The organism is Curtobacterium sp. MCBD17_008 (genome assembly GCF_003234475.1).
Classification (GTDB): Bacteria; Actinomycetota; Actinomycetes; order Actinomycetales; family Microbacteriaceae; genus Curtobacterium.
On sequence record NZ_QKTK01000011.1, the window covers coordinates 1 to 56081 of the forward strand.

Below are 56081 nucleotides of genomic sequence, written 5' to 3' on the forward strand. Positions count from 1 at the left end.
CGCCCGTGCCCGCTCGACCCCGCCCGTCGGGCCGCCCACCCACCCGAACCCGTTCCGGAGCCCACCCTGCGCCGCTCGACCGTCCCCCGCGTCCTCACCGCACTCGTCGCGACCGTCCTGCTGGCGGGGACGGCGTCGGTCGGCGGGGTACCGGGCACACCGACCGCTCCCGGTGCCGCCGTCGCCGCTCCGCTCTGGCCCGTCCCACAACCCTTCCCGGCCACCGACGACCCGCCTGAGACGCTCGCCGGGCTGCCGCCGGGCAGTGCGTACGTCGCGCTCGGTGACTCGTACTCCGCCGGGTACGGGCTCGGGCACCCCACCGGGCTCCCGGTCCGGGCGTGCGCGCAGTCCGGCGAGGACTACCCGCACCGCATCGCCGCCCGCTTCGGACTCGACCTCACCGACGTCACCTGCGCGGGCGCGACGAGCGAGGACGTCCGGGACCGCGTGCAGTTCCGCGGCGCCCGGCCGCAACTCGAGGCGCTGTCCGCCGACACGCGGCTCGTGACACTGACGATCGGCGGCAACGACGCCGACCTGTTCGGCACCGCGGGCTCGTGCCTGGCACTGTCCGCCACCGGCCCGGTGTTCTCCGGCCAGAACGCCCCGTCCTGCCGATCGACGCTCGCGTCCGACGGGGTGGACACCCTCGGCGCCAAGATCCAGGGCCGCGTCGCCCTCGGCGTCGCCGAGACGCTCGCCGACGTCCGGGCCGCAGCGCCGAACGCCACGGTGATCGTGCTCGGGTACCCGGCGATCTTCCCCGACGCGACACACACCCCGTCGTCGGGCTGCTTCCGCCCGGCCGTCGACCTGGGGACCCTGGCCGGGCGGTTCCCCCGGGACACCTACCCGTTCACCGACGCCGACGTCCGCTGGCTGCACGGCGTGCAGGAGCAGCTGGACGACGTGACCCGGAACGCGGCGCAGGCCGCGGGGGCGACCTTCGTCGAGGTGTTCGCCGAGACGCAGGCGCACTCGGCGTGCGCGCGGAAGGGCGCCTACGTCGAGGGGATCTCGCTCGAGTCGCTCGGCGGCCTGAGCCGGATCGACCTCCGTCCCGGCGCGCTCCACCCGAACCGCGCCGGTGTGCGCTTCCTCACCGACCGGACCGCTGACGTGCTCAGGAGCAGGTTCGGCTGAGCCGACACGTCCGTCTCGGACGCGCGACCCGGTCCGGGTGCCCCGCGACCGCGGAGCGGGTCAGCGCAGCACCGCGGCGAGCCGGTCCAGGAGCACCGGGACGGCGGTCAGCGCCGAGATGTGTCCGTCCGCGGGCCGCTCCTCGTACGCCACGGCGGGGAGTGCCGCGGCGAGGCGCCGCCCGTGTGCGACCGGCACGACCCGGTCGCGGGCTCCGTGCACGACGGTCGTCGGGACGGTCACGGCGGACAGCGGGAACCCCCAGTCGGTGACGAACGCCACGTCGTCGTCGGTCGCGCCCTGCAGGCCCGACCCACCCGCCGCCGTCGCGTCCTGCCCGAGCGCGGCCCAGTCCCCGTCCAGGGCCGCCCAGTCGCGGTCGACGAACTGGGACGGGTCGAACGTGGCGGTCGACGCCCAGGCGAGACGGGCCTCCCGTCCGGCGGCGGCCGACCGGAGGCCACCGTCGGCCGCCATGCCGTCCCACCACCCGGTCGTGTCGTCGAACGGCGCGGGCGAGGCGACGACGGCTGCGGCGGCGACCCGGCCGGGCAGCAGTGCCGCGGCGGCGAGCGCGTGCGGGCCACCACCGGACCCGCCGAGGACCGCGACGCGGGGGAGTCCCAGCGCGTCGAGGACCTGTTCGAGGTCGCGAGCGCCGTCCGCGACGCGTCGTCCGGGCAGGGGGTCGGCTCCGCCGTAGCCCGGTCGGGTCACCGCGACGAGACGGAGCCCGCGGGCAGCCGCCGCGCTGGTGAGCGGCTCGAAGAGGGCGCCCGTGTGCGGGGACTCGTGGTGCCACACCACGGTGGGCCGGACGGCGTCCGGTGCGGTGTCGTCCACGAGGACCGAGCGGCCGTCGCGGAGTCCGATGCTGCGCATGCGCGCGAGGGTAGTCTCCGACCGTGCCCCTCCGTTCCGCCGGTCTCCTGCTGCACCGGGGGAGCGGTCCCGCCCTCGAGGTGTTCATCGCGCACATGGGTGGCCCGTTCTGGCGTCGGCGGCCGCGGGCGTGGACGATCCCGAAGGGCGAACCGGTCGCGGGCGAGGACACCCTGACCACGGCGCTGCGGGAGTTCACCGAGGAGATCGGCACAGCACCGCCGGACGGTGTCCCGCACCTGCTCGGCGACTTCCGGCAGGCCTCGGGCAAGGTCGTCACGGTCCACACGCTGCACGCACCGGACTTCTCCGTCGACGTGGTGCGCAGCAACACCGTCGCGCTCGAGCTGCCGCGCGGCTCCGGTCGGTTCGTCGAGGTGCCCGAGGTCGACGACGCGCGTTGGACGCCGGTCGACTGCGCTCGCGGGCTCGTCGTGGCGGGGCAGGTCGCCGCGCTCGACGCCCTCGCAGCGCGCACCTGACACCTCCCGTCTCCGCCGTCCGAGCACGACGGGGAAGGGCGAGCGTCGGGCGTGCGCGGAGCGCTACCGCTCGCCGACGGTCCCGACGGAGCCGGTCGCGGTGCGGATCGAGCCCGTCGCCGCCCGGTGGACCGTGGCGACGGAGCCCGTGATCGTCTGGATCGCACGGCTCACGGTCGGGATCGAACTCGTGACGACGGCCAGCGACGAGGTCAGGACCTCGATCGACGACGTGCTGAGGTGCGGCTGCGCGGTCGTGTGCACCGGGAACCCGCGGCGCGCGAGCACGACGACGGAGAGCCCGCCGAGGAGCACGACCGCCCCGGCGAACGGCAGCGTCTGCAGCCCGGAGAGCCCGAGCACCTGCCCCCCGAGCGCGGCACCACCCGCGATGCCGATGTTCGACGCGCCGTTCACCAGGGCGCCTGCGATCTCCGGGCTGACCCCGCCGGTGCGGATCGCGGCGGCCATGAAGAGCGTCCCGGTCGTGCCGTTCGCCGCCATCCAGACCCCGGCGACGAGCATCGTGCCGGCCAGGGACCCGTGCGTGAACGGCATCACGACGAAGGCGGCGGCCATCGCGGCGATCGACACGACCAGCGTCTGCCGTGGTGCGCGGTCGACGAACAGCCCGGCGAGCCAGAGTCCGACCACGCCGGTGCCGCCGAGCACGAGCAGCGCGCCGGACACCATGCCGGCGTCGAGCCCGGCGTCGACGACGTAGGGGCCGACGTACGTGTACACGACGTAGTGCCCGGCGAACAGCAGCAGGTCCGCGACGACGACGGAGAGCAGTCCGGTCCGGGCCCACGCTCTGGGGGACCCGACGTGCGGGGACGCGGCCCCGCGAACGGAGGGGAGGAAGGCCGCCGCGACCACGGCGAGGACGGCGGCGCACGCGGCGACCCCGCCGACGGCCGGTCGCCAGCCGACCGTCTCGCCGACGCCGGTGGCGAGCGGCACGCCGATCACGAAGCCGAGCGAGCTCCCGGAGTAGACGAACGCGATGGCCCGGCCGGCCAGCCGCGGCGGCACGATCCGGGTGGCGTACGCGGACGCGACGGAGAAGAACAGGGCGTGCGCGACGCCACCCACGACCCGGCCGGCGCAGACGACGGCGAACGAGGGCGCGAGGGCGACGAGCGCGTTCGACACGGTGTACCCGACGAGGGTGGCGACGAGCACGGTCTTGCGCGGCAGCTTCGCCGTGAGGGACGTCAACGGCAGCGCGAGCAGCGCGACGGCGGCCGCGTACACCGTGATGACGACGCCCATGGTCGACTCGGTCACGCCGAGGTCGCGGCTCATGGTCCCGAGCAGGCCGACCGGCATGAGTTCGGTCGTGATGGCGAAGAACGTGGCGAGCCCGAGCACGGCGATCCCGACCACCGACGACGTCGTGACGGTGATCGGCGTCGTGTACGGGTGGACGGTCTGGTTGCTGGTGGTGGACACGGCGGCTGACCTCCTCGAGGACGTGGAGGAGCGCGCGCGGACGACGGGTCGGCCGGGGGAGAGCGCGCTCGGGTGGACGGGATGTGGAGACGGAGTTCTTGCCACTCCACGGCGAGTGCGCCCGTCCAGTGTTGCACGCTCGATCCGGTTCGCGCGAGAGCACCCGGGTGGCTCTCAGGAGCGCTCCAACGCCGCGCGGGCAGGAGCCGTCAGTACATCCGACTCGTGGCGGTGCTCGTGACCGTGCCGCGTACCGCGCCGCCGACCAGGCGCACCCACAGCGTCCCGCTGGCCGACGTCGCGGAGAGCGAGACCGTGCCGTGGAGGGCGTCCTCGCGGGGGTAGCAGGCGCTCGTCCCCTCGATCCGGTCCGCCGTGGCGACGAGGCAGATGGTCGACGGGTCCCGTCCGACCGCCGCCCACACGTTCCACGGCGTGCCCGCCGCGTCGCCCGACAGCGAGCGGTTCGTGAAGACGAGCCGCGTCGAGCGCAGCGCGACCGGGGCCTCGATGGAGCCGGGGAGTTGGTCGGCGAAGGTCTGCGGCAGGTCGAGCATCTGTTCGACGGTGACCGTGCCGGCCGCCGGGGTCACGGTGGCGCGACCGGGTTCCGCGGATCTCGCGCCGACCGAGAGTCCGACGCCGGTGCCGAGCACCAGTCCGACCACGACGGCGCCGGCACCGGACGCCCAGAGCACGGTCCGGTCGGTCCGGCGCGCCCGGTCGGCCAGCCGTCGGGCACCGGCGAGGAGGCCCGATCCGCCTCGGTCGGGCGCGTCGCGATCCGCGCCGCCGTCGTCCGCGCCGCCGACCGCGACGCCGCCCTCTCCGACCCCGTCCCCGCCGACCCGCTGGTCGTCGGCCCGGTGGTCGTCGGCCCGGTGGTCGTCGACCCGGTGCTCGCCGGGGTCGCGGACGTCGGCGTCCCCGCCGACGCCCGGGATGACCGCGTCGTCGTCGGTCGGGTCGCCCTCCGGACCGGCCGACCGGCCACGTCGCGACGCGGGGCGGGCCGCCGCCCGTCGACCGTCGGCGCCGGAGGACGTGGCGGGCGCGACGTCGGAGCGGGGGCGCCTCCGGGCCTCCTGGTCGAGGTCCGCCAGCGCGATGCGGGCGCGGGCGGCCTCGGTGGGTGTCGACGCGGCGCCCCAGGCGATGCGTTCGAGACGGGCACGTGCTGCCGCGTCGTCGTCGGTCCGGCTCATGCGCGCTCCTCGTCGTCACGCCTGGGGCAAGACTGCCACCGCAGCGGTGTCGGCGCCCACCCAGACCGGGGGGAGTACGCCCGAGGGATGACCGACGCGCAGAACGACCAGTCGACCGACCCGGCGGTGCCCGCCGACGCCACCGGTTCCACACCGGCGGACGTCGACGAGGAGACCCTCGAACCGCTCAGCCACGACACCCAGTCCGGCGCGGCCGACTACGTCGCGACGAGCCCGGGCGGCAGCGGCACCGAACGCCACGTCCCGCTCCCCGAGGAGGAACAGGGCCGCGACACCGAGTACGACCCGGTCGACCAGGGACCGCAGCAGGAGGGCCAGGGCGGCTGACCCGCGGCTCGTTCGGCCCCGCGCCCGCCGTCACCGCACGAGCCGGCGCAGGACCGCGCGCTCCGCGAGCGTCCACACGGCGCTCGTGACCAGGTACAGGGCGGCGGCGAGCGGCGCGACCGCGGCGAAGACGAACGGGACCCACCGTGCGATCCCGGCCGTGACGGCTGCCCCCGGCACGGTGACGTCCGGGTCGGCGGCCGGTGCCGGGTTCCAGTGCGCCTGCGCCCGACGCGTGTGCTCGACCGCGACGACGAGCACCGCGAGCAGCACGAGCACGACCCAGCCGTGCACCCAGAGCGGGGACGTCAGGACCGTGACCGCCGACTGCGCGAGCGGGATGCCGACGAGAGTGGCGCGGAGCAGGGTGTTGACCGTCCCGTCGATGCTCGCGTGCGTGAAGACCGTGTAGAGCAGCGAGACGACGGGGGCCTGCGCGAGGACGGGCAGACACCCGGCCAGCGGTGCCACCCGTTCGGCCGTGTACAGCTCCTGGAGTGACCGCTGGAACCGTGCGGTGTCGCGACCGGCACGTCGGCGGAGTTCCGCGATCCGCGGTGCGAGGCGGCGACGGTCCCGCTCCGCCCGGACCTGCAGCACGGACAGCGGGACGAGCAGGACGCGGACCGCGAGGGTCAGCACGACGACGGCGAGCGCCGCTGCTGCCGGTCCCGCGACCGGGGTGAGGGCGTCGGTGAGGACGGCGACGAGGTCCGCGCCGGCGTGCAGCACGGCGCTGAGGCCGGGCAGGGTGGTGATGTCCATGGATGGTCCTTCGATCGGAGGGGTCGGGCGCGAGCGCGGCCCGACACCGACCGGTGTCAGACCGCCGGGACGCCCCCCGGAGCCCGTGACCGCACGTGCCCGTCCGCATCCGGGTCGCTCCAGGCGATCCGGGTGACGAGGTCCGGTGCCGTGGAGGGCACCGGGAGACGGTCCGCTCCGACCGCGGTGATGAGCAGGGCGACGAGCCGCAGCACGAGCGCGGCTGCGGCGAGCGCGGCGATCCCGGCGACGGTGACGCCCACGACGGTGACGCCGAGCACGGCGACCGCGAGGGCCGGTGGTGCACCAGGGACCCATGCGTGACCGAGCGCGGCGGGGCCCGGCGCGTGCAGCGCGGAGACCACGCGGAGCAGCACCTCGATGACCGTCATGGTGCGGCTCAGCGTACCGTCCGCGAGCCTCCGGAGACGTGCCGGGGACGCGGGGCAGGATCGGTGCATGAGCGCAGCTTCCCCGAGCACCCCGGCGACGGTCGCGCTGGAGCGGGCCGGCGTCCCCTACACGCCGCACGTCTACGAGCACCACGAGAGCGCGACGAACTTCGGCGAGGAAGCAGCGGCGGCACTCGGGCTCCGCGAGGAGCAGGTCTTCAAGACCCTCGTGGTGTCGGTCGACGGTGAACTCGCGGTGGCGATCGTCCCCGTGGCGGACCGGCTCGACCTCAAGGCCGTCGCGGCGGCCGTCGGCGGGAAGAAGGCGTCGCTCGCGGACCCCGCGCTCGCGGAACGCCGCACCGGGTACGTCGTCGGCGGGATCAGTCCGGTGGGACAGCGGACACGACTGCGCACCGTGCTGGACGCGTCGGCCGCCGACCACGCGACGATCTTCGTGTCCGGCGGCCGCCGCGGGTTCGACATCGAGGTGGTCCCGGCCGACCTGGTGCGCGTCACCGACGCGAGCACGGCGGCCATCACCCGGACCTGAGTCGACTCGCCGCAACTTCTTCCCGGACACGGGAATGACCGCGGCCCTCCTGCGTTGCATTGAGCCGAAGGCACTCAAGTTCCTCAGGAGGTCCCTTTGCCACAGACGTTCGGCCCGACCGGCGGCAACGACTCGTTCGACGAGTTCCTCGCACGACTGCTCGCGGCTTCGCAGAACCCCGGTCAGTCCCAGCGGTCCGTGCCGTTCGGACGACCGGTCGACATCACCCGGCTCCTCAGCCGGCGCACCCACGAGCTGCTCCAGCAGACGGCCGCGTACGCCGTCGAGCAGGGTCAGCACGAGATCGACGCGCTGCACGTGCTGCACGTGCTCGTCGGCACCGAGCCCTTCGCGGCCGTCCTCCGGTCCGCGGGGGCCGATCCCGAGCGGTTCGCCGCCGAGGTCGAACAGCGCCTCCCGATGCCGTCGGGTGACCGTGTCGAGGGTCGCCCGGCCCTGACCCCGTCCGCGCAACGGATCCTGCTCGAGGCCACCCAGGCCGCGCGCGGGTTCGGCAGCACGTACACCGACCCCGAGCACGTCTTCTTCGCGCTCGTCACCGACCAGGACACCGTCGCGGGGCAACTCCTCGCGAGCGCCGGCGTCACCCCGCAGGTGATGCAGTCCTACGCGCACGACGCGGCCGAGGCCGCACGAGAGGGGCGCCCCATGCCCGGCACCACCACCACCGCCGACAAGGACCAGCAGTCGGAGACCCCGACGCTCGACCAGTACGGCACCGACCTGACGGCACGCGCTCGTGACGGCCGCATCGACCCGGTGATCGGCCGCGCCGACGAGATCGAGCAGGCCGTCGAGATCCTGCTCCGCCGCACCAAGAACAACCCGGTCCTCATCGGCGAGCCCGGCGTCGGCAAGACCGCCATCGTCGAGGGACTCGCCCAGCGCATCGTCGACGGAGACGTCCCGGCCCTGCTGCAGGGCAAGCGCGTCGTCGCGCTCGACCTGCCCGGTATGCTCGCCGGCACCCGGTACCGCGGTGACTTCGAGGAGCGCCTGACCAAGGCGATGGACGAGATCGCCGCGCACGCGGACGAGCTCATCGTCTTCGTCGACGAGCTGCACACCGTCGTCGGCGCCGGTGGCGGCGGCGAGGGCGGTTCGATGGACGCCGGCAACATCCTCAAGCCGCGCCTCGCCCGCGGTGACCTGCACCTCGTCGGCGCGACGACGCTGAAGGAGTACCGCCGCATCGAGAAGGACGCCGCACTCGAGCGTCGCTTCCAGCCCGTGACGGTGGGGGAGCCGAGCGTGGAGGACGCGGTCGCGATCCTCACCGGTCTCAGCCCCCGCTACGCCGAGCACCACGGCGTGACGTACTCCGACGAGGCGCTCCGAGCGGCCGTCGAGCTCTCGCACCGCTACGTGACCGACCGGCACCTGCCGGACAAGGCCATCGACCTCATCGACCAGGCCGGTGCCCGCCGTCGCCTCGCCCGGTCGGGCGACGTCGACGTCGACGCGCTCCGTGCCGAGGTCGCCGACCTCACGGCCCGCAAGGACCGCGCCGTCGCCGAGGAGCAGTACGAGGAGGCGTCCGGCCTCCGCGACGAGATCGCCGGACTGGAGGCCCGGATCACCGCCGCCGACACGGGTGACGTGGCCGCGTCCTCCGTCGCGCACCCCGTGGACGACGTCATCACCGAGGCGGACATCGCAGCCGTGGTGTCCCGCGTCACCGGGATCCCGGTGACCCGCCTCGGGTCGGCCGACAAGACCCGCCTCGCGGGCCTGGAGTCCGAGCTGCACGACCGCGTGGTCGGCCAGGACGACGCCGTGCGGGCGATCGCGAAGGCGGTCCGACGCAGTCGCACCGGGATGGGCGACCCGCGTCGCCCGGTCGGCAGCTTCCTGTTCCTCGGACCGACCGGTGTCGGCAAGACCGAGCTCGCCAAGGCGCTGGCCTCGTCGCTGTTCGGGGACGAGTCGGCGATGCTCCGCTTCGACATGAGCGAGTTCGGCGAACGCCACACGGTCTCGCGACTCGTCGGTGCCCCTCCGGGGTACGTCGGCTACGACGAGGCCGGACAGCTGACCGAGCGCGTCCGTCGGAACCCGTACTCGGTGATCCTGCTCGACGAGGTCGAGAAGGCGCACCCGGACGTGTTCAACCTGCTCCTGCAGGTGCTCGACGACGGACGGCTCACCGACGGACAGGGCCGGACGGTCGACTTCCGGAACACGGTGGTCATCATGACCTCGAACATCGGGTCGGAGTTCCTCGCGTCCCGCTCGGGTGCGCTCGGCTTCTCGGTGGCGGCGGACGGCGGCTACGCCGAGGACGACCTCCGCAACCGCGTGATGGGCAGGCTGCGCGAGTCGATGCGGCCGGAGTTCATCAACCGGATCGACGAGATCGTGCTGTTCCGCAAGCTCGAGCGCGGGCAGCTGCGCTCGATCGTGTCGCTGCTCCTGCAGGACACGGCGTCCCGGCTGGCGGCGCAGGGCATGGTGCTCTCGGTGTCCGAGTCGGCGACCGACTGGCTCGCCGAGCACGGCTACGAGCCGGAGTACGGCGCCCGTCCGCTCCGTCGTCTCATCCAGCGCGAGGTCGACGACCGCATCGCGGAGCTGGTGGTCGAGGGCGCCACGCACGACGGCGTCACGGTCCGCATCGACGTCGTGGACGACGAGGTCGTCGCACTGGTCGACGCATCCGTCGCGGTCTAGCGACTCCCCACGACGAAGCCCCCGGCACCATCGGTGCCGGGGGCTTCGTCGTGTGTTCGGGAATGCAATTCCACGGAATGCCGGGGGAAGGGTTGCGGAGTCCTCCTGCGTCTGGATAGTGTTCTCCCGACGCGAACGGAATACCGACGCGTCGGGAATCCGAAGGTCCGAGCGACCGCAGAACCGTGCCGAAAGGGGGCCGACATTGATCACCACACTCACGCCGTTCCGGGCATTCCGTGGAACCACCGGTCCCGTCTCCGGTTCCTGCTGACCGGACCGTCCTCCCGTCTGACGGGCTCGTACGCTGAGCCACTGCTCGTGCTCGATGCCCGGTCCGACCTCCTCGTGGATGTGCTGCTCCGGCGGCACTGACCGCCGGCGCTGACGAGCGGAGCAGGCCGACCGCCCCGTGCTGTCGGACCGGCTCGCTGGTCCGCAGTCGCCGGTCGCTCCTCCGAGGGGTGTCCCCGAGCCGAGCCCGGCACCGCCGTCGACGTCGTCGACGGTCGGCGCCGTCGAGTCGGTCCGGGTGACGGGACGGCGCGTTCGTTCCCGGACCTGCTGACATCTCGCACGCATGCAGAAACGGATCCGCATGCATTGATCGAGGTGTTCCGTCGCGCCCTCCGGGGCATCGTCGACGAAATGCAGCAGGTCATTCCCCGACCCGTTTCCCGGGTCATTCCGTCGACCCTTCCTCCGGCAATCCCGTGGATCTCCGGCAATCCCCTGAAATGAGAACACCATGTCATCGAAGACCCTCCTCCGACCCGTCCGGCCGCCCACCGGCGCGCCCCGGCCGGTGTCACTGCCGGACCGTCTGGCGCTCCGGCTCGGACTCGCCCTCATCGTGTGGAGCCGCCGCACGCGGCGACAGCCCCACGAGATCGACCCGGCCGAGGAACTCCGCCGGCAGTGCGAGCACGAGGCGCGTCTCGTCCGTGAGGCCGAGTGGCTGCTCCTCGTCACCGGACCACGGCAGTGGCGCTGAGTCGCCCGGTGGCGACCAGCGGACGGGAGGCGCGGGACCGATCCGTCCCGCGCCTCCCGCCCGACTCCAGCCGGCCGGTCGGCGTCCGGGCCGCACCCCCGTTGGCCCGTACGGTTGACGGCATGAAGGAAACCGCCGCTGCCCTCGTCGAGCGCCTCACCCAGATCGTCCCCGACTTCCCGAAGCCGGGCGTGCTGTTCCGTGACGTGACGCCGGTGTTCGCCGATCCGATCGCCTTCGGGCGCGTCTGTGAGGCCCTCGCCGCACCGTTCGCGGTGGGTGCGGGGTTCGCGGCCGTCGCCGGCATCGAGGCGCGCGGGTTCGCCCTCGCCGGCGGCATCGCGGCGCAGCACCAGGTCGGCGTCCTGACCGTGCGCAAGGCCGGCAAGCTGCCCGGCGAGGTGCTCAGCGAGCAGTACGCGCTCGAGTACGGGGAGGCCGAACTCGAGTTGCGCCCCGGCCAGCTCGAACCCGGCACCCGGGTGCTCGTCGTCGACGACGTCCTCGCCACCGGGGGCACGGCGGCCGCGACCGTGACGCTGCTCGAGCGCGCGGGGTACGAGGCGATCGGGTTCGCCGCCCTGCTCGAACTCGACGGGCTGTCCGGCCGCGAGCGGCTCGAACCGCGTCTGCCCGTCACCACCCTCGGCGCCGTGCCGGCCTGAGCCTCGGCGACGGACTCCGCGGGTCGGCGCCGGTGCCGTCCGGCGACCGCGCCCGCACTAGTCTTGACGCACCCAATCCGATCGAGGAGTCCCACCATCGTGACCGAGTCAGTCGCCGCAGAACCCGCCGAGCCCGCCGACGTGCCCCAGGCACCCGAGCCCCGCACCGCGACGACGACCACGACGGGCACCGATCTGTTCGACGGCGTCCGCGGTGTCGTCGCCGTCCGGGTGGCCGGTGTGCTCAAGGACCTGGCGGCCGAGGTGGCGGCCGGCGACGTCGTCGAGCCGGTGACCCTCGACGAGCAGGACGGCCTCGACATCCTCCGGCACTCCGCCGCGCACGTGCTCGCGCAGGCGGTGCAGCAGATCAACCCGGACGCGAAGCTCGGCATCGGGCCGCCGGTCACCGACGGCTTCTACTACGACTTCGACGTGGCCGAGCCCTTCACGCCCGAGGACCTCAAGGCGATCGAGAAGGGCATGGACCGCATCGTCAAGCAGGCCCAGCGCTTCCGCCGCCGGGTCGTGACGGACGACGAGGCCCGCGAGCTCATGGCGGGGGAGCCCTACAAGCAGGAGCTCATCGGCCTGAAGGGCGCCGCTGCCGATGGCGACTCGGGCGAGAGCGTCGAGGTCGGCGCGGGCGAGCTCACCGTGTACGAGAACGTCGACCCGAAGTCCGGCGAGGTCGTCTGGCAGGACCTCTGCCGCGGCCCGCACGTCCCGCACACCCGGTGGATCGGCAACGCGGCGAAGCTCATGCGCGTCGCCGCCGCCTACTGGCGCGGGTCGGAGAAGAACCCGCAGCTGCAGCGCGTGTACGGCACCGCCTGGCCCGACAAGGACCAGCTCAAGGCGTACCTCGTGCGCCTCGAGGAGGCAGCGAAGCGCGACCACCGCAAGCTCGGCGCCGAACTCGACCTGTTCTCGTTCCCGGACGAGATCGGCTCCGGCCTGGCGATCTTCCACCCGAAGGGCGGCATCATCCGCCGCGAGATGGAGGACTACTCGCGTCGGCGGCACGAGCAGGAGGGCTACTCGTTCGTCTACACGCCGCACATCACCAAGGGCGACCTGTTCGAGCAGTCCGGTCACCTCGGGTGGTACAAGGACGGCATGTTCCCGCCCATGCACATGGACGAGGCGCGGGACGAGGACGGCAACGTCACCCGACAGGGCGCGGACTACTACCTCAAGCCCATGAACTGCCCGATGCACATCCTGGCGTACCGGTCGCAGGCCCGCTCCTACCGCGACCTGCCGCTGCGGATGTTCGAGTTCGGCACGGTCTACCGCAACGAGAAGTCCGGCGTCATCCACGGTCTCACCCGGGTCCGCGGCCTGACCCAGGACGACGCGCACATCTTCACCACGCAGGAGAAGATGAAGGAGGAGCTCACCACGACCCTCCAGTTCGTGCTGTCCCTGCTCCGCGACTACGGTCTCGACGACTTCTACCTCGAGCTCTCCACCAAGGACCCCGAGAAGTACGTCGGCGACGACGAGGTCTGGGAGGTCGCGACGAACACCCTGCGCGAGGTCGCCGAGGAGTCCGGGCTCGAACTCGTCGCCGACCCCGCCGGTGCGGCCTTCTACGGCCCGAAGATCTCCGTGCAGGCGCGCGACGCCATCGGCCGCACCTGGCAGATGTCCACCGTTCAGCTCGACTTCAACCTCCCCGAGCGGTTCGGCATCGAGTACACGGCTGCCGACGGCACCCGTCAGCGCCCGGTGATGATCCACCGTGCCCTGTTCGGGTCGATCGAGCGGTTCTTCGGCGTCCTGACCGAGCACTACGCGGGGGCGTTCCCGGTCTGGCTGTCCCCGGTGCAGGTCGTCGCGATCCCCGTCGCCGAGGAGTACGGCGACTACCTCGACGAGGTGGTCGCGAAGCTCCGTGCGAAGGGCGTGCGCGCCGAGGTCGACCACTCGGACGACCGCATGCAGAAGAAGATCCGAACGCACACCAAGGCGAAGGTGCCGTTCCAGCTCATCGCGGGCGGCGACGACCGCGACGCCGGGGCCGTCAGCTTCCGGTTCCGGGACGGCCGCCAGGACAACGGCGTGCCCGTGGACGAGGCCGTCGAGCGCATCACGACGGCCATCCGCGACCGCGTGCAGGTCTGATGTCCGGCCCGCTCGACGACGAGGGCGACCCGCTGGTGATCCGGGACGCCGCCACCCAGGCGGCGGTCCCGGACGCCTTCCAGCGCCTGTGGAACCCGCACCGGATGGCGTACATCGACGCCGGCCGGGCGGGCGAGGGTCGCGGGCACCGTGACGACTGCCCGTTCTGCGAGGCACCGCGGAAGTCCGATCGCGAAGCCCTCATCGTCGCGCGGGGCGAGCACGCGTACGTGCTGCTCAACCTGTACCCGTACAACAACGGCCACCTGCTCGTCTGCCCGTACCGACACGTCCCGCTCTACGACGAGGTGACGCCGGAGGAACTGCAGGAGATCGGCGAGCTGACCCAGACCGCGATGCGGGTCCTCCGCCGGGTCGCCCACTGCGACGGGTTCAACATCGGGATGAACCAGGGCGAGGTCGCCGGCGCCGGTGTTGCCGCACACCTGCACCAGCACATCGTGCCGCGGTGGCAGTCGGACGCCAACTTCTTCCCGATCATCGCCCGGACGAAGTCGCTCTCGCAGATGCTCGGCGAGACCCGTCGACTCGTCGCCGAGGGGTGGCCGGAGCACTAGACTGGGGGGATCATGAGCGACAGCACCCCCAGCACCGTCACCGCCACTTCGACCACCGGGTCCTCACGCGTCAAGCGCGGCCTCGCGGAGATGCTCAAGGGCGGCGTCATCATGGACGTGATCGACGCCGACCAGGCCCGCATCGCCGAGGAAGCCGGCGCCACCGCCGTCATGGCCCTCGAGCGCGTCCCGGCCGACATCCGTGCGCAGGGTGGTGTCGCCCGCATGTCCGACCCGTCGATGATCGAGGAGATCATCGCCGCCGTGTCGATCCCGGTCATGGCGAAGGCCCGCATCGGCCACTTCGTCGAGGCCCAGGTGCTCCAGGAGCTCGGCGTCGACTACATCGACGAGTCCGAGGTGCTCTCGCCCGCCGACTACGTCAACCACATCGACAAGTGGGGCTTCACGACGCCCTTCGTCTGCGGTGCGACGAACCTCGGCGAGGCCCTCCGCCGCATCACCGAGGGCGCGGCCATGATCCGCTCCAAGGGCGAGGCCGGCACCGGCGACGTGTCCGAGGCGACGCGCCACATCCGCACCATCTCGAAGGAGATCGCGGCGCTGCGGAACCTCAAGGAAGACGAGCTCTACGTCGCCGCCAAGGAGCTGCAGGCCCCGTACGACGTCGTGAAGGAGGTCGCGCAGACCGGCTCGCTCCCGGTGGTGCTCTTCACCGCCGGTGGTGTCGCCACCCCCGCCGACGCCGCGATGATGATGCAGCTCGGCGCGGACGGCGTGTTCGTCGGCTCCGGGATCTTCAAGTCCGGTGACCCGGCCAAGCGCGCCGCGGCGATCGTCAAGGCCGTGACCTTCCACGACGACCCGAAGGTCATCGCCGAGGTCTCGCGTGGGCTGGGCGAGGCGATGGTCGGCATCAACGTGGCCGACGTCCCCGCGCCGCACCGCCTCGCCGAGCGTGGCTGGTAACGCCGCGCCCCGGATCGGCGTCCTCGCCCTGCAGGGGGACTTCCGCGAGCACATCTCGTCCCTCACGGAGCTCGGCGCCGACGTCGTGCCGCTCCGCCGTCCGGAGGAGTTGGCGGCGCTCGACGGCGTCGTCATCCCCGGCGGTGAGTCGAGCGTGATGGACAAGCTGTCCCGGACGTTCGGCCTCGCGGAACCGCTCGCCGATGCCATCCGGGCTGGCCTGCCGGCCTACGGCACCTGCGCGGGCATGATCATGCTGAGCGCGCGGATCACCGACGGCATCGCCGGGCAGCACACGCTCGGGATCCTCGACACGACGGTCCGACGCAACGCCTTCGGCAACCAGAACGACTCGTTCGAGACGGACATCCCGATGCCGGAACTCGGCGCGGACCCCGTGCACGCGGTGTTCATCCGGGCGCCCGTGGTCGAGGAGCACGGCGTCGACGTGCGCGTGCTCGGGGCGCTGACCGACGGGCAGGTCGTCGCGGTGCAGCAGGGCAACGTGTTGGCGAGCGCTTTCCACCCGGAGGTCGCGGGGGAGGACCGCTTCCACCGGCGCTTCCTCGACCTGGTCCGTTCCGCCTGAGCCGGGCCGCCGGTCGGCCGCGCCAGCGAGGCGGAGGGCGGCCGAGCCTCCCGGGTCGGTAGACTGGACCGGATTTTCGGCTAGACGCAAGGAGAACCGTGTCCGGGCATTCCAAGTGGGCAACGACCAAGCACAAGAAGGCGGTCATCGACCAGCGCCGTGCGAAGTCGTTCGCCAAGCTCATCAAGAACATCGAGGTCGCCGCGAAGATGGGCGGCGCCGACATGTCGGGCAACCCGACGCTGGTCGACGCGGTCCAGAAGGCCAAGAAGACCTCGGTGCCGAACGACAACATCGACCGTGCCGTCAAGCGCGGTGCCGGCCTGACCGGTGAGTCGATCGAGTACACGACGATCATGTACGAGGGCTACGGCCCGAACGGCGTCGCGCTGCTCATCGAGTGCCTCACCGACAACAAGAACCGCGCTGCGGCCGAGGTCCGGACCGCGATGTCGCGCAACGGCGGCACCATGGCCGACCCGGGCAGCGTCGCCTACAACTTCAACCGCAAGGGTGTCATCTCGGTCACGAAGACCGACGGGCTCTCCGAGGACGACGTCATGACGGCCGTGCTCGACGCCGGTGTCGAGGACGTCATCGACCAGGGCGGCGGCTTCGAGGTCATCACCGAGGCGTCCGACCTCGTCCAGGCACGCACGGCCCTGCAGGACGCGGGGATCGACTACGACTCCGCCGACGCCGAGTTCGTGCCGAACCTCAAGGTCGAGGTCGACGCCGACACCGCCCGCAAGGTGTTCAAGCTCATCGACGCGCTCGAGGACTCGGACGACGTGCAGAACGTGTACGCGAACTTCGACGTGCCCGCCGACGTGCAGGCCGAGCTCGACGAGGACGAGGAATAAGACCGTGCTCCGCGTGCTCGGGGTGGACCCCGGGCTCACCCGGTGCGGTGTCGGCGTGGTCGAGGTCACGCCGGACCGGCGCGCCCGCCTCGTGCACGTGACGGTCGTCCGCACCCCGGCGGACATGGCCCTGGAACTGCGGTTGCTCGCGATCGCGGAGGGCATCGCGGAGCAGATCGACACGCACCGTCCGGACGCCGTCGCCGTGGAACGCGTCTTCGCCCAGGCGAACGTGCGCACCGTGATGGGGACCGCGCAGGCGTCCGGGCTCGCCCTGCACGCCGCAGCGGCGCGCGGGCTGCCGGTCGGGCTGCACACCCCGTCCGAGGTGAAGGCCGCCATCACCGGGTACGGCAACGCGGACAAGCGGCAGGTGCAGGCGATGGTCGCGCGGGTCCTCGGCCTGGCCGAGGCACCGAGACCGGCGGACGCCGCGGACGCGCTCGCCCTCGCGGTGTGCCATGCCTGGAGGCTCGGCTCGCCGGACGCCGTCAGCACCGGCACGCAGACGCTCACGCCCGCGCAGCGCGCGTGGCGTGACGCGCAGGCCGGTGCAGCCGGGCGGAGCGCGGCGTCCCCGCTCGTGCGGAGCGGCGGTCCGAGGACGTCCGCGGTCCGCCCTAGGCTCGGGGCATGATCGCGAGTCTCCGGGGCACCTGCATCGACGTGGCCGGATCGACCGCCGTGGTCGAGGTCGGGGGAGTCGGCTACGCGGTGACGGTCACGCCGGCGCACGCCCTGACCATGCGCCACGGCGCAGAGGTGTTCGTCCGCACGGCGCTCATCGTCCGCGACGACGCCTTCGAGCTGTTCGGTTTCGACTCGGTCGAGGCGCTCCGCGTGTTCGACCTGCTGCGCAGCGTCTCCGGCGTCGGGCCGAAGTCCGCCCTCGGCGTCCTCGGGCAGATGACCGCGGCACAGGTGGCGAACGCCGTCGCGAACGACGACGACGCCGCGTTCCGGAAGGTCTCCGGGATCGGTCCGAAGACGGCCAAGCTCATCATCGTCGCCCTCGCCGGCAAGCTCGCCGCGTTCGAGGCGCCGACCGCCTCGGCTGCCGCCGGTGCGGTCGCCGCGCACCCCGCCTCCGAGGACGTCGTCATCGCACTGGTCGGGCTCGGCTGGCGCGAGGAGGCCGCCCGGTCGGCCGTCGACGACGCCGTCGCGAACGAGCCCGGCGTCGCCCAGATGGGGACGCAGGCGCTCCTCCGCGCCGCGCTCGGCACGCTCCGACCGGCGGGTGCCGGTCGATGAGCGGCGGCATCACCGCGGCCGACGCCCAGTCGCCCGAGGAGCTCGCGTTCGAGGGAGCGCTCCGCCCGAAGTCCCTCGACGAGTTCGTCGGGCAGCGGAAGGTCCGCGGGCAGTTGGACCTGCTCCTCAAGGCCGCTGCCATGCAGGACCGGACGCCGGACCACATCCTGATGGCCGGACCGCCCGGACTCGGCAAGACGACGCTCGCGATGATCGTGGCGCACGAGTCGAACCGCCCCCTGCGGATGTCGAGCGGCCCGGCCATCCAGCACGCGGGTGACCTCGCCGCCGTCCTCTCGTCGCTCATGCCCGGCGAGGTGCTGTTCATCGACGAGATCCACCGGATGGCCCGATCGGCCGAGGAGATGCTCTACCTCGCGATGGAGGACTTCCGCATCGACGTCATGGTCGGCAAGGGCGCCGGTGCGACGAGCATCCCGCTCGACCTCGCCCCGTTCACCCTCGTCGGTGCGACCACCCGGGCCGGACTCCTGCCGAACCCGCTGCGCGACCGTTTCGGCTTCACCGCGCACCTGGAGTTCTACGAGCGTGACGAGCTCGAGCAGGTCCTCATCCGCGCCGCCCACCTGCTCGAACTCGACTTCGACCGGTACGCCCTGCGGGAGATCGCCGGGCGCTCCCGCGGGACCCCGCGCATCGCGAACCGGCTGCTGCGACGGGTCCGCGACTTCGCGCTCGTGCACGGCACCCGGGACGGCATGGCCGCGGTCCAGGGCGCACTCGACCTGTACGACGTCGACGAGTACGGCCTGGACCGGCTCGACCGCGCCGTGCTCGAGACGATGCTCACCCGCTTCGACGGCGGCCCGGTCGGGCTCAACACGCTCGCGGTGTCCGTCGGCGAGGAGTCCGAGACGATCGAGTCGGTCGTCGAGCCGTTCCTCGTCCGCATCGGGCTCGTCACGCGGACCCCGCGCGGCCGCATCGCGACCCCGCAGGCCTGGCGGCACTTCGGGCTCACGCCCGGACAGGCCGCAGCACAGCCGGGGTTGTTCGACGCCGACGGTGCGTGAAGGACCGGACATCTGCGTGCTCTAGACTGCTCGCGCCCGAAACCGCTCGACCGACCGGAGGGTCCCCATGGACCAGTACTTCCTCATCATCATCATCGTGGCGTTCGCGGCCTTCATGTTCTACAGCAGCCGCAAGCGCAAGAAGCAGCAGTCGGAGACCGCCAGCCAGATGGTCCCCGGTGCCCGTGTCATGCTCTCGTTCGGCCTCTACGGCACGCTCGTGTCCGTCGACGACGAGAAGGTCACCGCAGACGTCGAGATCGCACCGGGCACCGTCGTCACGGTGCACCGCCAGACCCTGTCCCGCGTCGTGCCGGAGGAGACCCCCGAGGCCGTCGAGACAACCACCACGACCGAGCCCGCGGCGGACCACGTCACCGAGCTGAACGGCGAGCCGATCTACGGCGAGCGGGTCGAGGACGTCGACACCACGAAGCGCAAGACCGAAGACTGACCGACGACGCCGTCGGGACCGCCCGACGGTGCGACACCATGGGCCCCGTGCGTTCCGACGTGCGGGGCTCACGACAGAAAGACGAGACGACCGGTGGCACGATCGACACCCGTCAAGAAGGCGCTCCGCTCGCTCACCTGGTTGGTGATCATCCTGGCGATCCTCGCCGGGCTGAACACCGCAGCGTCGATCCTCGCGAGCACGTCGAAGGACGCCTCCGACAAGTGGTACGACGGAGCGAGTTGGGTCCCGGAGCTGGCGCTCGACCTGCAGGGCGGGACCCAGATCACCCTCGCGGCACAGAGCACCGAGGGGTCGGCCGTCACCTCGGAGCAGCTGCAGCAGGCGGTGAACATCATCCGCCAGCGCATCGACGCCACCGGTGTCTCGGAGTCCGAGATCAACACCCAGGGTGCCAACAACATCGTCGTCTCGATCCCCGGCAAGCCCGACCAGGAGACCATCCAGCGCATCGAGGCCGCCGCGAAGCTGACCTTCCGTCCGGTGCTCTACACCGAGGCGGCGTCGGACAGTGCGGTCGGCGACGACGGCTCGCAGTCCGCGTCCCCGACGCCGTACTCCCCGCCCGCATCGCTCCAGGCCACTCCGAGCGCCGAGCCGACGAACGGCAGTGACCTGGCCTGGGTGACGCCCAAGCTGCAGGACCTGTACACGAACTACAAGTGCTCCGCCCCGGACGACGTGACCGCCGCCCCGGACGACGAGCCGCTCGTGACGTGTGACGCCGACGGCACCGCGAAGTACATCCTCGGCCCGGTCGAGGTCTCCGGCGCGGACATCAGCAACGCCACCTCCGGCCTCGCCTCGAACTCGCAGGGCACGACGACGGGCGAGTGGGCCGTCAACCTGACCTTCAACGGCGCCGGCACGAAGGACTTCGCAACGGTCACGAACCGCCTCGTCTCGCTCGCGCAGCCGCAGAACCAGTTCGCCATCGTCCTGGACGGCACGGTCATCACGGCACCGTCGACCAACGCGGCGATCACGAACGGCAAGGCCCAGATCACCGGCGCCTTCACCGCGGACTCGTCGAAGACCCTCGCCGACCAGCTGAAGTACGGCGCGCTGCCGATCAACTTCCAGGTGCAGTCGAACGAGGTCATCTCGGCCACGCTCGGCACCGCACAGCTCGTCGGCGGTCTCGTCGCCGGCCTCATCGGTCTCGTGCTGGTCATCATCTACTCGGTCATCCAGTACCGGGCGCTGGCGTTCGTCACGGTCCTGTCGCTCGGCGTCGCCGCAGCCCTGACGTACCTGGTCATCGCGATCATGTCCTGGCGGGTCGACTACCGGCTGTCGCTCGCGGGTGTCGCCGGCCTGATCGTCGCGATCGGCATCACGGCGGACTCGTTCATCGTCTACTTCGAGCGCATCCGTGACGAACTCCGCGACGGTCGCGCCCTCGAGAGCGCGGTCGAGTCCGGTTGGAAGCGTGCGCTCCGCACGATCCTCGCCTCCGACTCGGTCAACTTCCTCGCCGCCGTGACGCTCTACGTGCTCGCGGTGAGCGACGTGAAGGGGTTCGCGTTCACGCTCCTCCTGACCACCCTCATCGACGTCGTCGTCGTGGCGCTGTTCACGCACCCGATGATGCAGCTCATCGCCCGCAGCCGGTTCTTCGGTGAGGGGCACACGTTCAGCGGTCTCGACCCTGCCGCCCTCGGCGCGGTCTACCGCGGCCGCGCGCAGTTCCGCGCACCCATCGTCGACGGCAAGCGGCAGCGCAGCGCACGTGAGGCCGCCCGCCGCCAGACCATCGCCGAGCGCAAGGCATCCGGCAGCACGGGCAACGACACCGGCAACGGGAAGGACAGCTGATGGCGAGCTTCAGCCAGTTCGGCAGTGACCTCTACACGGGCAAGCGGTCCTACGACTTCGTGGGACGGCGGAAGACGTGGTACCTCATCGCGGTCGCCTGCATCGTGATCTCCCTCGCGGTGCCGTGGCTCCGTGGCGGGTACCAGCTCGGCATCGAGTTCACCGGCGGCTCCGAGTTCACGGTCTCGGACGCCGAGTCGACCGACCAGAACATCGCCACCGAGACCGTCGAGCGCGTGGTGTCGGACGAGGCACCGCGTGTCTCGCAGCTCGGGACCCACGGCATCCGCGTGCAGACCGGTCAGCTCACGAACGCGCAGACCGACGAGATCGCCTCGGACCTCGCGGCCGCGTACGACGTGCCGGAGTCCCAGGTCGCCGCGACCTTCATCGGAGCGACGTGGGGCGCGGACGTCCTGGCGCAGGCCATCCGCGGTCTCGTGATCTTCCTCGCCCTGGCCGCCGTGTTCATGGCGCTGTACTTCCGCACCTGGAAGATGTCGCTCGCGGCGATGACCGCGCTCGTCCACGACCTGCTCATCACGGCCGGCGTGTACGGCATCGTCGGTCTCGAGGTCACTCCCGCGGCCGTGATCGGTTTCCTGACGATCCTCGGCTACTCGCTCTACGACACGGTCGTGGTCTTCGACAAGGTCCGCGAGAACACGGCGATCGAGTCGCACCGGACGTTCAAGCAGTCCGTCAACCTCGCGATCAACCAGACGCTCGTCCGGTCGATCAACACCTCGGTCGTGGCGCTGCTGCCGGTCGCGGCGATCCTCTTCATCGGGTCGTACGTCCTCGGCGCCGGCACCCTGCGGGACATCTCCCTCGCGCTCTTCATCGGCATCATCGTCGGCACCTACTCGACGATCTTCCTGGCGGCGCCCATGTACGCGCACCTCCGCGAGAACGAGCCCAAGGTCCTCGCGAGCGACGCGAAGAAGGCACAGGCGGCCGCGAAGCAGCGTCCCGTGCAGGCCGGGGCGGACGTCTGATGGGCCCGCAGGAGGTCGAACTGGCCGACGCGCTCCAGCGGATCGAGGACGGCGCGCCCCTGATCGACGTGCGCGAGCAGTCCGAGTGGGACGAGGTGCACGCACCGCAGGCGACGCTGCTGCCGATGTCGGAGCTGCAGGCGCGGTGGGCCGAGGTGCCCGCCGACGACGAGCACCCCGCGGTCGTCGTGTGCCACAGCGGGTACCGCTCGGCCCAGGTCGTCGCCGCGCTCGAGCGTGCCGGGGTCCCGGCGGTTTCCCTCGCCGGCGGGATGGTGGCGTGGGAGCAGTCCGGCGCCCCGGTGGTCCGCCCCGGACGGACTCCCGCCGCTGACGGCGAACGTGGTCACGAGCACTGACCCGACGCGCGTAGTGTTGTCGGATCGAGTCCCGGGAGGCGCAGCATGACCGACACGCGTGAGTCCTCGCAGCCGGATGCCGGTGCTGCTTCCCGGCCGTCCGACGGGTCGCGACCAGGGTCCGCTCCGCGCCCGTCGAGCCCGCCGCTCGGGTCGAACACGACCGGCAACATCGGGTCACTCCGGTCGCTGCTTCCGCGGCTGTTCTCCCGCGCACAGCCGGCCGGTGCCGTCGACACCCTGATCCGCACCGTCCGGTCGCACCACCCGAAGGCCGACACGACGCTGATCGAGCGGGCGTACTCGGTGGCGGAGCGCGCGCACGACGGCCAGAAGCGCAAGTCCGGCGAGCCCTACATCACGCACCCGGTCGCGGTCGCGCAGATCCTCGCCGACCTGGGCATCGGCACGATCACGATCGCGGCCGCGCTCCTGCACGACACCGTCGAGGACACGGACTACCAGCTCGACCAGCTGCGCGAGGACTTCGGTGACGAGATCGCGATGCTCGTCGACGGCGTCACGAAGCTCGACAAGGTCAAGTACGGCGACAGCGCGCAGGCAGAGACCGTCCGCAAGATGGTCATCGCCATGTCGAAGGACATCCGTGTCCTCGTCATCAAGCTCGCCGACCGCCTGCACAACGCCCGCACCTGGGGCTTCGTGGAGTCGGCCTCCGCCACGCGGAAGGCCAAGGAGACCCTCGAGATCTACGCGCCGCTCGCGCACCGCCTCGGCATCCAGATGATCAAGCTGGAGCTCGAGGACCTGTCGTTCGCGGTGCTGCACCCGAAGCTCTACGTCGAGATCGACAGCCTGGTCAAGGAACGACAGCCGAAGCGCGAGCAGTTCGTGCAGAACGTCACGGCGACGCTGAAGAAGGACCTCAAGGCCGCGAAGGTCCGCGGCGACGTGATGGGCCGCCCGAAGCAGTACTACTCGATCTACCAGAAGATGATCGTGCGCGGCCGCGAGTTCGACGAGATCTACGACCTGGTCGGGATCCGCGTGCTCGTCCCGACCGTGCGCGACTGCTACGCGATGCTCGGTGCCGTGCACGCGCGGTGGACGCCGCTGCCCGGCCGCTTCAAGGACTACATCGCGACGCCGAAGTTCAACCTGTACCAGTCGCTGCACACCACGGTGCTCGGGCCGCAGGGACGTGCGGTCGAGATCCAGATCCGCACGCACGAGATGCACCAGCGTGCCGAGTTCGGCGTCGCCGCGCACTGGAAGTACAAGCAGCGCGTCACCGGTCGTGATGCCGAGAGCACGTCACAGTCCGACCAGGACATGGCGTGGCTCGCCCACATCACCGACTGGCAGGCGGAGACGAGCGACCCGGCGGAGTTCCTCGACTCCCTGCGCTACGAGATCGGTGCCAAGGAGACCTACGTCTTCACACCGCAGGGCAAGGTGATCGGCCTGCCGGCCGGCGCGACCCCGGTCGACTTCGCCTACGCCGTCCACACCGAGATCGGGCACCGCACGATGGGTGCCAAGGTCAACGGCCGGCTCGTCCCGCTCGAGAGTCAGCTGTCCAGCGGGGACGTCGTGGAGATCTTCACCTCGAAGAACCCGGACTCCGGCCCCAGCCAGGACTGGCTCACCTTCGTCCGGAGCCCCCGGGCCCGGAACAAAATCAAGCAGTGGTTCACCAAGGAGCGCCGGGAAGAGGCGGTCGAACAGGGCCGTGACGCGATCGCCCGGGCGATGCGCAAGCAGAACCTGCCGCTCCAGCGCATCATGAGCCAGGACACCATCTCCGAGGTGGCATCGGCGATGCGGTACGACGACGTCTCGGCGCTGTACGCGGCCGTCGGCGAGGGGCACGTCTCGAGCCAGTCGGTGATCGAGAAGGCGCTCGGCAGCATCCAGAACGAGACCGAGACGGACGAGCCGGAGCTCGCGTTCCCGCGGCATGTGACGAGCCGCCAGCTGCGGAACAGCGACAGCGGCGTGCTCGTCCGCGGGGCGCCGGACATCCTCGTGAAGCTCGCGAAGTGCTGCACGCCGGTGCCGGGTGACCAGGTCGTCGGGTTCATCACCCGCGGTCAGGGTGTCTCGGTGCACCAGGCGTCGTGCACGAACGTGAAGTCCCTCATGAACGAGCCCGACCGGATGATCGAGGTCGAGTGGGCCCCGTCGTCCAAGTCGGTGTTCCTCGTGCAGATCCAGATCGAGGCGCTCGACCGCTCCGGCCTGCTCAGTGACGTGACCCGCGTGCTGACGGACCACCACGTGAACATCCTGTCCGCCACGGTGTCGACGTCGTCCGACCGGCTCGCCCTGTCCCGCTTCGTCTTCGAGATGGGTGACACGACGCACCTGGACCGCGTGCTCAACGCGGTGCGCCGCATCGACGCCGTGTACGACGTCTACCGCGTCAGCGCGGGCTGAGCCGGGTCGGCTCAGCGGAACCCCGGGCCCGGGTCAGCGCAGCAGGCTGATCCCGGCGTCGCGGAAGCGGCGTTGCGCCTGGCGACCCATCGGCAGCCGCTCGGACGCCGTGAGCAGTGCCGCGAGGCGCGGCGGATCGACCAGTGCGGTCAGCACCAGACCGCGCAGCGCCTCGGCCTCCGCCGCCTCGAACCCGCGTCGGTCGCGCAGCAGGTCGAGCGCCGTCGCGTCGGGGCTGAGGACACGCACCCCCGCCCGCAGCACGACGTCCTCCGGGCGGAGTGCGATCTCACGGACACCGGCCCAGGCCCCGCGGCGGCGGGACCGTTCACCGGCCGGCACACAACTGTCGTGGGGGAGCGGCGGACGGGAACACGCGCCCCAGATCCACGCGGCGCTCCGCCCCGCTGCCACGAACTGCGCACCGGCGACGGACCACGCGTAGGACGCCGCCCGGAGCGCCGTGTCCTGCGGTTCGGCGACGGACGCCCAGCACGCGCCCACCGGGACGAGTTCGCCGGCGAGGACCGCGGCACGTGCCTCGGCCGCCGGCCAGTCGTCGGTGGTGACGAGGCGGGAGGAGGGCACACGGAGATGATGCCCGAACACACCACCCCGAGGCCGACGGTGTGGAGAAGGAGGGTCAGCGCAGGACGTCGGCGCGGTGCACGAGGGCGGCCGCTCCGATGAGGGGACCGTCCTGGGACAGGCCGGTGGGGACGATCCGGACCTTCGTCACGAACGGGAACTCGACCCGCTCGGCGACGGCCTGTCGTGCGTACTCGAACAGGTCGGGGGAGACGTGCGAGAACCCGCCGCCGATGGCCACGACCTCGAGGTCGACCAGGCTCGTCGCCGCGGCGATCGCCTGCCCGAGGGCTCGTCCGCTCCGCTGCACCGCGGCCACCGCGACCTCGTCGCCGGCGGCGTAGGCGGCGGAGAGCTCCTCGCCGGTCGTCCCGGTGAAGCCCTGCCGTCGCGCCCACGCGACGGTCTTCGGTCCGCTGGCCACGGCCTCCAGGCAGCCGGTGCCGCCGCACGCGCACGGGTCGTCGTAGCCGCCGCACTCGACGTGGCCGATGTGCCCGGCGTTGCCGGTGGGGCCGCTGACGGTGCGTCCGTGCAGGATGAGGCCGCCGCCGACGCCGGTGGACACGATCATGCCCATCACGTGGTCGGAGCCCTGTGCCGCCCCGACCCAGTGCTCGGCGAGCGTGATCGCCAGCCCGTCCATGCGGAGGGTCACCGGCACGTCGTCCGGCACGTGGACCGCGACGCGGTCGCGGAGCGGGTACCCGCGCCAGACCGGCATGTTGAGCGGTGACACGAGCCCGTTCACCTCGTCGACCGGTCCGGCCGACCCGATGCCGACGCCGACCAGGGTCGCGTCGGTGGGGAGCGCCGCGAGCGCGGCGACCACGACCTCGTCGACCGCGGCCTGCAGCTCGTCCGAGGTCCGTCCGGGCCCGGTCGGGCTGCGGTGTCGCGTGCCCGGCAGGACGACGCCTTGGTCGGTGACGAGCGCGGCTTCGACCTTGGTGCCGCCGAGGTCGACGGCGAGGGCGAGGGCGAGGGACGAGGACGTGGTGCTGGACATGCGCACTCCGGTGTGGCGGTCGGGAGGCCCGGCAGCGGTCCGCGACGCTGACGTCGCGTCCGGCGCAGCCGACCCGGGGAGGGGATCGGATGGGAGGTCAGGGGACGGAGCCCCGGAGCCGCGGCCCCCACGGGGGCCGACGGCCGTCAGTAGGACGACGTGTCGTCGCCGCGGTCGGAGGAGGAGCCGGTCGCGGCGCGGTGTGCGACCTCGTCGAGGATGCGTGCCGAGGCGCTCGTGCCGATCCGGTCCGCGCCGGCGCGGACCATCTCGAGCAGGGTGTCGAGTCCGCGGACGCCGCCCGAGGCCTTGACGCCGGTGTCGGCGCCGACGGTCTCGCGCATGAGGCGGATGTGCTCGGCCGTGGCACCGCCACCGGCGAAGCCCGTCGAGGTCTTCACGAACGACGCTCCGCCGGCGACCGCAGCGCGGCTGGCGGCGACGATCTCGTCCTCGGTGAGGTAGGCCGTCTCGAGGATGACCTTCACCACCGTGTCGCCGGCTGCCTCGACCACGGCGCGGACGTCCCGCTCGACCCGCTCCCAGTCGCCGGACTTCGCGGCGCCGATGTCCTGGACCATGTCGAGTTCGAAGGCGCCGTCCGCCAGGGCCTGCAGCGACTCGGCGACCTTCGTGGCGGTCGTCGTGGCGCCGTGCGGGAAGCCGATCACGGTGCCGACGCCGACACCGGTGCCCTGGAGGCGCTCGACCGCGTGGCGGACGTCGCTCGGACGGACGCACACGCTGAACACGCGGTACGTGGCGGCCTCGTCGAGTTGTGCGTCGACGGCTGCACGGTCCAGCTCCGGCTTGAGGATGGCGTGGTCGATGAGCCGACGGACGGCCTCGGCGGTGACGGGGAACGATGCGTTGTCCACCCGGCAAGCCTACTGGCAGGCGCACGGCGTACCGTTCCGGCCATGCGCGTCCTCGTCACCGGAGCCACCGGGTACATCGGTGGCCGACTGGTCCCCAGACTCCTCGACGCCGGACACGACGTCCGGGTCCTCGTCCGCAACCCGCAGAAGCTGCAGGACGTCCCGTGGAACGACCGTGTGGAGGTGTCCGAGGGGGACCTGCAGGACGCCGACGCCGTCCGGTCGGCGGTGGACGGGATCGAGGCCGTGTACTACCTGGCGCACGCGATGGGCGCCGACGGCGACTTCGAGCAGGCCGAGCGCGACGCCGCCCGGACGATGGCGCGCGTGGCCCACGAGTCAGGGGTGCAGCGGTTCGTCTACCTGGGCGGCCTGCACCCGGACGGCGAACTCAGCAAGCACCTGCGCAGCCGGAAGGAGGTCGGGGACGTCCTCCTCGGCTCCGGCGTGCCGACGGTCGCGCTGCAGGCCGGCGTCGTCATCGGCAGCGGGAGCACCTCGTTCGAGATGATCCGGCACCTCACCGACGTCCTGCCGTGGATGCCGGCGCCGCGGTGGGTCCGGAACCGGATCCAGCCGATCGCCGTCCGCGACGTCCTGTACTACCTGGTCGAGGCCCTGACCATCCCCGCCGACGTCAACCGCACCTTCGACATCGGCGGGCCGGACGTGCTCCGGTACGGCCAGATGCTCAACGGGTACGCGGTCGAGGCGAAGCTGCCGCAGCGTCCGATCTCCGTCCTGCCCGTGCTGACGCCCCGCCTGGCAGCGCACTGGTTCAACGTCGTCACGCCGATCCCGCGCAAGCTCGCGACCCCGATCATCGAGTCGCTGCAGTTCGAGTGCGTGCAACGTGAGCACGACATCGACGACGTCGTCCCGCAGCCCGAGGGCGGCCTCACGTCCTACCGGCGCGCGGTCCGGCTCGCCCTCGCGAAGATGCGGTCCGGCGAGGTCGAGACGAGCTGGCGAAACGCGACCCTGTCCAGCGGCTCTGCCGACCCGCTGCCGAGCGACCCCGACTGGGCCGGCCACACGGTCTACGTCGACGACCGCAAGCGGCACTCGTCCGCACCGCCCGAGGCCGTGTGGAGCGTCGTCGAGTCGATCGGCGGCGAGAACGGCTGGTACTCGTTCCCCCTGGCCTGGGTCGCCCGTGGGTGGCTCGACAAGATCGCCGGTGGCGTCGGGCTGAACCGCGGCCGCCGCGACCCGAAGCGCCTGGAGCAGGGCGACGCGCTCGACTGGTGGCGGGTCGAACGGCTCGTCCGGGGCCGGTACCTCCGGCTCCGCGCCGAGTTCAAGTCGCCCGGTCGCGCCTGGCTCGAGATGACCGTCACGCCCGCGGACGACGGCGGCAGCGACTACCACCAGCGCGCGATCTACTTCCCGCAGGGCCTGGCCGGACGGCTGTACTGGTACGGGATCCTGCCGTTCCACGGCGTCATCTTCCCGGGCATGGTCGAGCGGATCACCGCCCGGGCCGAACGGGAAGCGCACCGCACCGATTCGACGCAGCGCAACTCCACGTACCAGGATGACGTCGCGCAGCCCGCGCACGAGGAGACGGCATGACCGACGACGGCACGGTACGAGGACGATGACGGCACGCAGGGGACGACCACCCATCGGTTCGTCGCAGCAGCACGGGTCGGCCCGTCCCCAGCCCGTGGCGCGGGCGGCCGGTGCACGCGACGCTCGGGCCGCGTCCGCCTCCGGGCGCGGGAAGGACGGACTGCCGGCGTTCACCCGGCCGGCTCTGGCGCCCTCGTTGCTCGCCGCCGTCGTGCTGCTCGCCTGCGTCGCCTTCATCGACTCGTCCGCGTTCGTGTTCGCCCGTTGGGGCGTCACCGTGCTCGCGCTCATCGTGCTCGTCTTCGCCGTCCGCGGCCGCGTCTGGTGGGCGGCGGTCCTCACCGCCGCCGTGGCGGTCTGCTGGAACCCCGTCGTCACGCTGCCGCTGCCAGGTGAGCTGTGGGCGGGCCTCCAACTCGTGGCCGCTGCGCTCTTCATCGTCGTCGGCATCGCCGTGAAGGTCCCGCGCCCGGCGGAGTGAGCCTCCCGTCGCCCCTCCGTCGGCGCGACCGGCGCGCGCGGGCCGACCGGCCGCGCGGACGGTAGGATCGGCGGTGCCGTGCACGGAGCACGGCAGTGCGACCTGGAAGGCGTGGATGAGCGACGAGACCGAGCCGGTGACCGAGAGTCCTCTGCTGACCCCTCGACCGTCCTCCGGCGGTCTCGACCGACCCGACGTCGTGCTCCGCAAGGGGCGGCTGACGCTCATCAACGGGCACCTGACACCGCAGCAGTCGATGATCGAGGACCTCCTGTTCCTCGACGACGCACTCACGGCCGGCGACGTCGACCACCTGCTCATCCGCGGGAACGACCAGCGCCCGGTGATCGCCGTCGACGAGCGGGACCGCCAGCGCGCCGAGAGCGCCGTCATGGCCGCCGGCGCGGGAGAGCCCTTCTACGCCAAGCCGCCGGGCAAGCCCGCCGTGCTCGTCCTCGACGACGGCTTCGGGTCGGTGGACGAACCGGTGCTCCGCGTGTTCCGTCCCCGGCTCGAGCCCATGGGCCGGCTCCGCTACGGCGCGGAGACGAGCGTGCAGCTCGAGTTCTGGCGGGTCACCGAGACCGAGGTGCTCGCGCCGGTCGAGAACGCGCTGATGCGCCGCAGCCTGCCGATCGAGGAGTTCGTCCTCGTCGACATCGACCGGTACGGCCGGTCCTGGAGCACGGTCGAGCACATGTTCGACGACCACGTGTCGGACATCCGGTTCCCGATCGACATCGTCTTCTCATGGGTGGACGGCAACGCCATCGAGTACCAGCGTGCCCGCCAGGCCGCACAGGCGGACGCCGTGCTGGGAGAGGGCGACGACGCCCCGGCCCGGTTCCGACAGATCAACGAGCTGAAGTACGCGCTCCGGTCGGTGCACATCTTCGCGCCGTGGATCCGCACCATCTACATCGCGACGGACTCACCGGCGCCCTCGTGGCTCGCCGACCACCCGAAGGTCCGCATCGTCCGCAGCGAGGAGTTCTTCGCCGACCCGTCTGTCCTGCCGACGCACAACTCGCAGGCCGTCGAGTCACAGCTGCACCACATCCCGGGGCTCAGCGAGCACTTCATCTACTCGAACGACGACATGTTCTTCGGTCGGCTCATCGACCCGTCGGTGTTCTTCAGTCCGGGCTCGGTCACGAAGTTCATCCTCGCCGACACCCGGATCGGCCTCGGCATGAACAACGCCGCGCGGAGCGGGTTCGAGAACTCGGCCCGTGTGAACCGGCGGCTCCTGCAGCAGCGCTTCGGCGCCGTGACGACGCGACACCTCGAGCACGCGGCCACCCCGCTGCGGAAGAGCATCATGACCGAGATGGAGCACGAGTTCGCCGACGAGTTCGCCGCGACCGCGGGTTCGCGGTTCCGTGCGGCGGACAACATCTCCGTCACGAACTCGCTGTACCACTACTACGCACTCCTCACCGGGCGCGCGATCATCCAGGAGAACGCCTCCGTCAGCTACATCGACACGACGATGCAGGCCGGGCTCCGGACGCTGGACGAACTGCTCAAGAAGCGCAACGTCGACTTCTTCTGCCTGAACGACGGCAGCTTCCCGGAGGTCAGCGACGAGGAACGCACCACCCGGGTGACCGACTTCCTTGAGCGCTACTTCCCGTTCCCGGCACCCTGGGAGCGTCCAGAGGCGTGACGGCCAGAGGCGTGACGGCCCGAGGCGTGACGGCCCGAGGCGTGACGGCCCGAGGCGTGACGGCCCGAGGCGTGACGCCCCGAGCCTGATCCCCGCCGAACGGCGGACGGGAGGCCCGGTGCCGCTCGGCACCGCGCCTCCCGTCCGTCCATCGGTCAGCGCCGGATGGGCGAGACCGGGATCGTGTCGAGGGTGAAGACCGGCATCGACGCCGTGACCGGCGCTGGTTCGACGGCCGGGGGGATCACGACGCCGGCTGCGGCGAGACGCGCTTCCGTCTCGACGGAGGAGACCGGCTCACCGACCGTGGCGTACGTCCCGATGGGGACCACGGAGTGGACGACCTGGTTGCCGTACACGTGCATGAGGTTGAACGACTGCGCGCCGTCACGCCCGCGGGTACCACGCTGGAACTCGTTGAGGTCCTGCGTGTAGCACGTGGCGCTGGCCACCGAGACGGGGATCCCGGCGAACACGGCGCTGGTCGAGTAGTGCAGGTGCCCGGCGATGATCGAGATGACGTCGCTCCCCTCGACCACCTCGGCGAGGGCCGCCTGGTCGCGGAGCTCGACGAGGACGGTCAGGTCCTGCACGCTCGGGACGGGCGGGTGGTGCATCGCGAGGATCGTGCCGTGCGGCGCGGGCTCGGACAGGACCTCGGCCAGCCAGTCCAGCTGCTCGGGGGAGACCTCGCCGTGGTGATGGCCCGGCACGCTCGTGTCGAGCGTGATGACGCGGAGTCCGTTGACGTCGTAGACGAAGTCGACGGGACGGTCGGTCGGCTGGAGCCCGAAGAGCTCCTGGCGGAACGCACCGCGCTCGTCGTGGTTGCCCATCGCCCAGATCACCTGGGCGCCGACACGTTCTGCAGCGGGCTCGATGATCGCGCGAACGCGGGTGTACGCGCCGGGTTCGCCCTTGTCGGCGACGTCGCCGGTGACGACGATCGCTTCGGGTCGGGCACCCGACGCCTCGATCTCGGCGATGATCTGACCGAGGCGTTCCGCCGAGTCGACTGCCCCGTACAGGGGACCGTCGCCGGCGAGGAGGTGGGTGTCGCTGAGGTGGAGCAGGAAGTGGTTCGGCCTGGGGTGTTCGGCCGTCCGGGCGTCCATCGGGTCTCTTCTTCCGTTGGCAGCGAGTGCGTGGTGCAACACGATGCCACACCGACTTCGACGATTCCAACACCGCGGTGTGAACGCCCCGTGAACTGGGGCCGCGTGTCCGATGTCCGCGGGATGACGCGATCGCATGAGGGTGAGGCGAACGCGAACACCCCCCGACCACAACGTGGACGAGGGGTGTTCGCGTTCTTGCCGAGGAATGTCACTTACTTCGTGCCGGCTCCGACCTGCGGGGCCTGGTGGGTCCCTTCGAGGTCAGGACCGTGGTGCGCGGCGTGCGCAGCCTCGAGCTCCGACTTCGACACCGGCTCGATGCGGTCTTCGAAGAAGAAGCGGGACACGCGTGCCCGGGCCTTCTGCATGGAGCTGATGCGACCACGAGCGTCGGGACGGATCATCAGAGGCTTGTAGTCGTTGAACTCCAGCAGGCGCCACCGCTCGTACTCGTCGAGCTGCTCGTGCACCTCGATGAACTCACCGTGCGGCAGGCGCACGATGCGACCCGACTCGTACCCGTGCAGGACGATCTCGCGGTCCTTCTTCTGCAGGGCGAGGCACACCCGCTTCGTGATCCAGAACGCCACGAACGGACCGAGGACCGTCGCCGCCTGGAGCACGTGGATCACGTGGTTGATCGAGACCATGAAGTGCGTCGCGATGAGGTCGGAGGACGCCGCCGTGAACAGCGCACCGTACAGCGTGATGCCGGCGACACCGAGGGCGGTGCGGGTCGGGGCGTTGCGCGGACGGTCGGCGATGTGGTGCTCGCGCTTGTCGCCGGTGACCCACGCCTCGATGAACGGGTAGACGAAGATCGCGACGATCAGGCCACCCAGGACCGCGATCGGGACGAGGATGTTGAACGACACCGTGTACCCGAACCAGACGACCTCCCAGTGCGGCGGCACCAGACGGAGCGCGCCGTCCGCGAAGCCGATGTACCAGTCGGGCTGGGTTCCGGCGGACACGGGGGAGGGGTCGTACGGGCCGTAGTTCCAGATCGGGTTGATCGTGAACAGCGACGCGATGGCGGCGAGGATGCCGGCGACGATGAAGAAGAACCCGCCACCCTTCGCGGCGAACGCCGGGAGGATCGGAACGCCGACGACGTTCTCGTTCGTCTTGCCCGGACCCGCGTACTGCGTGTGCTTGTTGACGACGACGAGCACGAGGTGCACGCCGAGCACCGCGACCAGGATCGCCGGCAGCAGCAGGATGTGGAGCGTGTACAGGCGGCCGACGATGTCGGTGCCCGGGAACTCACCACCGAACAACAGGTAGGCGATCCAGACGCCGATCACCGGGATGCCCTCGATCATGCCGACGATGATGCGGAGACCGTTGCCGGAGAGCAGGTCGTCGGGGAGCGAGTAGCCGGTGAAGCCCTCGGCCATGGCGAGGATCCAGAGCACGAAGCCGAAGACCCAGTTGAGCTCACGCGGCTTGCGGAACGCGCCGGTGAAGAAGACGCGCGCCATGTGCAGCATGACCGAGGCCACGAACAGCAGTGCGGCCCAGTGGTGGATCTGTCGGACGAACAGCCCGCCGCGGATCTGGAACGAGATGTCCAGCGTCGACTGCAGGGCAACCGACATCTCGACGCCCTTCATCGGGACGTACGGACCGTTGTAGACGACCTCGGTCATCGACGCCTGGTAGAAGAACGTCAGGAAGGTCCCCGAGAGCAGGACGACGACGAAGCTGTAGAGCGCGACCTCGCCGAGCATGAAGCTCCAGTGGTCGGGGAAGATCTTGCGCCCGACCTCCTTCACCAGTCCGGAGAGGCTCGTGCGCTCGTCGATGTAGTTCGCGGTGTAGTTGATCAGCCGCGACCCACGGTCAGGAGTCGGCTTGTTCGACGACTCGGTGTTGGGGGTGGTTGTCGTTGTGCTGCTCATGAGCGGGCACGCTCCCAGAAGGACGGGCCGACCGGCTCGTGGAAGTCGCTCTGTGCGACCAGGTAGCCGTCGTCATCGACCGAGATCGGAAGTTGGGGGAGGGGGCGGGCCGCCGGTCCGAAGATGACCTCGCAGTTGTTCGAGACATCGAAGGTGGACTGGTGGCACGGGCACAGCAGGTGGTGCGTCTGCTGCTCGTAGAGCGCGACCGGGCAGCCGACGTGGGTGCAGATCTTGGAGTACGCGACGATGCCGTCGTAGCCCCAGTTCTCCTGGCCCTTGCCGGGGTTGAGGTCCTTCGGGTCCAGGCGCATCAGGAGGACGGCGGCCTTCGCCTTCTCCTCGAGCATGTGCTCGGAGTCGAGCATGCCCTCGGGGATGACGTGGAACACCGATCCGATGGTGACGTCGGACGCCTTGATCGGCAGGCCCGTCGGGTCCTTGGTCAGGCGCAGGCCCGACTTCCAGAAGGTGTGACGGAGCAGCTCGTTCGGGTCTTCCTTCGGCGCGAGGTCGCGCACCAGGACGATGCCGGGGAGGGGGAACGCGACGAGGGCACCGATGAGGGAGTTGCGGATCAGCTTGCGACGGCTGAAGCCGGATTCCTTGTCGGCGAGCTGGAATGCCTCGACCGCCTTGGCACGGGTCTCGTCCGAGCCGCGCGTGGTGTGGCGCATCTCGGTGAGCTCGCGGTCGGAGACCAGGGTCTTCGACCAGTACACGGCGCCGATGCCCAGCGCGAGCAGCGCGAGCGTGATCGAGAGCCCGAGGAAGAGGTTCGCCGAGCGGACGGACCCGAAGTCGTCCGCGTCGATCGGGAAGGCGATGTACGCCGCGATCGACAGGACGCTGCCGATGATCGACAGGTAGAAGAACGTGGCGACCTGACGCTCGGCCAGGCGCTGCTTCTTCGGGTCGACATCGGTGCGCCGAGCGCGGTGCGGCGGCTCACCCGGGTTCTCGAACCGCTCCGCCGGCAGGACAGCGGTCCCGGCCGGCTGCGTCGCGCCGTGCTTCTCGACAGCCGAGGACGAGTTCAGCGCCTCGTCATCGTGCTCTGCCATGGTGTTCCCTTCAGTGTCGTGCGACACGGACGATCAGTTCTGCTTCGCGGTCAGCCAGACGGTCATCGCGACGACCGCGCCGAGCCCGAAGATCCAGATGAACAGACCCTCGGCGACCGGGCCGATGTCACCCAGGCCGAAGCCACCGGGCGACCGGTTGTCCTGCACGTACTTGAGGTACGTGATGATGTCGGCCTTCTGGTCCGGCGTGAGGTTCAGGTCGTTGAAGACCGGCATGTTCTGCGGGCCGGTCAGCATGGCCTCGTAGATGTGCTTGCCCGAGACGTCGCGCAGGTTCGGCGCGTACTTGCCCTCGGTCAGGGCACCACCGGCGCCGGCGACGTTGTGGCACATGGCGCAGTTGATGCGGAACAGCTCCGCGCCTTCTGCGGCGTCGCCCTCGGAGCCGTTCGTCAGCTCCTTGCCCGGGACCGACGGGCCGGGGCCGAGCGAGGCCACGTAGGCGGCCATCGCGTCGACCTGCTGGTCGGTGAACTGCTCCGGCTTCTCTTCACCCTGCGGGCCCTGCGCGGCGAGGGGCATGCGGCCCGTACCGACCTGGAAGTCCACCGACGCGGCGCCGACACCGATGAGGGACGGGCCCTCGCTCGTGCCCTGCGCCGACAGCCCGTGGCAGGTGGCGCAGTTCGACGCGAAGAGCTTCTCGCCCTCGTTCACCTGGGACTGGCTCGACTCGGCGACGGTGCTCGACGTGCTGTCCTCGGCGTTGGCCGAGGTGCTGAAGAGCGCGTACGCGCCGCCCGTCGTCATGAGCGCGACGGCGAGGAGGGACACGGTCGCCAGGGGGGAGCGACGGCCCTTCTTGTTCTGCTTCGTTGTGTTGAACATGCTGTGGGGCTGCCTGATTCTCACTTGAGGAGGTAGATGACGGCGAAGAGACCGATCCACACGACGTCGACGAAGTGCCAGTAGTAGGACACGACGATCGCGGTGGTGGCTTCCTTGTGCCCGAAGTTCTTCGCGGCGAACCCACGGCCGAGCGTGAGGAGGAAGGCGATGAGGCCACCGGTCACGTGCAGGCCGTGGAAGCCGGTGGTCATGTAGAACGCGGAGCCGTAGGCGCTCGAGGAGAGCGTCATGCCCTCGTGCCAGAGGTTGGCGTACTCGAAGATCTGCCCACAGACGAAGATCGCACCCATGCAGTAGGTGACGAAGAACCACTCCGTCATGCCCCAGTCCTTGGGGTTCCAGCTGGTGCGGTGCACCTGGAACCGCTCGGCGGCGAAGACGGCGAACTGGCAGGCGAAGCTCGACAGCACCAGGATGATGGTGTTCACCGACGCGAACGGCACCTCGAGCTTGGCGGTCTCGGTCGCCCAGAGCTCGGGAGAGGTGCTGCGCAGCGTGAAGTAGATCGCGAACAGGCCGGCGAAGAACATGACCTCGCTGCCCAGCCACACGATCGTCCCCACGGCAACGGGGTTCGGCCTGTTCAGGACCGGACCGCTGACGGATCTGGAGAGAGGGGTGCTTGTCACGTCCTCCATTATGGCGGAATCCACCGACAGTGTTTTCGCAGGCAACTGGCGGGTCTTCGAGAATCAGTACGATCGAGCCATGTCTGACGCTCTCTCCTGGCCTGCGGTGATCAGCGCGCTCATGGCGCGCGAGGACCTCTCGATCAGGCAGTCCACATGGGCCATGGAGCAGATCGTCCAGGGTCGGGCCACCGACGCCCAGATCGCCGCGTTCGCCGTGGCGCTCCGCGCGAAGGGCGAGACGGTCGACGAGGTCGTCGGGTTCCGCGACGCGATCCTCGACGCCGCGGTCCCGCTCGACGTCGACCCGATGGCCCTCGACATCGTCGGGACCGGCGGCGACGTCGTCGGCACGGTGAACGTCTCGACCATGGCCGCCGTCGTCATCGCGGCCGCGGGCGTCCCCGTGGTCAAGCACGGGAACCGCGCGAGCTCGTCGAAGTCCGGCTCGAGCGACGTGCTCGCCGCACTGGGCCTCGACCTGACCATGGACGCCGCGCGTGTCGCCGAGACCTTCCAGCGTGTCGGTCTGACCTTCGCCTTCGCGAGCGCGTTCCACCCCGGATTCGCCAACGCAGCCGCGATCCGGCGGGAGATCGGGGTCCCGACGGTGTTCAACTTCCTCGGGCCCCTGGTCAACCCGGCGCGCTGCGAAGCGAACGCGGTGGGCGTGGCACAACTCGACCTCGTGCCGATCATCACGGGCGTGTTCCAGACGCGTGGGGCGACGGCGCTCGTGTTCCGCGGTGACGACGGGCTCGACGAGCTCACCACGACCGGGCACAGCCACATCTGGCAGGTCTCCGGCGGTCGCGTCACCGAACACGACCTCGACCCGCGCGACCTCGGCATCGCCCGTGCGCGCACCGAGGACCTGCTCGGCGGCGAGCCGGCGGAGAACGCGGCCATCGTCCGCCGGGTGTTCGCAGGGGAGTCCGGGCCCGTCCGGGACATCGTCCTGCTGAACGCGGCGGCGGGTCTGGTCGCCTTCCGGCTGGCGCAGGACCCGGACGAGGTCGACCGTCCGATCCTGCAGCGGTTCCGCGAGCAGCTCGTGGTCGCAGCGGACTCGATCGACTCCGGCGCCGCGACGCGCAAACTGGACGAGTGGGTGGGCGTGGCGCCCGCCGCCGTCTGACCCGTACCGCCCGGGGTCACCCCGGACGGACGCCCGCGCCTGGTCCCGACGCAGCACGGACGCGACGACGGGAGGCCCGCACCGGTCCGTGGAACCGGTACGGGCCTCCCGTCCGTGTCAGGCGATCCGCGTCAGCGGACGTCCTCGTCGACCCAGTCGAAGGTCTTCGTGACGGCCTTCTTCCAGAGGCGGAGGGTGCGCTCGCGCTCGGCGGCGTCGAGCTGCGGCTCCCAGCGCTTGTCCTCCTGCCAGTTGGCACGGAGCTCGTCGAGGTTCGCCCAGAACCCGACCGCGAGACCGGCGGCGTAGGCGGCACCGAGGGCCGTCGTCTCGGCGACGACGGGCCGGACGACCGGCACGTCCAGGATGTCGGCCTGGAACTGCATGAGGGCGTCGTTCGCGGTCATGCCACCGTCGACCTTGAGCTCGGTGAGCTCGACACCCGAGTCGGCGTTGACGGCGTCGAGGACCTCGCGGGTCTGCAGCGCCGTCGCCTCGAGGGCGGCACGCGCGATGTGGCCCTTGTTGACGAAGCGGGTCAGGCCGACGAGGGCGCCGCGGGCGTCCGGGCGCCAGTACGGCGCGAACAGCCCGGAGAAGGCCGGGACGAAGTACACGCCACCGTTGTCCTCGACGGTCGTGGCGAGCGTCTCGACCTCCGGCGCGCTGCCGATGATGCCCAGGTTGTCGCGGAGCCACTGGATGAGCGAGCCCGTGACGGCGATCGACCCCTCGAGGGCGTAGTGCGTCTCCTGGTCGCCGAGCTTGTAGCCGACGGTGGTGAGCAGCCCGTTCTCGGAGCGGACGATGTCGGTGCCGGTGTTGAAGATGAGGAAGTTACCGGTGCCGTAGGTGTTCTTCGACTCGCCCTGGTCGAACGCGGCCTGCCCGAAGGTGGCGGCCTGCTGGTCGCCGAGGATGCCGGCGATCGGGACCTCGCGGAGCAGGCTCGAGGACTCGACGTGGCCGTACACCTCGGAGGAGCTGACGATCTCCGGCAGCATCGACTTCGGCACACCGAAGTCGCCGAGGATGTCGTCGCGCCACTGCAGCGTCTCGAGGTCCATGAACAGCGTGCGGGACGCGTTCGTGACGTCGGTCTTGTGGACGCCGCCGTCGGTGCCACCGGTCAGGTTCCAGAGGACCCAGGTGTCGGTCGTGCCGAAGAGCAGGTCGCCGGCCTCGGCCTTCTCGCGTGCACCCTCGACGTTCTCGAGGATCCAGGCGATCTTCGTGCCCGAGAAGTAGGTCGCGAGCGGGAGGCCGACGATCGCCTTGTAGCGGTCGGTGTCGCCGTCGGCGAGCTTGTCGACGATGGCCTGCGTGCGGGTGTCCTGCCAGACGATGGCGTTGTAGACGGCCTTGCCGGTGGTCTTGTCCCACACGACCGCGGTCTCGCGCTGGTTCGTGATGCCGACCGCCGCGACGTCGTGGCGGGTGATGTCGGCGCGCGACAGGGCCTGACCGATGACCTCACGGGTGTTGTCCCAGATCTCGGCCGGGTCGTGCTCGACCCAGCCCGCACGCGGGAAGATCTGCTCGTGTTCCTTCTGCCCGACGGAGACGATCGAACCGGAGTGGTCGAAGACGATCGCTCGCGTGCTGGTGGTTCCCTGGTCGATGGCGACGATGTAGTCGGCCATTGGTGCTCCTTACGACGGTGTTCGGTGCTGCGGCCGGGCCGGGTCGACCCGGCCGCGAGGGTGGTGCAGGTGGTGGGGAGCGCGTCGGACGCGCTGGTGGTGCGGGGGTTCCCTGCGGTGCTAGGACACCATCGGGAGGAGCGCGCCGGAGACGACGGCGGCGAGGGCGCCACCGACGAGCGGGCCGACGACCGGCACCCAGGCGTAGGACCAGTCGCTCGTGCCCTTGCCCTTGATCGGCAGGATGGCGTGCGCGATGCGCGGGCCGAGGTCACGGGCCGGGTTGATCGCGTAGCCGGTCGGGCCACCGAGCGAGACACCGATCGCGATGACGAGGAAGGCGACGGGGATCGCGCCGAGCTCGGCCGGGGTCTGGCCGTTCGTGAACGCGATGACGACGAAGACGAGGACGAACGTGCCGATGATCTCCGTGACGACGTTCCAGCCGTAGCTGCGGATCGCCGGACCGGTGGAGAAGACGCCGAGCTTGGCGGCGGCGTCGGGCTCGGCGTCGAAGTGCTGCTTGTAGGCGAGCCAGACGATCACGGCACCGATCACCGCACCGATGAGCTGGGCGAGCCAGTAGAGGAACATCTCGCCGACCGTGATGTTGCCGAGGATCGCCTGCGCGAGGCTGACCGCGGGGTTCAGCTGGCCGCCCGACTTGTAGGAGACCGTGACACCGGCGAAGACCGCGAAGCCCCAACCGATCGTGACCATCAGGAAGCCGGCCCCGAAGCCCTTGGACTTGGTGAGCGAGACCGCGGCGACGACACCGCCACCCAGGATGATGAGCATCGCCGTCCCGACGAGCTCAGACATGAAATTGACGCCGATGCCGTCCATCGGTACCTCCGATTAGCTGTGTTCGGGGGCCCGGCCTGAGCACCGGCACTCCCCGTCGAGTGATTGAGCCCGAGCATAGTGCTGGGCGTTTGCCCGATGCGGGGGACAGCGAGGCTGCTGCCGCGAAAGTGAGAGGACGTGCACGCTCCCTGGTCACCCGGGTCCGCGCGGAGCAGCGACGGGGCCCCGCACCGTGAACGGATGTGCACCGGAACGGCACGGGTGCGCGGCCGTGCCCCTGGTGCGCGCACCTCCCGGCGGTACAGTGAGCCGACTCCGGACGACGTCGGCGGTGGACGGCTGCGGACCGGGCTCTCACCCGTGTCACACCGTGGAGGCGCAGCATGAAGAAGCTCATCAACGACCCGCAGGCCGTGGTCATCGAGACCGTCCGCGGGTTCGCCCTCGCCCACTCCGAGCACGTCGTGCTCGTGGAGGACCCGGTCCACGTGGTCCGACGCGACGCCCCCGTCCGCGGCAAGGTGGGCATCGTGAGCGGCGGCGGCAGCGGGCACGAACCGCTGCACGCCGGTTTCGTCGGACCCGGCATGCTCGACGCCGCCGTCCCGGGCCCGGTCTTCACGAGCCCGACCCCGGACCCCATCGTCGCCGCCACCAAGGCGGTGGACGGGGGAGCAGGCGTGCTGCACATCGTGAAGAACTACACCGGGGACGTCCTCAACTTCGAGACCGCGGCCGAACTCACCGCCATGGAGGACATCCGCGTCGAGAGCGTCGTGGTCGACGACGACGTCGCCGTCCAGGACTCGCTGTTCACGGCGGGCCGACGCGGCGTCGCCGGCACCGTTGTCGTCGAGAAGTGCGCGGGCGCGGCGGCCGAGCGCGGTGACGACCTGGACGCCGTCACCGCCGTGGCCCGGCACGTCAACGAGGTCACGCGCTCGATGGGCCTCGCGCTCGCCTCCGGCACCGTCCCGCACGCCGGTGAGCCGTCGTTCACCCTGGCCGACGACGAGGTCGAGCTCGGCATCGGCATCCACGGCGAGCCCGGACGCGAACGGATCGCGATGGCACCCGCGGACGAGCTCGTCGACCGGGTCCTCGAGCCGATCCTCACCGACCTCGCCGCTCCGGCCGGCTCGCGGCTGCTCCTGTTCGTCAACGGGATGGGCGGCACCCCGCAGTCCGAGCTCTACATCGCCTACCGGCGCGCCGCGGAGGTGCTCACGGATCGCGGCCACGAGGTCGCGCGTAGCTTGGTCGGCAACTACGTCACCTCCCTCGAGATGCAGGGGTTCTCGATCACCGTCACGGTGCTCGACGACGACCTGACCGCCCTCTGGGACGCACCGGTCGAGACCCCGGCACTGCGCTGGGGTCGCTGACACCGGGACCGCACGACACCACCAGCACGACGACACCGCTCACGACGCCGACCTGCTCGGCCGCACGAAGGGACACACCTTGTCGCTCGACACCGCATGGGCCATCGACTGGGTCCGCCGCACCGCCGCCACGATCGACCAGCACCGAGCGGAGCTCGTCACGCTGGACCGCGAGATCGGTGACGGTGACCACGGCGAGAACCTCGACCGTGGGTTCCGCGCGGTCGTCGAGTCGCTCGACACCGCAGCCCCGGAGACACCGGGGGCGGTGTTCAAGCTCGTCGCGACGAAGCTCATCTCGACCGTCGGCGGTGCCGCCGGTCCGCTGTTCGGCACCGCGTACCTCAAGGCGGCCCAGGCAGCCGGGGACGCGGCCGAACTCGACGCGGACACCCTGGTGGCCGTGCTCACGGCGGCCCGCGACGGCGTGGTCTCCCGTGGCAAGGCCGAGGTCGGCGACAAGACGATGGTGGACGCCTGGACGCCGGCCGTCGACGCCGCCGCAGCATCGGCAGCCGCGGGGGAGACGCCCGAGCAGGTCCTGGCCGCCGCCGCCGACGCCGCGGCCACCGGCGCCGAGTCGACCGACGCCCTCGTCGCGCGGAAGGGCCGCGCGAGCTACCTCGGCGAGCGTGCCGTCGGGCACCGCGACCCCGGCGCCCAGTCGAGCGCCTACGTCCTGCGCGCCGCGGTGGACGCGGCATGAGCGTCGGGATCCTGGTCGTCTCGCACAGTGCCGCCGTCGCGCAGGGCACGGTCGACATCGCCCGGCAGATGGCCGGTGACGTCCGGCTCGTCGCGGCGGGCGGCACCGACGACGGCGGGATCGGCACCTCGTTCGAGGCGATCTCGGCCGGGATCGAGGAACTCGCCGCCGCCGACGCCGTCGTGGTCCTGTGCGACCTCGGCTCCGCCTACCTGACGACCGACACGGCCCTCGACTTCCTCGACGAAGACCTCCGGGCACGCGTGCACGTCTCCGACGCGCCGCTGGTGGAGGGGACCGTGGCCGCGGCCGTCGCAGCGCAGACCGGTGGCGACGTCACGGCCGTGCTCGATGCGGCGTCCACCGCCGGTGGTGCCGGGACGACTGGTCCTGACAACCGCACCGACGCGGCGGGCGGCGGGGGAGCCTCCCGTCCGGACCAGCCGGGAGGCTCGGGCCAGGCCGCCGACAGCGGCGACGCGGACGGGGCGGTCGCCACCGCCACCGCCACCGCCGAGCTCGTCAACGAGTCCGGCCTGCACGCGCGCCCCGCCGCCGAGTTCGTGAAGGCGGCCGCTCGGCACGAAGCCGTGGTCCGGGTGAACGGCGTCGACGCGAAGAGTCTCCTCGCGATCATGGCGCTCGCGCTGCCGAAGGGTGCCTCGGTCACGGTCGAGGCGTCCGGGGCGGACGCGCAGGACGCGGTCGACGAACTCGTCGCGCTCGTCCGCTCGGGCTTCGGCGAGTAGCCCCGACCGGCCGGCGCGGCAGCAGGACCGGCCGGTGCGGCGGCAAGACCGGGCGGTGCGGCGGCAGGGCGGGCCGGTCAGCCGCTCGTGACGACCGACTGCAGTCCGGTGACGCGCAGCAGGTCGAGCCGCGACGCGTCCTCGCTGCCGGGCACGACCGTGTAGACGACGATCCGCAGGTCGCTGCCCGGCACCGAGAGCGTGTCGCAGTCGACCTCGATCGGGCCGACCGGCGTCAGCAGGGTCTTCCGGCTCGTCCGGTGCTCGGCGATCCGGGCCTCGCCCCAGCGGCGCTCGAACTCCGGGCTCGTCGCGCGGAGGTCCCGGACGAGTTCGGCGAGGCGCCGGTCGTCCGGGTACCGCCCGAGCGCACCGCGCAGGTCGGCTGCCAGGTCGGACGCGAAGGCCTCGCCGTGCTCGTCGTCGAAGTCGACGCCCTCGTGGCCGTCGGTGAAGAACTGCCAGACGAGGTTCGCCGACCGCCCCTGCCACCGGTCGCCGTCACCGGATGCCGCAGCCCAGAGGTCGTTCCGGTACAGCAGGTCGTGGCTCGCGGTGAAGACGGCGAGCGGCACGTCGGCCAGCCGGTCGACGATCCGCTGCACACCGGGTGTGATGTGCCGGGGAACGACGCCGCGCGACGGGGGAGCTGCCCCGGCGACGCGGAACAGGTGGTCGCGCTCCTGCTCGGTCAGCCGGAGCGCGGTGGCGAGCGCGGAGAGGAGCTGCGGCGACGGGTTCAGTGCCCGCCCCTGCTCGAGCCGCACGACGTAGTCGACGCTGACACCGGCGAGTGCCGCGAGCTCCTCGCGCCGGAGGCCCGCCGCCCGCCGCCCCGGACCGGCGGGCAGACCGACCTCGGCCGGGCTCACCCGGTCGCGCCAGGACCGCAGGACGTCGGAGAACTCGCTCATGCGTCCATCCTCGCGCCGATCGACGGCCCGACCGTGGTACTCGCAGTCCCCCCGTCGGCCAGGCAGCACGTCGAGGGGTGCCTGGGGGAGCGGATCGGCAGCGCGCAGGATGGACGCATGACCACCACACTCATCACCGGGGCGAACCGCAGCCTCGGACTCGAGACCGCTCGCCGCCTCATCGAGGCAGGCCACACCGTGATCGCCGGCGTCCGCGACCCCGACGACTCCGACGCCGTCCGCTCCCTCGGTGCCTCCGTCGTCCAGCTCGACGTCACCGACCAGGCGAGCGTCGACGCCGCGTTCGCGTCCGTCCCCGCCCTCGACGTCCTCGTCAACAACGCCGGGATCAGCGGCACCTCGTACGGGGTCGACGACCTGACCGCCGAGGCGATGACGGCCGTCCTGGAGGCGAACGTCAGCGGCATCGTCCGCGTCACCCAGGCCGCCCTGCCGCTGCTCCGCGCGTCCGAGCACCCCGTCGTCGTCAACGTCGCCTCCGGCGTCGGCTGGCCGCGGTTCCTCAGCACGCCCGGCCACGACGAGTTCCCGGTGCCGATGATCCCGTACGCGGCCTCGAAGGCGGCCGTCATCGCCCTGACCGTGCAGTACGCGAAGAACCTGCCGACCTTCCGGGTCAACGTCAGCGACCCGGGCTACACGGCGACCGACTTCAACGGTCACTCCGGCCACCAGACGGTCACCGAGGGCACCGACGCGACCGTCGCGCTGGCGCTCGTCGGCCCGGACGGCCCGACGGGGGAGTTCCACAACCGGCACGGGCGCATCGACTACTGACGTCGACGCTGGGCTGGACGGACGGGAGGCGCGTGGCGGGCTCGACCGCGCGCCTCCCGTCCGTTGTCGGTCCAGCGGGACGTGTCGGACCGGACGGCGGCCTCAGCCGCCCCAGTGGGTCGGCCGCTGGAAGCCGTCGTCGAGCCGGGTGTCGGCGTCACCTCGTGCCGCGTCCACCTGCATCTGCGTGAGGAAGACCGCCCCGCGGAGGTCCGCACCGGACAGGTCGGCGTCCCGGAGGTCGGCACCGATGCACTCACACGAGCGGAGCTCCGCGCCGGTGAGGTCGGCCCCGATGAGCAGCGCGCCGCGGAGGCTCGCGCCCCGCAGGTCCGCCCGCCGCAGGTCGGCGCCCACCAGGTCCGCGCCGGGGCCGACCCGGAGGCGGCCGACGCGACGCTCGTCAGCCCGGGTGTCGCGGCTGTCCCCGCCGCGGACCAGGGCCCGCGCGTTCCGGCTCGCCGCGAGCAACAGCGGTCGTGCGGCGTCGTACTCCGCGTCGACGTCGATGCCGAGGATCGTGTCCGGGTCGGCGTCACTGAGCGCACGGACGCGCTCGAAGTCCCGTGTCAGCCGTTCGGCGTCCGTGTCGGCAGGGGTGATCGTGATGGCCTCGTCGAGGTACCGGAGCAGTTCGTGCAGCCGCCGCACGACCGGGAACGCCGCGAACATCGCCTGGCGGGTGGCGTCGTCGTCCCGCCAGGACCGACCTGCGAAGGTGTGCCGCGAGACCTTCTGCCCGGCGCCGGAGCAGTCGAAGACCGTGCAGCCGCGGAACCCCTCGGCCCGGAGGCGCGGATGGATCGTGCAGGCGTCGGCGCCGTCGAGGTTCGTGCACGGGTCGCCGGCGGGTTTGTCGACGGGGAAGTCGACGGACCAGGTGAAGGCCAGCGCGACGCAGCAGAGACCGAAGCAGTTCGCGCAGTCGGCACCGAGGTCCTCGCGGCGGCCGAGGGTCACCCGGGTGCGTGACGTCATCAGGGTCGAGGCTCCACAGCGACGTGAGCGGCGCCGTCCGCGGTGGTCAGCGCCGCGTCCGGAGCGCGTTCGTCGCCCAGAGCGCGACGGCGATCAGCACGGGCTGGAAGAGGAGTCGGACGAACCGCTTCGTGTCGGTGTCCAGCCCGAAGCCGTCCCGGTGGTGCAGCCACTGCGCGATGTTGCCGGGGAAGATGGCGGTGAAGAAGACCGCGGCCACCCAGCCGACGGTCGCCTGCTGGCGGACGAGCAGCATGAGCGCGGCGCCGAGGGAGATCTCCGCGACGCCGGACGCCAGGACGGTGACGTCCGGGTCGAGCGGCACGAACTCCGGGACCTGCGCCCGGAACTCCTGGCGGGCGACGGTGAGGTGACTGATGCCCGCCCACGTCATGGCCGCACCGAGCAGGATGCGGACGACCGTGCGAGGCGCGGTGGAGTGGACGGGACGGCGGCGGTCGATCTCTCGGACAGTCATGTTGTGCACAACCTAACACGGAGCTCCGAACGGCAGGGGAGCCGAGGGCGGCGAATCCGTCGCGCCGCGCGCCTCGGTCGGTCTGAGCTGACATAATATGCATTATCGGCGCGCAGTCACCAGCAACCCGAGTGCGGCACAATCACCGCATGAGCACCGGAACGCCCGACCAGAAGCCCGCCGTCCTGTTCGTCTGCGTGCACAACGCCGGGCGGTCGCAGATGGCCGCGGGGTTCCTGCGTGCGATCGCCGGTGACCGCATCGACGTCTTCTCCGCCGGGTCCGAGCCGGCGGACCAGGTGAACCAGGTCGCCGTCGCCGCCATGCACGAGGTCGGCATCGAGATCGTCGGTCAGACGCCGGCGATCCTGACGACCGACGCGGTCCGGAACGCCGACGTCGTCGTCACCATGGGCTGCGGAGACGCCTGTCCGCTGTTCCCCGGCAAACGCTACGAGGACTGGGAGCTCAGCGACCCGGCCGGCCTGCCGATCGAGGACGTCCGACCGATCCGCGACGACGTCCGCGGACGCGTCGAACGCCTGGTGGCGACGCTCGTCTGAGCGCCGCTACCAGGCGTCCGCGGGTGTGCTGCCCTAGTTCGACGAGTCGTCGGACGAGGTCGGCACGTCCGAGCTGTCGATCTCGAGGGCTGCGTTCTCCTCGCCCTGCTCCTCGACGGTGTGGTCCGTGTCGGGCTGCTGGGGCTCGTCGGCCTGCGTGGTCTCTTCTGCCGGGTCCGGCTGGCTGTACGTCATGTCGGTGACGCTACGCCGCGGTCGCTCGATGGTCGCAGGGACCGCTCGTTCCCGGACAGACGGGAGGCCCGTGGCGAGTTCCGCCACGGGCCTCCCGTCGTTCGACCGCAGTGGTCAGAAGCCCAGCGCGGTGTTCATGTTCGCCGCCGCGTTGAAGAACGCGATCGACGAGAAGACGCCGATGACGAGCGACAGGACGGAGATGATGACACCGGCGATCGCAAGGCCGCGGCCGCGCTCCCCCGTGCGCTTGATCTGCGACAGGGCGATGAGGCTGACGACGAGGCCCGCGATGTTGATGACGAAGGCGAGCACGAAGCCGACGATCGCGAGCGTGCTGAACTTCTGGCTGCTCTGCGCCGTGCTCTGGTACGGGTTGGTGGTGTTGGTCATGATGACTCCGGTGCGAGGATGACGTCAGGTCGCTGACGATTGGTCGACTCTGAACGTACTGACACGGTGGACCGGTGTCCGGAAAGCGGCGCAGGCACCCGCGAACTGGGGGCAGACCGATCGTGCGAGCGGCGGCACCGAGCGTTGCATCAGCACCGAGTGCTGTGTCAGTGCCCGTACCGGCGCACCAGTTCCGGGAGCTCCGCCGGCTCGAACGGCTCGTCCGTCGTCTCGAGTTCGCCCGCCGTCCACCACCGGGCCGCCAGGATGTCGACACGTTCGTCGTCCGTCCACTCGGCGTCGGACAACGTGAAGCCCGCCGTCCGGACGACGTAGAACTCCGCGTGCCCGCGGTCGTGGTCGGCCTGGTCCCACGTGACCGCGAAGTCCCAGGACCACACCGGCTCCCCCGGGTCGGCGATGACGATGCCGGTCTCCTCGCGGAGCTCCCGGACCGCCGCGTCCCGGTGCGACTCCCCCGGGTCGACGCCGCCGCCCGGTGTGATCCACCGATGCGCGCCGTCGGAGGACGGCGCCTTCGTGTCCATGAGGAACACGCGTCCGTCGCGGTCGAGCAGGAGGATCCGGGAGGTCCGGCGCAGGCCGTGTGCAGCAGTCACGGCACCGACGCTAGCCGCCGGGTGCGACGCACGCGCCGCGCGACGGCGAGGGCCGACGGCTCAGCTCGTGAAGGAGCTGACGTCCCCGACGAGCTTCGTGTGGTCGGCGGGGATCGGCTCCACCGCGGCGAGGGCGATCTCGGCGGCGAACTCGGACACGCTGTAGAGCTTTCCGACGGCCTCGCGGCGACCCTCGATGGCGCCGGGGTTGATGCGGTTGAGCAGGGTCGCCGTGATGGTGCCCTCGATCATGTCGCCGGAGACGGTGACGAACTCGATGCCCGCGGCCTCGAGCTGCGGCAGGAGTTCGCGCAGGGCGAGTTCACCGGCGCGCTTGCTCTTCGCGACCGGGACGTACTCGGGCAGCGTCTCGGCGGTCTCGACGAAGTGGGCCTGGTGGCTCGTGACGAAGACGACGCGGGACCCGGCGGGCATGTGCGGCACGGCGGTCTGCAGCGTGTCGACCTGCGCGTCGCGGTTGAGTCGCAGCGCGTAGTCGTCGCCCATGCCGGACTCCATGCCGCCGGAGGCGTTGAGCACGAGCAGGTCGATGCCGCCCCACTCCTGCACGACCGCGTCGACCATCGCCTGCACGGAGTCGTGGTCGGTGAGGTCCGCCCCGAGGGCGAGCGCCGCTCCCCCGGCCGCGACGATCTTCTCCGCGATCTGCTCGGCACGACGCGCCTTGTTGCGGTAGTTCACGACGACCTTGGCGCCGGCCTCTGCCAGGTACCCGACCGTGTCCGCTCCGATGCCGCGGGAGGACCCGGTGACGAGGGCGCGCGTGCCGTCGAGGGATCCGGGGGCGAGGGGGCTGCTCACAGTGGTGTCTCCTGTCGTGGGGCGGCGCCGGTCCTGGTCGTCCCGGGCGGCATCGAGCCTACCAAGGCGCGGCGCGGCCAGCCCGGTACCCGCGCCGCCGTAGGGGCCACCGGTCGCCTCGCCGGAGGGCGCTGGTACGTTGGTCGGACAAGACCGGACGTCGCGACGCAGCGACCGCCGCGCGCGATGTACGGGGAGGGAGATCGCGTGGACGTCACGGAATGGACGCAGGTGATCGTGTGGATCGCACTGGTGCTCGTCCTGGGGGTGGTCGAGGTGTTCACCCTCGACTTCGTCTTCATCATGCTCGCTGCCGGGGCAGCCGGCGGCCTGGTCGCCGCACTGCTCGGCGCCGAGTGGTGGCTGTCGACGCTCATCGCCGCGGTGCTCGCGCTGCTGCTGCTCGCCGTCGTGCGTCCTCGGGTGCTCCGAGCGCTGAACCGCGGTGCCGACCCGCACCGGACCGGTATCGACGGCCTGGTCGGGATGAGCGGCACGGTCGCGCTCGCGTTCACGTCCTCCGGTCCCGGTCAGGTCCGCCTGGCCAACGGTGAGACCTGGAGCGCGCGCTTCGCTCCCGGCACCACCGACCGCACACCACCACTCGGCACCCGCGTGGTCGTCGAGTCCATCGAGGGCTCCACAGCCGTCGTCCGCACCGAACAGAAGGCTGGCCAATGACCCTGTCCACCGGGACGGTCGTCCTGATCGTCCTCATCGCCGTCGTCGTCGTCTTCGTGATCGTCGTCCTCGCCAAGGCCATCCGGATCGTCCCCCAGGCCACCGCCGGCATCGTCGAACGGCTCGGCAAGTACCACAAGACCCTCAGCCCGGGGTTGAACCTGCTCGTGCCGTTCATCGACCGTCTCCGGCCGCTGCTCGACATGCGCGAGCAGGTCGTCTCGTTCCCGCCCCAGCCGGTGATCACCGAGGACAACCTCGTCGTCTCGATCGACACCGTCGTGTACTTCCAGGTCACCGACGCCCGCGCCGCCACGTACGAGATCGCGAACTACCTCGGCGCCGTCGAGCAGCTCACCACGACCACGCTCCGCAACGTCGTCGGTGGGCTCAACCTCGAAGAGGCCCTGACCAGCCGCGACAACATCAACGGGCAGCTCCGCGTCGTGCTCGACGAGGCGACCGGCAAGTGGGGCATCCGCGTCGGCCGTGTCGAGCTGAAGGCCATCGAGCCGCCCGTGTCCATCCAGGACGCGATGGAGCAGCAGCTGCGTGCCGAGCGGAGCCGTCGTGCCGCGATCCTGCAGGCCGAGGGCACGAAGCAGTCCCAGATCCTCGAGGCCGAGGGCCAGCGGCAGGCGGCGATCCTCGCGGCGGAGGGTGACGCGAAGGCCCAGGTCCTCCGCGCCGAGGGTGAGGCGCAGGCGATCGCGACGGTGTTCGACGCCATCCACACCGGCGACCCGGACGAGAAGCTGCTGTCCTACCAGTACCTCCAGATGCTGCCGAAGATCGCCGAGGGCACGTCGAACAAGCTCTGGATGATCCCGAGCGAGTTCACCGAGGCGCTCTCCGGCATCGCGAAGGGCTTCAGCGCCACGCGGACCGGCGGTGCGCCCGCAGCCGGCCCGGCGGGCAGCGGCGACTTCCTCGAGAAGATCTCCAAGCTCGCGGGCGAGAGCCTCGTGACCACCACCGCCGCGACGACCGGGAGCGGCACCGCGGCCCGGAGCGCGGACGCCACCGCGGCGGACATCGTGCCGGAGTCCGCGCTGGCGGACCGCCTCGCCGAGTCGGACCGGAGCGTCGACGAGAAGCTCGCGGCCGCCGCCGACGCGACCCGCGCCCAGTTCCGGACGGACGAGCAAGCCGGCTCGACCGACGGGCAGGCGCAGGGCGAGGACCGCTCCCCCGCGGTCTGACCGACACACGACGACGGCCCGCTCCCATCAGGGAGCGGGCCGTCGTCGTGTGTGTCGCGCGACGCCTACGCGCCGCGGCGGGCACGGAGCACCTGCAGGCGTTCCTGCAGCAGCTCCTCGAGTTCTTCCCTGGAGCGCCGTTCGAGCAGCATGTCCCAGTGAGTCCGTGGCGCCTTGACGTCCTCTGCGGCGACCTCGACGGGGGTGCCGTCGTCGCCGAGCAGTCGTCCTTCCATCCCGGTGCGCGGGTCCGACCAGACGGCCGGGACCTCTGCCTCGGCGGAGAAGACGATGTCGAAGGTCTCTCCCGAGACCGCCTGGTAGACGGCACGCTTCCGCTCGGAGAGCTCGACACCGTCCTCGCTCTGGAGGCTCTGGCTCCCGAGCCGCATGCCTCGGAGACTCCGATCAGCCATGTCCGACTCCTCTCGCTCGTTCCTCCGGTCCAACCCACACCACCCGCCTTTCGTTCCGGAGGGGTGGCATTCACAGTCGGTTCCCAGTGCACGGCGCGGCCCCGGGTGGCAGGTCAGCGGCGGCGGTGTCCCCACGGAGCGCAGGCGAGCAGGACGAGCAGACCGCCGAGCGACAGCGCGAGCGTGATGTTCCCCGATGCGACGGTCGCCGGCGTGGTCGACGTGCCGAGCGGGACGTCCGTCACCATCGAACTCGCGGTGTACGCCGGGACCCGGTCGATGGTCCGACCGCTCGGGTCGATGACCTGGGATGCCCCCACGGTGGAGATGTTCACGAGCGACCGTCCGGTCTCGACCGCCCGCATCCGGGCGATCTCGAGCTGCTGGAGGTTCTCGTCGGTCCCGTCGAAGTCGGCGTTGTTCGTCTGCGCCAGGATCACCTGCGCTCCCCCGTCCGCCAGGTCCGCCGTCAGGCCGTCGTCCACCACGTCGAAGCAGATCATCACGCCGGCGCGGATGCCGGCGACCGGCAGCACGTTCGGCTTCGTCCCCGGGGTGTAGTCGCGCTGCAGGAGCCCGATCAGCGACGGGGCGAGCTTCGAGTAGAACCACCGGTCCGGGACGTACTCCCCGAACGGCACCGGGCGCTTCTTGTCGTACGAGGCCCCCCAGCCGTCGTCGTCCCACACGAACGAGGTGTTGTGCAGGACCCCGGACGCGGTCTGCGTCACACCGCCGGCGACCAGCGGGGCCCCGACGCTCCGCACGACGGCGTCGAGCGCGGACGCGATGACCGGTTCGCGACGGGGGTCGTACTCCGCCGCGGCCTCCGGCCACACGACCATGTCAACGCCGCGGGCCTCGACGTCGGTGGCCGCGACCTGCGACCGGAGGACGTCGCCGGGTTCGGCGCCGTCGAAGTAGCCGGCGGGCCCGTTGCCCTGCACCGCCTCGACCCGCACCGTGCCGTCGACCGCCGTCGGCCACGCGGGCACCGCCAGGACCACCGAGACGAGCAGCCCGGCCGTCGCCACCCGGACCGACAGGCGGATCCCGCCGACGAGTCCGAGGGAGACCACGACGGCGACGCAGTAGACGACGACGAAGCTCAGTCCGAGGACGCCGACGTACGCGGCGAGGTGCGTGAACGGCCCCTGGGACTGGGACAGGCCCACCCGACCCCAGGCGAACCCGCCGTACGGCCAGCTGCCGGAGAGCCACTCGCGTCCGGTCCAGAGCGCAGCGACCACCGCCGGGAGGCCCCACACGCGTCCGGCGGTCGAGGTCACGACGCGCCCCACCCACCGGTACGCGAGCGCGATCGCCACCGTGCCGACGGCGAAGAGCGCCGCCTCGAGCAGCGCGAGCGCGAACCACGGCACCGGTCCGAGGTACCGTCCGGCCCACGAGATCACCGGCACCCAGAACGCCACGCCGGCGACGAAGCCGAGCCAGGAGGCGCGGCGGGCCCGCTGCCCGATCGCGGCGAGCAGGAGGCACGCGACCGCCGGGTACGCGAGGAACCACCAGCCCGGGGACGGGAACGACAGGGCGAACAGCAGTCCGCCGACGACCGACAGCGGCAGCGCCTGTGCGAGGGGCAGGGCCGCGGTGAGCGCGTCGCCCGCCGTCCCGGGCCGCCACCGCCCGGCGGACGCGCGCACCGGACGTACGGGTGTGGCGAGGACCGTCACGGGGCCTCCCGTCAGACCGTCGCGTAGGCGACGATGCCGCGGCGCACCGCGTCCGTCGCTCGACGGGCCGTGCGGGCGAGGTCCTCGTCGCCCGCGTTGCGGATCTGGTCGAGGAGGTCGATGACCTGCTTCGACCACCGGACGAAGTCGCCCGCGGCGAGGTCGAGCGACCGCAGGACGTCGTCGAGCGGGGACCCGGAGGCCCACCGGAACATCCCGAGCGCGATCGCCGGTGTCGGCGGCTCGGAACCGGCGAGCCGGGCGTCGCGCTCGACGTCGTCCAGTCGGGCCCAGATCGTGAGCGTCTCGTCCAGAGCCGGCCGGAAGGCGCCGCGGGGCACGGCGTGCTCGGTGCCCGGCGCGTCCTCGCGCCGGGGCTGGTAGACGATGGTCGCCGCCATCCCGGCGAGCTGCGCGGGTGTGAGTTCCTTCCACACGCCGGCCTCGAGGCACTCGGCGACGAGCAGGTCGCGGTCCCCGTAGATGCGCTGCAGCCGCCGACCGCCGGCCGCCACCGTGACGTCTCCGGATTCGTCCTGCACCAGGTACCCGAGTGCGAGCAGCACGTCGGTCACGCGGTCGAACGTCGTCGCGACCGCACCCGTGCGGGACCGGATCTGCTGCACGAGCTTGTCGTTGCTGCGCTTGAGCTTGTACCAGCGCTCCGCCCAGCGGGCGTGGGCCTCGCGGTCCGGGCAGGCGTGGCACGGGTGCCGCTGGAGCTGTCGGCGGACCTCGGTGATCGCGGACTGGCGGTCCTGGCGGGCCCCGTGCGAGGCCTCGCGGCCGCCGGGCACGTTCGAGCGCTCGAGGTCCGACAGCCGCCGGCGGAGTGCCGCGTACTCCGTGAAGTCGCCGAGGTGGCACTGCATGGCGTTCTGGTAGCCGTCCAGGGACTCCTGCTGCGACCGGACCTTGCGGGCGAGGTCGACGACGGATCGGTCCGCCTGGAACTGCGCGAACGAGGTCTCGAGGACCTCGCGCGTGCGGTCGCGGCCGAACTGCTCGATGAGGTTCACGGCCATGTTGTAGGTCGGCTTGAACGACGAGTTGAGCGGGTAGGTCCGACGGCTCGCGAGCGACGCGACGGCCTGCGGCTCGAGGCCGTCCGACCACTGCACGACCGAGTGGCCCTCGACGTCGATCCCCCGACGCCCGGCACGACCCGTGAGCTGCGTGTACTCCCCCGGCGTGATCGGGACCCGGGCCTCGCCGTTGAACTTCTCGAGCTTCTCGAGGACGACGGTGCGCGCCGGCATGTTCACCCCGAGGGCCAGGGTCTCGGTGGCGAAGACGACCTTGAGGAGCTTGCGCTGGAACAGGTCCTCGACGACCTCCTTGAACGCGGGCAGCAGCCCGGCGTGGTGTGCGGCGACCCCGCGCTCGAGCCCCTCCAGCCACTCCCAGTAGCCGAGGACGGCGAGGTCCTCGTCGAGCAGGGTGCGGCAGTGGTACTCGGCCGTCTCGCGGATCTCACGCCGCTCGTCCGCGGTCGTCAGCGACAGCCCCGAGCGCACGACGTGCCGGACGCCCTGGTCGCAGCCGTTCCGGCTGAACACGAAGAAGATCGCGGGCAGGAGCATGCGCTCGTCGAGCATCTTCGCGATCTGCTCGCGGTGGGCCTTCTCCGCACGGGGACCACGGCGGTCCGGGTACACCGGGCGCCCGCGACGGCCGCGCGGACCGTTCGTGCCGTGCCGGTTGGCGCCGCCGACGAGCCGGAGGAGCTCGGGGTTGACGCGGTTCGTCGCCGCGGCACCGGACGAGTCGAAGAGGTCGACCATCTTGTTCCCGACGAGCACGTGCTGCTCGAGCGGGACCGGGCGGTCCTCGGAGACGATGACGTCGGTGTCGCCGCGCACCGTCTGCAGCCAGTCGCCGAACTCCTCGGCGTTGCTGACGGTCGCGGAGAGCGACACCAGCCGGACCTCGGTCGGGAGGTGCAGGATGACCTCTTCCCAGACCGCGCCACGGAACCGGTCGGCCAGGTAGTGCACCTCGTCGAGCACCACCCACGCCAGGTCGTCGAGCAGGTCCGAGTCGGCGTAGATCATGTTCCGCAGGACCTCGGTCGTCATCACGACGACGCGGGCCCGGGGGTTGACGTTCGTGTCGCCGGTGAGCAGCCCGACCTCGGTCTCGCCGTACGCCTGCACGAGCTCGGCGTACTTCTGGTTGCTCAGCGCCTTCATCGGCGTCGTGTAGAACACCTTCGCGGTCGGCTGTCGCATCGCCAGCCAGATCGCGAACTCGGCCACGATCGTCTTGCCGGCGCCGGTCGGTGCGGCCACTAGCACGCTGTTGCCGCGGTCGACCGCGTCACACGCCGCGAACTGGAACGGGTCGAGGTCGAAGCGGAGGTCGGTCCGGAACAACTCGAGGTTCCGCGAGCGACGGCGGACCTTCGCGGCGGCGAACCGCTCGGCGGGGCTCAGGCTGGTCTCGGTCACAGGCCGTACTCCTCGTCGAGCTTCGCCTGGCGCTTCGCCAGACGGCGGTCGTGCAGCCACGTCACCAGGCAGGCGGCGAAGTAGAGCACGACCATCGGGATGGCCAGGATGAACATGGACAGCACGTCCGCCGACGGCGTGACGAGCGCGGTGAAGACGAGGATCAGCACGATCGCGACCCGCCACGACCGGACGATCGCCGCGGCCGTCAGGACCCCGACGAAGTTGAGCAGGACGAGGAAGACCGGCAGCACGAACGCGATGCCGACCGCGACGATGAGCTTGATGACGAAGTCGTAGTACGCCTTCGCGTCGACGATCGACGTGTCCTGCGCCGAGACGAAGCTGCCGAGGATGCCGACGACGTGCGGCAGGACGTACCACCCGAAGGCGCACCCGGCGAAGAACAGCGGGATCGCCGAACCGAGGAAGCCCCACACGTACTGCTTCTCACGACGGACCAGGGCCGGGACGATGAAGGCCCAGATCTGGTACAGCCAGACCGGGCTCGCGATGACGACGCCGATCGTGACCGCGATCTGCAGGCGGAGGTCGAACGCCCCCGTGATCATCGGGAAGTTCAGCTCCGCGGTGTGCCCGCCGACCCGGGCCAGCTGCGTGACCGGGGAGCGGAGCGCGTCGAGCACGAACGGTGTGA

At 71.2% G+C, this 56081-nt stretch carries 57 protein-coding genes (1 of these 57 running past the window's edge); 31 read left to right on the plus strand and 26 right to left on the minus strand.

What is annotated here, in order from left to right; translation table 11 throughout:
• On the plus strand, nt 1–1146 hold a 1146-nt coding region (locus DEI95_RS11105; RefSeq protein ID WP_111060271.1), incomplete at its 5' end, for an SGNH/GDSL hydrolase family protein.
• Between the two features lie 60 nt (nt 1147–1206).
• Here DEI95_RS11105 and DEI95_RS11110 read toward each other — a convergent pair.
• Nucleotides 1207–2028 (minus strand): alpha/beta fold hydrolase, encoded by an 822-nt coding sequence (locus DEI95_RS11110; protein WP_110824922.1) that lies wholly within the window; start codon nt 2026–2028, stop codon nt 1207–1209.
• Between the two features lie 23 nt (nt 2029–2051).
• On the opposite strand from DEI95_RS11110, the gene DEI95_RS11115 reads away from it, so the two are divergent.
• A complete protein-coding gene (locus tag DEI95_RS11115; RefSeq protein ID WP_111060272.1) occupies nt 2052–2510 on the plus strand; it encodes an NUDIX domain-containing protein in 459 nt (152 codons plus the stop codon).
• Nucleotides 2511–2573: 63 nt separating this feature from the next.
• On the opposite strand, the gene DEI95_RS11120 is transcribed toward DEI95_RS11115, so the two are convergent.
• Complete coding sequence (locus DEI95_RS11120; protein WP_111060273.1) at nt 2574–3965, minus strand: MFS transporter; 1392 nt, start codon at nt 3963–3965, stop codon at nt 2574–2576.
• Nucleotides 3966–4174: 209 nt separating this feature from the next.
• Complete coding sequence (locus DEI95_RS11125) at nt 4175–5170, minus strand: hypothetical protein (RefSeq protein WP_111060274.1); 996 nt, start codon at nt 5168–5170, stop codon at nt 4175–4177.
• An 87-nt stretch (nt 5171–5257) separates the two neighbouring features.
• Between DEI95_RS11125 and DEI95_RS11130 the strand changes: the two genes are divergently transcribed.
• The gene (locus DEI95_RS11130; protein ID WP_110824926.1) at nt 5258–5518 is read left to right on the plus strand and encodes a hypothetical protein; all 261 of its coding nucleotides are present in this window, start codon (nt 5258–5260) and stop codon (nt 5516–5518) included.
• 30 nt (nt 5519–5548) lie between these two features.
• On the opposite strand, the gene yidC is transcribed toward DEI95_RS11130, so the two are convergent.
• Both yidC and DEI95_RS16710 read right to left on the minus strand, forming a co-directional pair.
• A complete protein-coding gene (yidC, locus tag DEI95_RS11135; RefSeq protein ID WP_181436292.1) occupies nt 5549–6283 on the minus strand; it encodes a membrane protein insertase YidC in 735 nt (244 codons plus the stop codon).
• A 56-nt stretch (nt 6284–6339) separates the two neighbouring features.
• Nucleotides 6340–6675, minus strand: coding sequence for a DUF6412 domain-containing protein (locus DEI95_RS16710; protein WP_181419540.1), 336 nt, complete (start codon nt 6673–6675; stop codon nt 6340–6342).
• A gap of 67 nt (nt 6676–6742) precedes the next feature.
• Between DEI95_RS16710 and ybaK the strand changes: the two genes are divergently transcribed.
• From ybaK to DEI95_RS11220, 17 genes are all read left to right on the plus strand, one after another.
• Nucleotides 6743–7228: a Cys-tRNA(Pro) deacylase gene (ybaK, locus tag DEI95_RS11140; RefSeq protein WP_110824928.1), complete on the plus strand. Its 486-nt coding sequence runs from the start codon at nt 6743–6745 to the stop codon at nt 7226–7228.
• A 96-nt stretch (nt 7229–7324) separates the two neighbouring features.
• Nucleotides 7325–9919, plus strand: a complete 2595-nt coding sequence (locus DEI95_RS11145; protein WP_111060276.1) for an ATP-dependent Clp protease ATP-binding subunit — start codon at nt 7325–7327, stop codon at nt 9917–9919.
• A 748-nt stretch (nt 9920–10667) separates the two neighbouring features.
• Entirely contained in the window at nt 10668–10913 is a 246-nt protein-coding gene (locus DEI95_RS11150; RefSeq protein WP_110824930.1) for a hypothetical protein, read from the plus strand.
• 122 nt (nt 10914–11035) lie between these two features.
• A complete protein-coding gene (locus DEI95_RS11155; protein WP_111060277.1) occupies nt 11036–11578 on the plus strand; it encodes an adenine phosphoribosyltransferase in 543 nt (180 codons plus the stop codon).
• A 141-nt stretch (nt 11579–11719) separates the two neighbouring features.
• The gene (thrS, locus tag DEI95_RS11160) at nt 11720–13708 is read left to right on the plus strand and encodes a threonine--tRNA ligase (RefSeq protein WP_111060315.1); all 1989 of its coding nucleotides are present in this window, start codon (nt 11720–11722) and stop codon (nt 13706–13708) included.
• Nucleotides 13708–14286 carry an HIT domain-containing protein gene (locus tag DEI95_RS11165; protein WP_110824932.1) on the plus strand — a complete coding sequence of 193 codons (579 nt, stop codon included), beginning with the start codon at nt 13708–13710 and terminating at the stop codon, nt 14284–14286. Before thrS ends, DEI95_RS11165 begins: the two co-directional genes overlap by 1 nt.
• 12 nt (nt 14287–14298) lie before the next feature.
• Nucleotides 14299–15216 (plus strand): pyridoxal 5'-phosphate synthase lyase subunit PdxS, encoded by a 918-nt coding sequence (gene pdxS, locus DEI95_RS11170; protein ID WP_110824933.1) that lies wholly within the window; start codon nt 14299–14301, stop codon nt 15214–15216.
• Nucleotides 15206–15805: a pyridoxal 5'-phosphate synthase glutaminase subunit PdxT gene (pdxT, locus tag DEI95_RS11175; protein WP_111060278.1), complete on the plus strand. Its 600-nt coding sequence runs from the start codon at nt 15206–15208 to the stop codon at nt 15803–15805. Before pdxS ends, pdxT begins: the two co-directional genes overlap by 11 nt.
• A 98-nt stretch (nt 15806–15903) precedes the next feature.
• Nucleotides 15904–16668 carry a YebC/PmpR family DNA-binding transcriptional regulator gene (locus DEI95_RS11180; protein ID WP_110824935.1) on the plus strand — a complete coding sequence of 255 codons (765 nt, stop codon included), beginning with the start codon at nt 15904–15906 and terminating at the stop codon, nt 16666–16668.
• A 4-nt stretch (nt 16669–16672) separates the two neighbouring features.
• A complete protein-coding gene (gene ruvC, locus DEI95_RS11185; protein WP_110824936.1) occupies nt 16673–17305 on the plus strand; it encodes a crossover junction endodeoxyribonuclease RuvC in 633 nt (210 codons plus the stop codon).
• Nucleotides 17302–17922, plus strand: coding sequence for a Holliday junction branch migration protein RuvA (gene ruvA / locus DEI95_RS11190; RefSeq protein WP_110824937.1), 621 nt, complete (start codon nt 17302–17304; stop codon nt 17920–17922). Before ruvC ends, ruvA begins: the two co-directional genes overlap by 4 nt.
• The gene (ruvB, locus tag DEI95_RS11195; RefSeq protein ID WP_110824938.1) at nt 17919–18956 is read left to right on the plus strand and encodes a Holliday junction branch migration DNA helicase RuvB; all 1038 of its coding nucleotides are present in this window, start codon (nt 17919–17921) and stop codon (nt 18954–18956) included. Before ruvA ends, ruvB begins: the two co-directional genes overlap by 4 nt.
• Nucleotides 18957–19023: 67 nt before the next feature.
• Nucleotides 19024–19410, plus strand: coding sequence for a preprotein translocase subunit YajC (gene yajC, locus DEI95_RS11200; protein WP_110824939.1), 387 nt, complete (start codon nt 19024–19026; stop codon nt 19408–19410).
• A 93-nt stretch (nt 19411–19503) separates the two neighbouring features.
• Nucleotides 19504–21249, plus strand: coding sequence for a protein translocase subunit SecD (gene secD / locus DEI95_RS11205; RefSeq protein WP_110889812.1), 1746 nt, complete (start codon nt 19504–19506; stop codon nt 21247–21249).
• Nucleotides 21249–22247: a protein translocase subunit SecF gene (gene secF / locus DEI95_RS11210; RefSeq protein ID WP_110900243.1), complete on the plus strand. Its 999-nt coding sequence runs from the start codon at nt 21249–21251 to the stop codon at nt 22245–22247. Before secD ends, secF begins: the two co-directional genes overlap by 1 nt.
• Complete coding sequence (locus DEI95_RS11215) at nt 22247–22606, plus strand: rhodanese-like domain-containing protein (protein ID WP_110824942.1); 360 nt, start codon at nt 22247–22249, stop codon at nt 22604–22606. Before secF ends, DEI95_RS11215 begins: the two co-directional genes overlap by 1 nt.
• A 45-nt stretch (nt 22607–22651) precedes the next feature.
• Complete coding sequence (locus tag DEI95_RS11220) at nt 22652–25006, plus strand: bifunctional (p)ppGpp synthetase/guanosine-3',5'-bis(diphosphate) 3'-pyrophosphohydrolase (protein WP_258367578.1); 2355 nt, start codon at nt 22652–22654, stop codon at nt 25004–25006.
• Between the two features lie 33 nt (nt 25007–25039).
• On the opposite strand, the gene DEI95_RS11225 is transcribed toward DEI95_RS11220, so the two are convergent.
• The 3 genes from DEI95_RS11225 to deoC form a co-directional block, all read right to left on the minus strand.
• Nucleotides 25040–25594, minus strand: coding sequence for a type IV toxin-antitoxin system AbiEi family antitoxin (locus tag DEI95_RS11225; protein WP_181436294.1), 555 nt, complete (start codon nt 25592–25594; stop codon nt 25040–25042).
• A gap of 55 nt (nt 25595–25649) precedes the next feature.
• Complete coding sequence (locus DEI95_RS11230) at nt 25650–26603, minus strand: ROK family protein (protein WP_110900241.1); 954 nt, start codon at nt 26601–26603, stop codon at nt 25650–25652.
• A gap of 146 nt (nt 26604–26749) precedes the next feature.
• On the minus strand, nt 26750–27481 hold the full coding sequence (gene deoC / locus DEI95_RS11235; RefSeq protein ID WP_111060280.1) for a deoxyribose-phosphate aldolase: 732 nt from the start codon (nt 27479–27481) through the stop codon (nt 26750–26752).
• Between the two features lie 42 nt (nt 27482–27523).
• On the opposite strand from deoC, the gene DEI95_RS11240 reads away from it, so the two are divergent.
• From DEI95_RS11240 to DEI95_RS11250, 3 genes are all read left to right on the plus strand, one after another.
• Nucleotides 27524–29056, plus strand: a complete 1533-nt coding sequence (locus tag DEI95_RS11240) for an SDR family oxidoreductase (protein ID WP_110824945.1) — start codon at nt 27524–27526, stop codon at nt 29054–29056.
• Between the two features lie 25 nt (nt 29057–29081).
• The gene (locus tag DEI95_RS11245) at nt 29082–29537 is read left to right on the plus strand and encodes a DUF6804 family protein (protein WP_181436296.1); all 456 of its coding nucleotides are present in this window, start codon (nt 29082–29084) and stop codon (nt 29535–29537) included.
• A 115-nt stretch (nt 29538–29652) separates the two neighbouring features.
• Nucleotides 29653–31206: a stealth conserved region 3 domain-containing protein gene (locus DEI95_RS11250; protein WP_111060317.1), complete on the plus strand. Its 1554-nt coding sequence runs from the start codon at nt 29653–29655 to the stop codon at nt 31204–31206.
• A 155-nt stretch (nt 31207–31361) separates the two neighbouring features.
• On the opposite strand, the gene DEI95_RS11260 is transcribed toward DEI95_RS11250, so the two are convergent.
• From DEI95_RS11260 to DEI95_RS11280, 5 genes are all read right to left on the minus strand, one after another.
• Nucleotides 31362–32321, minus strand: coding sequence for a phosphodiesterase (locus tag DEI95_RS11260; protein WP_111060282.1), 960 nt, complete (start codon nt 32319–32321; stop codon nt 31362–31364).
• Between the two features lie 215 nt (nt 32322–32536).
• Nucleotides 32537–34228, minus strand: coding sequence for a cytochrome bc complex cytochrome b subunit (locus DEI95_RS11265; protein ID WP_110824947.1), 1692 nt, complete (start codon nt 34226–34228; stop codon nt 32537–32539).
• Complete coding sequence (locus tag DEI95_RS11270; RefSeq protein WP_110824948.1) at nt 34225–35292, minus strand: ubiquinol-cytochrome c reductase iron-sulfur subunit; 1068 nt, start codon at nt 35290–35292, stop codon at nt 34225–34227. Before DEI95_RS11270 ends, DEI95_RS11265 begins: the two co-directional genes overlap by 4 nt.
• 33 nt (nt 35293–35325) lie before the next feature.
• The gene (locus DEI95_RS11275; protein WP_110824949.1) at nt 35326–36141 is read right to left on the minus strand and encodes a cytochrome c; all 816 of its coding nucleotides are present in this window, start codon (nt 36139–36141) and stop codon (nt 35326–35328) included.
• A gap of 20 nt (nt 36142–36161) precedes the next feature.
• Nucleotides 36162–36800: a heme-copper oxidase subunit III gene (locus DEI95_RS11280; protein ID WP_110824950.1), complete on the minus strand. Its 639-nt coding sequence runs from the start codon at nt 36798–36800 to the stop codon at nt 36162–36164.
• A gap of 70 nt (nt 36801–36870) precedes the next feature.
• Here DEI95_RS11280 and trpD point away from each other — a divergent pair, with 70 nt between their 5' ends.
• Entirely contained in the window at nt 36871–37929 is a 1059-nt protein-coding gene (gene trpD, locus DEI95_RS11285) for an anthranilate phosphoribosyltransferase (protein WP_111060283.1), read from the plus strand.
• 131 nt (nt 37930–38060) lie between these two features.
• Here trpD and glpK read toward each other — a convergent pair whose 3' ends face one another.
• Together glpK and DEI95_RS11295 are read right to left on the minus strand one after the other, a co-directional pair.
• Nucleotides 38061–39572, minus strand: coding sequence for a glycerol kinase GlpK (gene glpK / locus DEI95_RS11290; RefSeq protein WP_110889820.1), 1512 nt, complete (start codon nt 39570–39572; stop codon nt 38061–38063).
• 120 nt (nt 39573–39692) lie between these two features.
• Nucleotides 39693–40418 (minus strand): MIP/aquaporin family protein, encoded by a 726-nt coding sequence (locus DEI95_RS11295; RefSeq protein ID WP_110824953.1) that lies wholly within the window; start codon nt 40416–40418, stop codon nt 39693–39695.
• 344 nt (nt 40419–40762) lie between these two features.
• Here DEI95_RS11295 and dhaK point away from each other — a divergent pair, with 344 nt between their 5' ends.
• The 3 genes from dhaK (at nt 40763) to dhaM (ending at nt 43219) form a co-directional block, all read left to right on the plus strand.
• Nucleotides 40763–41764 carry a dihydroxyacetone kinase subunit DhaK gene (gene dhaK, locus DEI95_RS11300; RefSeq protein WP_111060284.1) on the plus strand — a complete coding sequence of 334 codons (1002 nt, stop codon included), beginning with the start codon at nt 40763–40765 and terminating at the stop codon, nt 41762–41764.
• 79 nt (nt 41765–41843) lie between these two features.
• Nucleotides 41844–42470: a dihydroxyacetone kinase subunit DhaL gene (gene dhaL, locus DEI95_RS11305; protein WP_110889822.1), complete on the plus strand. Its 627-nt coding sequence runs from the start codon at nt 41844–41846 to the stop codon at nt 42468–42470.
• Nucleotides 42467–43219: a dihydroxyacetone kinase phosphoryl donor subunit DhaM gene (gene dhaM, locus DEI95_RS11310; protein ID WP_111060285.1), complete on the plus strand. Its 753-nt coding sequence runs from the start codon at nt 42467–42469 to the stop codon at nt 43217–43219. Before dhaL ends, dhaM begins: the two co-directional genes overlap by 4 nt.
• 77 nt (nt 43220–43296) lie before the next feature.
• On the opposite strand, the gene DEI95_RS11315 is transcribed toward dhaM, so the two are convergent.
• The gene (locus tag DEI95_RS11315) at nt 43297–44133 is read right to left on the minus strand and encodes a helix-turn-helix transcriptional regulator (RefSeq protein ID WP_110824957.1); all 837 of its coding nucleotides are present in this window, start codon (nt 44131–44133) and stop codon (nt 43297–43299) included.
• A 117-nt stretch (nt 44134–44250) separates the two neighbouring features.
• Here DEI95_RS11315 and DEI95_RS11320 point away from each other — a divergent pair, with 117 nt between their 5' ends.
• Nucleotides 44251–44931 (plus strand): SDR family NAD(P)-dependent oxidoreductase, encoded by a 681-nt coding sequence (locus DEI95_RS11320; RefSeq protein WP_111060286.1) that lies wholly within the window; start codon nt 44251–44253, stop codon nt 44929–44931.
• Between the two features lie 102 nt (nt 44932–45033).
• Here DEI95_RS11320 and DEI95_RS11325 read toward each other — a convergent pair whose 3' ends face one another.
• The gene (locus DEI95_RS11325) at nt 45034–45909 is read right to left on the minus strand and encodes a pentapeptide repeat-containing protein (RefSeq protein WP_111060287.1); all 876 of its coding nucleotides are present in this window, start codon (nt 45907–45909) and stop codon (nt 45034–45036) included.
• A gap of 46 nt (nt 45910–45955) precedes the next feature.
• Nucleotides 45956–46387 carry a hypothetical protein gene (locus DEI95_RS11330; protein ID WP_111060288.1) on the minus strand — a complete coding sequence of 144 codons (432 nt, stop codon included), beginning with the start codon at nt 46385–46387 and terminating at the stop codon, nt 45956–45958.
• A 149-nt stretch (nt 46388–46536) separates the two neighbouring features.
• On the opposite strand from DEI95_RS11330, the gene DEI95_RS11335 reads away from it, so the two are divergent.
• Nucleotides 46537–46950: an arsenate reductase ArsC gene (locus tag DEI95_RS11335; protein ID WP_111060289.1), complete on the plus strand. Its 414-nt coding sequence runs from the start codon at nt 46537–46539 to the stop codon at nt 46948–46950.
• 33 nt (nt 46951–46983) lie between these two features.
• Here the strand turns inward: DEI95_RS11335 and DEI95_RS16715 are convergent, their stop codons facing one another.
• From DEI95_RS16715 to DEI95_RS11355, 4 genes are all read right to left on the minus strand, one after another.
• Nucleotides 46984–47145 (minus strand): hypothetical protein, encoded by a 162-nt coding sequence (locus DEI95_RS16715; RefSeq protein WP_181419537.1) that lies wholly within the window; start codon nt 47143–47145, stop codon nt 46984–46986.
• A 114-nt stretch (nt 47146–47259) separates the two neighbouring features.
• Complete coding sequence (locus tag DEI95_RS11345) at nt 47260–47538, minus strand: DUF4190 domain-containing protein (RefSeq protein ID WP_111060290.1); 279 nt, start codon at nt 47536–47538, stop codon at nt 47260–47262.
• Between the two features lie 167 nt (nt 47539–47705).
• Nucleotides 47706–48158, minus strand: a complete 453-nt coding sequence (locus DEI95_RS11350; RefSeq protein ID WP_111060291.1) for an NUDIX hydrolase — start codon at nt 48156–48158, stop codon at nt 47706–47708.
• 60 nt (nt 48159–48218) lie between these two features.
• Nucleotides 48219–48980, minus strand: coding sequence for an SDR family oxidoreductase (locus tag DEI95_RS11355; RefSeq protein WP_111060292.1), 762 nt, complete (start codon nt 48978–48980; stop codon nt 48219–48221).
• A gap of 207 nt (nt 48981–49187) precedes the next feature.
• Between DEI95_RS11355 and DEI95_RS11360 the strand changes: the two genes are divergently transcribed.
• Both DEI95_RS11360 and DEI95_RS11365 read left to right on the plus strand, forming a co-directional pair.
• Nucleotides 49188–49661, plus strand: a complete 474-nt coding sequence (locus DEI95_RS11360) for an NfeD family protein (RefSeq protein WP_181420347.1) — start codon at nt 49188–49190, stop codon at nt 49659–49661.
• Entirely contained in the window at nt 49658–50863 is a 1206-nt protein-coding gene (locus tag DEI95_RS11365) for an SPFH domain-containing protein (RefSeq protein ID WP_110889832.1), read from the plus strand. The genes DEI95_RS11360 and DEI95_RS11365 overlap by 4 nt, the downstream gene beginning before the upstream one ends.
• Nucleotides 50864–50928: 65 nt before the next feature.
• Here DEI95_RS11365 and DEI95_RS11370 read toward each other — a convergent pair whose 3' ends face one another.
• The 4 genes from DEI95_RS11370 to tatC all read right to left on the minus strand — a co-directional run.
• The gene (locus tag DEI95_RS11370) at nt 50929–51279 is read right to left on the minus strand and encodes an RNA polymerase-binding protein RbpA (protein WP_110824968.1); all 351 of its coding nucleotides are present in this window, start codon (nt 51277–51279) and stop codon (nt 50929–50931) included.
• 113 nt (nt 51280–51392) lie between these two features.
• A complete protein-coding gene (gene lnt, locus DEI95_RS11375) occupies nt 51393–52973 on the minus strand; it encodes an apolipoprotein N-acyltransferase (RefSeq protein WP_258367579.1) in 1581 nt (526 codons plus the stop codon).
• Between the two features lie 11 nt (nt 52974–52984).
• Entirely contained in the window at nt 52985–55423 is a 2439-nt protein-coding gene (locus tag DEI95_RS11380; RefSeq protein ID WP_111060293.1) for an RNA helicase, read from the minus strand.
• Nucleotides 55420–56081 carry the 3' portion of a twin-arginine translocase subunit TatC gene (tatC, locus tag DEI95_RS11385; RefSeq protein ID WP_110900231.1) on the minus strand. Its footprint extends 91 nt past the window's final position, so only the last 662 of its 753 coding nucleotides appear in the window; the start codon falls outside the window, past its right edge — the gene reads right to left on this strand; it ends in the stop codon at nt 55420–55422. Before tatC ends, DEI95_RS11380 begins: the two co-directional genes overlap by 4 nt.

Coding starts and splice junctions, on each gene's coding strand:
- DEI95_RS11315 (WP_110824957.1), bottom strand. CDS start 44,133: ATGAGCGAGTTCTCCGACGTCCTGCGGTCCTGGCGCGACCGGGTGAGC.
- ruvB (WP_110824938.1), top strand. CDS start 17,919: ATGAGCGGCGGCATCACCGCGGCCGACGCCCAGTCGCCCGAGGAGCTC.
- DEI95_RS11370 (WP_110824968.1), bottom strand. CDS start 51,279: ATGGCTGATCGGAGTCTCCGAGGCATGCGGCTCGGGAGCCAGAGCCTC.
- DEI95_RS11125 (WP_111060274.1), bottom strand. CDS start 5,170: ATGAGCCGGACCGACGACGACGCGGCAGCACGTGCCCGTCTCGAACGC.
- DEI95_RS11325 (WP_111060287.1), bottom strand. CDS start 45,909: ATGACGTCACGCACCCGGGTGACCCTCGGCCGCCGCGAGGACCTCGGT.
- DEI95_RS11240 (WP_110824945.1), top strand. CDS start 27,524: ATGCGCGTCCTCGTCACCGGAGCCACCGGGTACATCGGTGGCCGACTG.
- DEI95_RS11230 (WP_110900241.1), bottom strand. CDS start 26,603: ATGTCCAGCACCACGTCCTCGTCCCTCGCCCTCGCCCTCGCCGTCGAC.
- DEI95_RS11270 (WP_110824948.1), bottom strand. CDS start 35,292: ATGGCAGAGCACGATGACGAGGCGCTGAACTCGTCCTCGGCTGTCGAG.
- DEI95_RS11365 (WP_110889832.1), top strand. CDS start 49,658: ATGACCCTGTCCACCGGGACGGTCGTCCTGATCGTCCTCATCGCCGTC.
- ruvA (WP_110824937.1), top strand. CDS start 17,302: ATGATCGCGAGTCTCCGGGGCACCTGCATCGACGTGGCCGGATCGACC.
- DEI95_RS11220 (WP_258367578.1), top strand. CDS start 22,652: ATGACCGACACGCGTGAGTCCTCGCAGCCGGATGCCGGTGCTGCTTCC.
- pdxS (WP_110824933.1), top strand. CDS start 14,299: ATGAGCGACAGCACCCCCAGCACCGTCACCGCCACTTCGACCACCGGG.
- secF (WP_110900243.1), top strand. CDS start 21,249: ATGGCGAGCTTCAGCCAGTTCGGCAGTGACCTCTACACGGGCAAGCGG.
- yidC (WP_181436292.1), bottom strand. CDS start 6,283: ATGGACATCACCACCCTGCCCGGCCTCAGCGCCGTGCTGCACGCCGGC.
- trpD (WP_111060283.1), top strand. CDS start 36,871: ATGTCTGACGCTCTCTCCTGGCCTGCGGTGATCAGCGCGCTCATGGCG.
- DEI95_RS11260 (WP_111060282.1), bottom strand. CDS start 32,321: ATGGACGCCCGGACGGCCGAACACCCCAGGCCGAACCACTTCCTGCTC.
- yajC (WP_110824939.1), top strand. CDS start 19,024: ATGGACCAGTACTTCCTCATCATCATCATCGTGGCGTTCGCGGCCTTC.
- DEI95_RS11110 (WP_110824922.1), bottom strand. CDS start 2,028: ATGCGCAGCATCGGACTCCGCGACGGCCGCTCGGTCCTCGTGGACGAC.
- DEI95_RS11265 (WP_110824947.1), bottom strand. CDS start 34,228: ATGAGCAGCACAACGACAACCACCCCCAACACCGAGTCGTCGAACAAG.
- DEI95_RS11335 (WP_111060289.1), top strand. CDS start 46,537: ATGAGCACCGGAACGCCCGACCAGAAGCCCGCCGTCCTGTTCGTCTGC.
- DEI95_RS11130 (WP_110824926.1), top strand. CDS start 5,258: ATGACCGACGCGCAGAACGACCAGTCGACCGACCCGGCGGTGCCCGCC.
- DEI95_RS11275 (WP_110824949.1), bottom strand. CDS start 36,141: ATGTTCAACACAACGAAGCAGAACAAGAAGGGCCGTCGCTCCCCCCTG.
- DEI95_RS11320 (WP_111060286.1), top strand. CDS start 44,251: ATGACCACCACACTCATCACCGGGGCGAACCGCAGCCTCGGACTCGAG.
- DEI95_RS11165 (WP_110824932.1), top strand. CDS start 13,708: ATGTCCGGCCCGCTCGACGACGAGGGCGACCCGCTGGTGATCCGGGAC.
- DEI95_RS11345 (WP_111060290.1), bottom strand. CDS start 47,538: ATGACCAACACCACCAACCCGTACCAGAGCACGGCGCAGAGCAGCCAG.
- DEI95_RS11245 (WP_181436296.1), top strand. CDS start 29,082: ATGACGGCACGCAGGGGACGACCACCCATCGGTTCGTCGCAGCAGCAC.
- DEI95_RS11150 (WP_110824930.1), top strand. CDS start 10,668: ATGTCATCGAAGACCCTCCTCCGACCCGTCCGGCCGCCCACCGGCGCG.
- dhaK (WP_111060284.1), top strand. CDS start 40,763: ATGAAGAAGCTCATCAACGACCCGCAGGCCGTGGTCATCGAGACCGTC.
- DEI95_RS16710 (WP_181419540.1), bottom strand. CDS start 6,675: ATGACGGTCATCGAGGTGCTGCTCCGCGTGGTCTCCGCGCTGCACGCG.
- dhaM (WP_111060285.1), top strand. CDS start 42,467: ATGAGCGTCGGGATCCTGGTCGTCTCGCACAGTGCCGCCGTCGCGCAG.
- DEI95_RS11155 (WP_111060277.1), top strand. CDS start 11,036: ATGAAGGAAACCGCCGCTGCCCTCGTCGAGCGCCTCACCCAGATCGTC.
- DEI95_RS11215 (WP_110824942.1), top strand. CDS start 22,247: ATGGGCCCGCAGGAGGTCGAACTGGCCGACGCGCTCCAGCGGATCGAG.
- DEI95_RS16715 (WP_181419537.1), bottom strand. CDS start 47,145: ATGACGTACAGCCAGCCGGACCCGGCAGAAGAGACCACGCAGGCCGAC.
- glpK (WP_110889820.1), bottom strand. CDS start 39,572: ATGGCCGACTACATCGTCGCCATCGACCAGGGAACCACCAGCACGCGA.
- DEI95_RS11250 (WP_111060317.1), top strand. CDS start 29,653: ATGAGCGACGAGACCGAGCCGGTGACCGAGAGTCCTCTGCTGACCCCT.
- DEI95_RS11330 (WP_111060288.1), bottom strand. CDS start 46,387: ATGACTGTCCGAGAGATCGACCGCCGCCGTCCCGTCCACTCCACCGCG.
- ybaK (WP_110824928.1), top strand. CDS start 6,743: ATGAGCGCAGCTTCCCCGAGCACCCCGGCGACGGTCGCGCTGGAGCGG.
- DEI95_RS11295 (WP_110824953.1), bottom strand. CDS start 40,418: ATGGACGGCATCGGCGTCAATTTCATGTCTGAGCTCGTCGGGACGGCG.
- DEI95_RS11280 (WP_110824950.1), bottom strand. CDS start 36,800: ATGGAGGACGTGACAAGCACCCCTCTCTCCAGATCCGTCAGCGGTCCG.